General features: G+C 40.0%; 56 protein-coding genes (2 of these 56 cut by a window edge). 29 read left to right on the forward strand and 27 right to left on the reverse strand.

The window, feature by feature from the left end; translation table 11 throughout:
- The 3 genes from ileS to EHQ58_RS12115 all read right to left on the reverse strand — a co-directional run.
- Positions 1–2,553, reverse strand: the 5' portion of a protein-coding gene (ileS, locus tag EHQ58_RS12105; RefSeq protein WP_135624137.1) for an isoleucine--tRNA ligase. It extends 198 nt beyond the left edge of the window; only the first 2,553 of its 2,751 coding nucleotides appear in the window; its start codon is at positions 2,551–2,553; the stop codon falls past the left edge of the window.
- 62 nt (positions 2,554–2,615) lie between these two features.
- Complete coding sequence (locus EHQ58_RS12110; RefSeq protein ID WP_135624138.1) at positions 2,616–3,248, reverse strand: leucine-rich repeat domain-containing protein; 633 nt, start codon at positions 3,246–3,248, stop codon at positions 2,616–2,618.
- A gap of 45 nt (positions 3,249–3,293) precedes the next feature.
- Complete coding sequence (locus tag EHQ58_RS12115) at positions 3,294–3,629, reverse strand: STAS domain-containing protein (RefSeq protein WP_135624139.1); 336 nt, start codon at positions 3,627–3,629, stop codon at positions 3,294–3,296.
- 225 nt (positions 3,630–3,854) lie between these two features.
- Between EHQ58_RS12115 and EHQ58_RS12120 the strand changes: the two genes are divergently transcribed.
- From EHQ58_RS12120 to tgt, 3 genes are all read left to right on the forward strand, one after another.
- A complete protein-coding gene (locus EHQ58_RS12120; protein ID WP_135624140.1) occupies positions 3,855–4,388 on the forward strand; it encodes an outer membrane beta-barrel protein in 534 nt (177 codons plus the stop codon).
- 61 nt (positions 4,389–4,449) lie between these two features.
- A complete protein-coding gene (locus EHQ58_RS12125) occupies positions 4,450–5,946 on the forward strand; it encodes an ABC-F family ATP-binding cassette domain-containing protein (protein ID WP_135624141.1) in 1,497 nt (498 codons plus the stop codon).
- A gap of 34 nt (positions 5,947–5,980) precedes the next feature.
- Positions 5,981–8,008 (forward strand): tRNA guanosine(34) transglycosylase Tgt, encoded by a 2,028-nt coding sequence (gene tgt, locus EHQ58_RS12130; protein ID WP_135624142.1) that lies wholly within the window; start codon positions 5,981–5,983, stop codon positions 8,006–8,008.
- Here tgt and EHQ58_RS12135 read toward each other — a convergent pair.
- The 3 genes from EHQ58_RS12135 to EHQ58_RS12145 form a co-directional block, all read right to left on the reverse strand.
- Complete coding sequence (locus EHQ58_RS12135; protein WP_135624143.1) at positions 7,985–9,406, reverse strand: hypothetical protein; 1,422 nt, start codon at positions 9,404–9,406, stop codon at positions 7,985–7,987. The two genes, tgt and EHQ58_RS12135, sit on opposite strands and share 24 nt — an antisense overlap.
- A 19-nt stretch (positions 9,407–9,425) precedes the next feature.
- Complete coding sequence (locus tag EHQ58_RS12140) at positions 9,426–10,133, reverse strand: hypothetical protein (protein WP_135624144.1); 708 nt, start codon at positions 10,131–10,133, stop codon at positions 9,426–9,428.
- Positions 10,134–10,218: 85 nt separating this feature from the next.
- Positions 10,219–11,919, reverse strand: a complete 1,701-nt coding sequence (locus tag EHQ58_RS12145; protein ID WP_135624145.1) for an acyl-CoA dehydrogenase family protein — start codon at positions 11,917–11,919, stop codon at positions 10,219–10,221.
- A 112-nt stretch (positions 11,920–12,031) separates the two neighbouring features.
- Between EHQ58_RS12145 and EHQ58_RS12150 the strand changes: the two genes are divergently transcribed.
- Entirely contained in the window at positions 12,032–12,541 is a 510-nt protein-coding gene (locus EHQ58_RS12150) for a PaaI family thioesterase (protein WP_135624146.1), read from the forward strand.
- Here the strand turns inward: EHQ58_RS12150 and EHQ58_RS12155 are convergent.
- Entirely contained in the window at positions 12,511–13,722 is a 1,212-nt protein-coding gene (locus EHQ58_RS12155; protein ID WP_135624147.1) for a hypothetical protein, read from the reverse strand. The genes EHQ58_RS12150 and EHQ58_RS12155 overlap by 31 nt on opposite strands.
- A 26-nt stretch (positions 13,723–13,748) precedes the next feature.
- A complete protein-coding gene (locus tag EHQ58_RS12160) occupies positions 13,749–14,906 on the reverse strand; it encodes a diguanylate cyclase (RefSeq protein ID WP_246047345.1) in 1,158 nt (385 codons plus the stop codon).
- 351 nt (positions 14,907–15,257) lie between these two features.
- Here EHQ58_RS12160 and EHQ58_RS12165 point away from each other — a divergent pair, with 351 nt between their 5' ends.
- Complete coding sequence (locus EHQ58_RS12165) at positions 15,258–16,010, forward strand: hypothetical protein (protein ID WP_135624148.1); 753 nt, start codon at positions 15,258–15,260, stop codon at positions 16,008–16,010.
- A gap of 216 nt (positions 16,011–16,226) precedes the next feature.
- On the opposite strand, the gene EHQ58_RS12170 is transcribed toward EHQ58_RS12165, so the two are convergent.
- Positions 16,227–17,369, reverse strand: coding sequence for a DUF418 domain-containing protein (locus tag EHQ58_RS12170; RefSeq protein ID WP_135624149.1), 1,143 nt, complete (start codon positions 17,367–17,369; stop codon positions 16,227–16,229).
- A 104-nt stretch (positions 17,370–17,473) separates the two neighbouring features.
- On the opposite strand from EHQ58_RS12170, the gene EHQ58_RS12175 reads away from it, so the two are divergent.
- Both EHQ58_RS12175 and EHQ58_RS19030 read left to right on the forward strand, forming a co-directional pair.
- Positions 17,474–18,046, forward strand: a complete 573-nt coding sequence (locus EHQ58_RS12175) for a TetR/AcrR family transcriptional regulator (protein WP_167883619.1) — start codon at positions 17,474–17,476, stop codon at positions 18,044–18,046.
- 204 nt (positions 18,047–18,250) lie between these two features.
- Positions 18,251–18,379 carry a hypothetical protein gene (locus tag EHQ58_RS19030; RefSeq protein ID WP_281277115.1) on the forward strand — a complete coding sequence of 43 codons (129 nt, stop codon included), beginning with the start codon at positions 18,251–18,253 and terminating at the stop codon, positions 18,377–18,379.
- 236 nt (positions 18,380–18,615) lie between these two features.
- Here EHQ58_RS19030 and EHQ58_RS12180 read toward each other — a convergent pair whose 3' ends face one another.
- The 5 genes from EHQ58_RS12180 to EHQ58_RS12200 are packed head-to-tail and all read right to left on the reverse strand — an operon-like array spanning position 18,616 to position 23,618.
- Entirely contained in the window at positions 18,616–20,136 is a 1,521-nt protein-coding gene (locus tag EHQ58_RS12180; protein WP_135624151.1) for an SDR family oxidoreductase, read from the reverse strand.
- Between the two features lie 44 nt (positions 20,137–20,180).
- Positions 20,181–20,879, reverse strand: coding sequence for a lycopene cyclase domain-containing protein (locus tag EHQ58_RS12185; protein ID WP_135624152.1), 699 nt, complete (start codon positions 20,877–20,879; stop codon positions 20,181–20,183).
- Complete coding sequence (locus EHQ58_RS12190; protein ID WP_167883620.1) at positions 20,876–21,784, reverse strand: prenyltransferase; 909 nt, start codon at positions 21,782–21,784, stop codon at positions 20,876–20,878. The genes EHQ58_RS12185 and EHQ58_RS12190 overlap by 4 nt, the downstream gene beginning before the upstream one ends.
- Positions 21,785–21,789: 5 nt before the next feature.
- Complete coding sequence (locus EHQ58_RS12195) at positions 21,790–22,881, reverse strand: ABC transporter permease (protein WP_135624154.1); 1,092 nt, start codon at positions 22,879–22,881, stop codon at positions 21,790–21,792.
- Entirely contained in the window at positions 22,878–23,618 is a 741-nt protein-coding gene (locus EHQ58_RS12200; RefSeq protein WP_135624155.1) for an ABC transporter ATP-binding protein, read from the reverse strand. Before EHQ58_RS12200 ends, EHQ58_RS12195 begins: the two co-directional genes overlap by 4 nt.
- A 24-nt stretch (positions 23,619–23,642) precedes the next feature.
- On the opposite strand from EHQ58_RS12200, the gene EHQ58_RS12205 reads away from it, so the two are divergent.
- From EHQ58_RS12205 to EHQ58_RS12235, 7 genes are all read left to right on the forward strand, one after another.
- A complete protein-coding gene (locus tag EHQ58_RS12205; RefSeq protein WP_135624156.1) occupies positions 23,643–24,605 on the forward strand; it encodes a prenyltransferase in 963 nt (320 codons plus the stop codon).
- Between the two features lie 4 nt (positions 24,606–24,609).
- Positions 24,610–25,350 (forward strand): hypothetical protein, encoded by a 741-nt coding sequence (locus tag EHQ58_RS12210; protein ID WP_135624157.1) that lies wholly within the window; start codon positions 24,610–24,612, stop codon positions 25,348–25,350.
- Between the two features lie 12 nt (positions 25,351–25,362).
- Positions 25,363–27,756 carry a sigma-54-dependent transcriptional regulator gene (locus EHQ58_RS12215; protein ID WP_135624158.1) on the forward strand — a complete coding sequence of 798 codons (2,394 nt, stop codon included), beginning with the start codon at positions 25,363–25,365 and terminating at the stop codon, positions 27,754–27,756.
- A 180-nt stretch (positions 27,757–27,936) separates the two neighbouring features.
- Positions 27,937–28,815, forward strand: a complete 879-nt coding sequence (locus EHQ58_RS12220; protein WP_135624159.1) for a hypothetical protein — start codon at positions 27,937–27,939, stop codon at positions 28,813–28,815.
- Positions 28,816–28,885: 70 nt separating this feature from the next.
- On the forward strand, positions 28,886–30,100 hold the full coding sequence (locus tag EHQ58_RS12225) for a hypothetical protein (protein WP_135624160.1): 1,215 nt from the start codon (positions 28,886–28,888) through the stop codon (positions 30,098–30,100).
- Positions 30,101–30,154: 54 nt separating this feature from the next.
- Entirely contained in the window at positions 30,155–30,877 is a 723-nt protein-coding gene (locus EHQ58_RS12230; protein WP_135624307.1) for a pseudouridine synthase, read from the forward strand.
- Between the two features lie 70 nt (positions 30,878–30,947).
- Entirely contained in the window at positions 30,948–31,535 is a 588-nt protein-coding gene (locus EHQ58_RS12235) for a DUF6962 family protein (protein ID WP_135624161.1), read from the forward strand.
- Between the two features lie 19 nt (positions 31,536–31,554).
- Here the strand turns inward: EHQ58_RS12235 and EHQ58_RS12240 are convergent, their stop codons facing one another.
- Complete coding sequence (locus tag EHQ58_RS12240) at positions 31,555–32,391, reverse strand: thioesterase family protein (RefSeq protein ID WP_135624162.1); 837 nt, start codon at positions 32,389–32,391, stop codon at positions 31,555–31,557.
- A gap of 90 nt (positions 32,392–32,481) precedes the next feature.
- On the opposite strand from EHQ58_RS12240, the gene EHQ58_RS12245 reads away from it, so the two are divergent.
- Genes EHQ58_RS12245 through EHQ58_RS12255 form a run of 3 tightly spaced genes read left to right on the forward strand, consistent with a single transcriptional unit; the run spans position 32,482 to position 34,488 of the window.
- Entirely contained in the window at positions 32,482–33,537 is a 1,056-nt protein-coding gene (locus tag EHQ58_RS12245) for an LA_0442/LA_0875 N-terminal domain-containing protein (RefSeq protein ID WP_135624163.1), read from the forward strand.
- Between the two features lie 34 nt (positions 33,538–33,571).
- Positions 33,572–34,105: a hypothetical protein gene (locus EHQ58_RS12250; RefSeq protein WP_135624164.1), complete on the forward strand. Its 534-nt coding sequence runs from the start codon at positions 33,572–33,574 to the stop codon at positions 34,103–34,105.
- A complete protein-coding gene (locus EHQ58_RS12255; RefSeq protein WP_135624165.1) occupies positions 34,102–34,488 on the forward strand; it encodes a hypothetical protein in 387 nt (128 codons plus the stop codon). The genes EHQ58_RS12250 and EHQ58_RS12255 overlap by 4 nt, the downstream gene beginning before the upstream one ends.
- Positions 34,489–34,580: 92 nt before the next feature.
- Here the strand turns inward: EHQ58_RS12255 and EHQ58_RS12260 are convergent, their stop codons facing one another.
- From EHQ58_RS12260 to EHQ58_RS12270, 3 genes are read right to left on the reverse strand one after another with little or no spacing between them, the layout of a single operon-like run.
- Positions 34,581–36,881, reverse strand: a complete 2,301-nt coding sequence (locus tag EHQ58_RS12260; RefSeq protein WP_135624166.1) for a DNA polymerase domain-containing protein — start codon at positions 36,879–36,881, stop codon at positions 34,581–34,583.
- Between the two features lie 10 nt (positions 36,882–36,891).
- A complete protein-coding gene (locus EHQ58_RS12265; RefSeq protein ID WP_135624167.1) occupies positions 36,892–37,167 on the reverse strand; it encodes a DUF8156 family protein in 276 nt (91 codons plus the stop codon).
- A gap of 2 nt (positions 37,168–37,169) precedes the next feature.
- Positions 37,170–37,772, reverse strand: a complete 603-nt coding sequence (locus tag EHQ58_RS12270; RefSeq protein WP_135624308.1) for a hypothetical protein — start codon at positions 37,770–37,772, stop codon at positions 37,170–37,172.
- Between the two features lie 265 nt (positions 37,773–38,037).
- On the opposite strand from EHQ58_RS12270, the gene EHQ58_RS12275 reads away from it, so the two are divergent.
- The gene (locus tag EHQ58_RS12275; RefSeq protein WP_135624168.1) at positions 38,038–38,457 is read left to right on the forward strand and encodes a hypothetical protein; all 420 of its coding nucleotides are present in this window, start codon (positions 38,038–38,040) and stop codon (positions 38,455–38,457) included.
- A 26-nt stretch (positions 38,458–38,483) separates the two neighbouring features.
- Positions 38,484–39,137, forward strand: coding sequence for an SH3 domain-containing protein (locus EHQ58_RS12280; protein WP_167883621.1), 654 nt, complete (start codon positions 38,484–38,486; stop codon positions 39,135–39,137).
- 95 nt (positions 39,138–39,232) lie between these two features.
- On the opposite strand, the gene EHQ58_RS12285 is transcribed toward EHQ58_RS12280, so the two are convergent.
- The gene (locus EHQ58_RS12285) at positions 39,233–39,595 is read right to left on the reverse strand and encodes an eRF1 domain 2 (protein ID WP_135624170.1); all 363 of its coding nucleotides are present in this window, start codon (positions 39,593–39,595) and stop codon (positions 39,233–39,235) included.
- A 72-nt stretch (positions 39,596–39,667) separates the two neighbouring features.
- Between EHQ58_RS12285 and EHQ58_RS12290 the strand changes: the two genes are divergently transcribed.
- The 4 genes from EHQ58_RS12290 (at position 39,668) to EHQ58_RS12305 (ending at position 42,630) form a co-directional block, all read left to right on the forward strand.
- Positions 39,668–40,021, forward strand: coding sequence for a hypothetical protein (locus tag EHQ58_RS12290; protein WP_135624171.1), 354 nt, complete (start codon positions 39,668–39,670; stop codon positions 40,019–40,021).
- A gap of 79 nt (positions 40,022–40,100) precedes the next feature.
- Positions 40,101–40,802: a FecR family protein gene (locus EHQ58_RS12295; protein WP_167883622.1), complete on the forward strand. Its 702-nt coding sequence runs from the start codon at positions 40,101–40,103 to the stop codon at positions 40,800–40,802.
- A gap of 110 nt (positions 40,803–40,912) precedes the next feature.
- Entirely contained in the window at positions 40,913–41,695 is a 783-nt protein-coding gene (locus EHQ58_RS12300; protein ID WP_135624173.1) for a hypothetical protein, read from the forward strand.
- Positions 41,692–42,630 (forward strand): hypothetical protein, encoded by a 939-nt coding sequence (locus tag EHQ58_RS12305; protein WP_135624174.1) that lies wholly within the window; start codon positions 41,692–41,694, stop codon positions 42,628–42,630. Before EHQ58_RS12300 ends, EHQ58_RS12305 begins: the two co-directional genes overlap by 4 nt.
- 37 nt (positions 42,631–42,667) lie before the next feature.
- Here the strand turns inward: EHQ58_RS12305 and EHQ58_RS12310 are convergent, their stop codons facing one another.
- The 6 genes from EHQ58_RS12310 to EHQ58_RS12335 all read right to left on the reverse strand — a co-directional run bounded on the left by EHQ58_RS12310 (position 42,668) and on the right by EHQ58_RS12335 (position 51,951).
- On the reverse strand, positions 42,668–44,152 hold the full coding sequence (locus EHQ58_RS12310) for a coproporphyrinogen-III oxidase family protein (protein ID WP_135624175.1): 1,485 nt from the start codon (positions 44,150–44,152) through the stop codon (positions 42,668–42,670).
- Positions 44,149–45,807: an FAD-dependent oxidoreductase gene (locus EHQ58_RS12315; RefSeq protein ID WP_135624176.1), complete on the reverse strand. Its 1,659-nt coding sequence runs from the start codon at positions 45,805–45,807 to the stop codon at positions 44,149–44,151. The genes EHQ58_RS12310 and EHQ58_RS12315 overlap by 4 nt, the downstream gene beginning before the upstream one ends.
- A 226-nt stretch (positions 45,808–46,033) precedes the next feature.
- Positions 46,034–47,095 (reverse strand): NAD-dependent epimerase/dehydratase family protein, encoded by a 1,062-nt coding sequence (locus EHQ58_RS12320; RefSeq protein ID WP_135624177.1) that lies wholly within the window; start codon positions 47,093–47,095, stop codon positions 46,034–46,036.
- 10 nt (positions 47,096–47,105) lie between these two features.
- The gene (locus tag EHQ58_RS12325) at positions 47,106–49,214 is read right to left on the reverse strand and encodes a 7TM diverse intracellular signaling domain-containing protein (RefSeq protein WP_135624178.1); all 2,109 of its coding nucleotides are present in this window, start codon (positions 49,212–49,214) and stop codon (positions 47,106–47,108) included.
- Positions 49,211–51,460 (reverse strand): phosphoribosylformylglycinamidine synthase subunit PurL, encoded by a 2,250-nt coding sequence (gene purL / locus EHQ58_RS12330; RefSeq protein WP_135624179.1) that lies wholly within the window; start codon positions 51,458–51,460, stop codon positions 49,211–49,213. The genes EHQ58_RS12325 and purL overlap by 4 nt, the downstream gene beginning before the upstream one ends.
- 11 nt (positions 51,461–51,471) lie before the next feature.
- A complete protein-coding gene (locus EHQ58_RS12335; protein WP_135624180.1) occupies positions 51,472–51,951 on the reverse strand; it encodes a flavin reductase family protein in 480 nt (159 codons plus the stop codon).
- A 113-nt stretch (positions 51,952–52,064) separates the two neighbouring features.
- Here EHQ58_RS12335 and EHQ58_RS12340 point away from each other — a divergent pair, with 113 nt between their 5' ends.
- The 4 genes from EHQ58_RS12340 to EHQ58_RS12355 are packed head-to-tail and all read left to right on the forward strand — an operon-like array spanning position 52,065 to position 55,448.
- Positions 52,065–52,433 (forward strand): Fur family transcriptional regulator, encoded by a 369-nt coding sequence (locus tag EHQ58_RS12340; RefSeq protein ID WP_135624181.1) that lies wholly within the window; start codon positions 52,065–52,067, stop codon positions 52,431–52,433.
- 43 nt (positions 52,434–52,476) lie between these two features.
- Positions 52,477–54,231: a DNA mismatch repair endonuclease MutL gene (mutL, locus tag EHQ58_RS12345; protein WP_135624182.1), complete on the forward strand. Its 1,755-nt coding sequence runs from the start codon at positions 52,477–52,479 to the stop codon at positions 54,229–54,231.
- A gap of 57 nt (positions 54,232–54,288) precedes the next feature.
- On the forward strand, positions 54,289–54,894 hold the full coding sequence (locus EHQ58_RS12350) for an RNA polymerase sigma factor (RefSeq protein ID WP_246047346.1): 606 nt from the start codon (positions 54,289–54,291) through the stop codon (positions 54,892–54,894).
- 5 nt (positions 54,895–54,899) lie between these two features.
- The gene (locus EHQ58_RS12355; protein WP_135624183.1) at positions 54,900–55,448 is read left to right on the forward strand and encodes an LIMLP_12425 family protein; all 549 of its coding nucleotides are present in this window, start codon (positions 54,900–54,902) and stop codon (positions 55,446–55,448) included.
- On the opposite strand, the gene EHQ58_RS12360 is transcribed toward EHQ58_RS12355, so the two are convergent.
- Together EHQ58_RS12360 and hpf are read right to left on the reverse strand one after the other, a co-directional pair.
- Positions 55,445–56,332 carry a hypothetical protein gene (locus tag EHQ58_RS12360; protein WP_135624184.1) on the reverse strand — a complete coding sequence of 296 codons (888 nt, stop codon included), beginning with the start codon at positions 56,330–56,332 and terminating at the stop codon, positions 55,445–55,447. The two genes, EHQ58_RS12355 and EHQ58_RS12360, sit on opposite strands and share 4 nt — an antisense overlap.
- Before the next feature lie 2 nt (positions 56,333–56,334).
- Positions 56,335–56,622, reverse strand: a complete 288-nt coding sequence (gene hpf / locus EHQ58_RS12365) for a ribosome hibernation-promoting factor, HPF/YfiA family (protein ID WP_135624185.1) — start codon at positions 56,620–56,622, stop codon at positions 56,335–56,337.
- A 138-nt stretch (positions 56,623–56,760) separates the two neighbouring features.
- On the opposite strand from hpf, the gene EHQ58_RS12370 reads away from it, so the two are divergent.
- Both EHQ58_RS12370 and EHQ58_RS12375 read left to right on the forward strand, forming a co-directional pair.
- A complete protein-coding gene (locus tag EHQ58_RS12370; protein ID WP_135624186.1) occupies positions 56,761–57,432 on the forward strand; it encodes a hypothetical protein in 672 nt (223 codons plus the stop codon).
- 3 nt (positions 57,433–57,435) lie between these two features.
- Positions 57,436–57,671, forward strand: partial view of a glycoside hydrolase family 57 protein gene (locus EHQ58_RS12375; protein WP_135624187.1) — the 5' end (the start) only. Its footprint extends 1,354 nt past the window's final position; only the first 236 of its 1,590 coding nucleotides appear in the window; it begins with the start codon at positions 57,436–57,438; the stop codon falls past the right edge of the window.

Here is a 57,671-nt window from a genome sequence, read left to right on the forward strand (position 1 = left end):
GAGCTCAGAGCTTGCAAGCTCGGAGAGTGGAGAAGCCTTTTCCTGAATTGGAGTTAAATGGATTTTGGCTTCCAAAGATTTTCCAATATTTCCTTTCTGACGTGCCTCTTCCAATGCCTTTTGAACGAATTCCTTGGTCTCAAATACTGGTTTTAGTTTTTCTTCCAACGCTACATTTTTAAACTTCTCGAGATTCGGAAAATCGTGAAGGAATATGGAGTCGGTAAATCCAAATTCCTTCCATATTTCCTCGGAAGTGAAAGAAAGGATGGGAGCAATGAGAATTGTCAGAACCTCTAGAACCTTAGCGAGGGCATACTCCGAGGAACGACGAATTGGTGAACTCTTACTTTCACAATACATACGATCCCGGATGATCTCAAAATAATCCTGAGACAAGTTCACCGTACAAAAAAGGAGTAACTTTTGATAGACTTGGTGAAATTGAAAGGTTGCATAATGCCTTTGGATTTCTTCATTCAGAGTTGCTAGCTTGGAAAGATAATACGCATCAACATGATCCAATTGATTTAGATCTGTCATGTAAGAGAGGGCCTCCTTGCTTGTATTGCCGAGGAGATATCTAAAAGTATTTCGTAGCTTTCTGTAAGTTTCTGAGACAATCTTAATCGAATCTTTTCCCACTTTGACATCATCTCGGAAATCTTGGGTAGAAACCCATAGTCGTAAAATATCAGCACCATACTGATTGATGATATCAGTCGTAGGATTGATGACGTTTCCAAGAGACTTGGACATGGCATGACCTTTTTCATCTAACACATAGCCATGCGTAAGGACGGACTTATAAGGCGGAACGCCCCGGATGGCCATCGAGGGCCAAAGCGAAGATTGAAACCAGCCTCGATGCTGGTCAGATCCCTCTAAATATAAATCAGCTGGCTCCTTTCCAATTGAGTCACCAAACACTGAAAAACTGGATACACCAGAATCAAACCATACATCTAAAATATCTTTGTCTTGTTTGAGTTCGGAGGATCCACATTTTTCACATTTCGTATCGGGGGGGAGTAAGTATGCGGCAGATCTTTCATACCAGACCTCAATGCCTTCCCTTTTAACGATATTTATAAAATGGTTAATCGTCTCCTTTGTTAGGTGGGTGTGATTGCATTCCTTACAAGTAAAGGAAGGGATTGGGACTCCCCAATTTCTTTGCCGAGAAAGGCACCAATCTGGTCTAGATTCCACCATGGACCGAATTCTAGAAATGCCCCAATCGGGTATCCATTCCACTTTATCGATAGCTTTTAAGGATTGTTCTCTCAAAGAATCATGGTCAATGGAAAAGAACCACTGCGGAGTCGCTCTAAAGATCAGTGGTTTTTTACTTCGCCAAGAATGCGGATAGGAATGTTGGAATTCCGAATAATGGAAGAGCATATTTTTTTCTTTTAATAGTTCCACTATTTTAGGATTGGCATCCCAAATTTTTACTCCTTTCATCATCGGAAATTCGTCCGTATAACGTCCGTAATCATCGACAGGTGAAAACGCTGGCAGTCCTGCAGCGCTACCAACTCTGTAGTCGTCCGTGCCATGTCCCGGTGCGGTATGCACACATCCTGTTCCCGCATCCAAAGTTACATGGGGACCAAACAGAGGAATGGAAACTTGGTCTAGAAAGGGATGTAGGAAAGTCATTTTCCTTAGATCCTCAGTAGAAAGGCTTTTGACTTTTGTCAGAGCGATTCCCGTTTTTTGGGAAACGGTTTCCGCTAGTCCAACGGCAAGGATGAGATTGCCATGTTCTTCGCTTTTATAAAGCGCATAATCTAAAGATTCATTAAAACAAATGGCAAGATTCGCAGGAAGTGTCCAGGGAGTCGTAGTCCAAATCAGACAAAAATGATTCGGCTCACCTTTGATTGGAAATTTTACATAGATCGAAGGAGAGGTATGGTTTTGGTATTCGATTTCTGCTTCGGCATGTGCGGTGGCAAGGTCGATGCACCAATAGACTGGTTTCTTGCCTTTGTAGATATATCCCTTGTCAAATAATTGCCCGAATACTTCTACGATTTTCGCTTCAAATTCTGGAGCCATGGTCAGATATTTTCTATCTTCTTCCCAGAAGCATAAAAAACGACTCAGATCTTCACCTTGTTTGGTGACAAATTCATTCGCGTAATCTCTACATTTTTTTCGAAGTTCCGTTGGTGAAGTATTTCGAGCTTCCTTTCCTAAATTCTTTAGGACCTGTACTTCTATGGGCAAACCATGACAATCCCAGCCAGGAATCATATCGGTAGAGAAGCCTGCCATTGATTTTGATTTGATGATTAGATCTTTTAGGATTTTATTTAAAGCGTGACCGACATGAAAGTTTCCATTTGCATAGGGAGGGCCATCGTGCAATACGAAACTCGGCTGGTGTTTGCGAATTTCTTTCATTTTCGCAAACGTTTTGTTCGTCTTCCACTCTTGGATTTGTTTGGGTTCCCGAGAAGCAAGGTCTGCTTTCATTGGAAAGTTAGTTTGCGGTAATGCTACCGTCTTAGAGTACGGGTTTTCCGATTCCGATTTAGCCATGATACAACCAATGTCCTAAATTGGTGCGATACGGAAAACGGAAAAAATTTCTTACTGGGCTGTTAAAGCTTGATCCGAACTCCTGGAAGTTCATCGCGTAGTCTCGCAACATCCGATTTTTCAAAGAGAATTTTCTGAACATAAAGCTCTTTTAGATGCGAAAGTTTGGCTATATTTGAAGGAAGTTTTTTGAATTTCCGGAGCAATGTGATATCTAAAATTTCAAGATTTGGAATTTGAGAAATAAGCTCTACATCAGCTTCTGAAAATTCTAATGCCGTTTCATCTAGAGCCAAAGTCTTTAATTTTTTTAACTTGGTCACAAACCCGGGAACCGTTTTGAGTTTAGAACGCCCGAGTAATAAGATCTCTAAATTTTCAAGATTTCCAAGAGAATCTGGCAAAGACTCTATGGGATTTCCAAACAAATTTAAAATTCTTAGAGATTTTAAATTACCGAGCTCAGCGGGGATGGAAGTGAGGGAGTCGTATTGAAGGGTCAATTCTTCCACGGACTGTAAGAGTTCAATGTTAGCTGGTAAAGTTCCAAGTTCCTTTTTGGAAAGGTTTAGGATCTTTTCTCCCTGATTTGCTCGGATCCATTCATCAACGGATACCGGCTCTTTCGCACAATTTAAAAATGAAATTTGAAGGAGAATTAATGTTAAGAAAAGAGTTTTTGATGCTAGATTCATGGTCTAGGACAATAGAAACCATCGGCACCAACATTGGCAATTGTTTTAGACCATGGGAATCGCGGAGGCATACATTAGATTGGTTCGTGTATGCAGGAGTAAGGAAGTTAGGTTTAGAATCTTCAAAATTCTTTGTATCCCTGGAGTGACATTGAGTAAATAAATTTCAATACCCTTCTTTCTAAGTTTCATTTTCTTGTGGAGGATAATGCCAAGAATCGCAGAGGAAACTTCTTCCACGTTTCCAAAATCTAAAAAAATTTGAGAATTTTCAGCGACCAAAAACTTCTCTAATGCTTTTTCAAAACCACCCATGCAAAGAATGTCTAGTGACTTTGCTTCTACCAAAAGAACGTTTGCTTTTTGTGTTTGCCTGATCATCTTCGTTTTATTGTTCCTTTCAAGATAACCAAACGGATTTCTATAAAAATAATTAATAGGTCTGGTCCTTAGTTTTCAGAAAAAATGAAAAAAAAGAAACGTTTCCGTTCGAAATATTTTTATTATATGAATTCGTTTTTGGAAAAAATACTTAAGTCCAAATTGCTAGGTCGTACAGGAAAAATAAGCTTTTCATAGGAAGCTTCCATTCCAGTCTGTTAAATTATGAGAAAATATTTAATCTTATTTTTAATTTTACCTACAGTAATCTTCGCAGTACCAAACAATACTCGTACTCCGCATTCTGTTGAACTCCGTGGTGGCATTTCAAATTCCGACGGAAAATCAAATCCGATGGTATCCTTTCTATATCAATATTTTATGAATGATAATTGGGCGATTGGTTTTGCTGTTCAACCTATCCTAGTATCTAGAGAAGTGAGAGGAGGAAGCATTACTGAGAATGCGGCCCATCGAACCATCACGCTCATCCCGATTGATTTTACTGCCGGTTATTTTTTCAATATGGATTCTGCTTTGCAGCCGTTTATTCGTGGTTATATTGGTCCTGCCATAGTGCAAGGTGCAGGTTCTGCTGAACAGATCTTTCATCTCGGATTAGGAGCTGGTTTAAGATATTTTGTAACGGATGAAATTTTCCTTTCTGCGGAACTCAGTGGCAATGCCTTTGCACTCCAAGAAAAAACGCGCCCTCAAAATGGTCCATTTTTCCAAGTCGGAGCAGGAATCTCTTTCTAAATTTGTAGAATTCCATCGGCTTACAAAAACCCTGGATTAGAAGCAAGATAAGGGTGAGCCGATGATCAAAATTTCTGGATTAAACAAATCTTATGGCAGTCAAGTTCTCTTCGAGGATTTGACCTTCAGCATCAATCGCGGTGAGAAAGTGGGCATCGTCGGTCGAAATGGACACGGGAAATCCACTCTTTTCCAAATCATGCTTGGAACTTCCGATTATGATTCAGGAACGGTCACCGTTCCCAAAAATTACAAAGTCGGACATCTGGAACAACATCTAAAGTTTTCAAAGCCAACCGTTCTCGAAGAATGTTCGCTAGGTCTTCCTGAAGATGAAGAATACGAAACCTGGCAGGTAGAAAAGGTGCTCTTTGGTCTTGGCTTTACAGAAAAGGATATGGAACGTAACCCGAATGAATTTTCTGGTGGATACCAAATCCGCATGAACCTGGCAAAACTCCTTGTATCGAAACCTGACATGCTCATGTTAGATGAACCAAATAATTATTTAGATATCGTTACCATTCGGTGGCTCGAGGACTTTCTCAGAACCTGGGAAGGAGAAGTTGTACTCATCACTCATGATCGAAGTTTCATGGATAGCGTTGTCACTCATGTAGTTGCCATTCATAGAAAAAAGGCAGTCAAAGTGGAAGGTGATACAGAAAAATTATACACCCAAATCAACCAAGAAGAAGAAATCTATGAAAAGACACGGTTGAATGAGGCAAAAAAACGTAAGCAAGAAGAGATCTTTATCGCTAAATTCAAGGCTAAGGCTAGTTTTGCGAGTCGTACACAATCTCGTGTCAAGAAGTTAGAAAAACAAGGCGAGATGAAGGCTCTAGAAAATATTGACGACTTAGAATTGTACTTCAATGCTGCGCCCTTTGGGGCCAATCAAATGTTGGCCGCTGAGGAAATCAGTTTTTCTTATACTGGCAAAGAGCCATTTATGATTGAAAAATTTTCGATGCCGATTGGTAAGCGGGATCGTATTTGTATCATCGGTAAAAACGGAAAGGGTAAATCTACTCTTTTAAAAATACTGGCAGGTGAACTAACGCCTGTTTCTGGAAATGTCACTAAACATCCGATTTTGAAAGAAGGCTATTTTGGACAAACAAACAAGATGAGTCTAAAAGATGGAGCTACGATCGTTGAAGAGATCATGAGCGCGGATTCCTCATGCTCCGAAGGCAAGGCAAGAAACATCGCAGGTGGATTGATGTTTTCTGGGGATGCAGCCTTAAAGAAAATCAAGTTCCTTTCGGGTGGAGAAAAAAGTCGTGTCATGCTTGGTAGAATTTTAGTCGCACCATCTAATTTGCTGTTTTTAGATGAGCCAACAAACCACTTAGATATGCAATCCTGTGATTCACTCATCGAAGCGATAGATGCTTTTGATGGATCAGTCGTGATGGTTACACATAATGAAATGCATCTCAGAGCTGTCGCTACTAAACTTGTAATCTTTGATAAGGATCGCATTTCAATCTACGATGGATCTTATGATGATTTCCTTTCAGACATTGGCTGGTCCGACGAAGATGTTTAAACATTCAATGAATGTAAGAACATAACCTGTCCCTATGTCTCGCCTGAATTTTAAATTAGAAAAGGTTGCTTCCCATTCGCATGCCAGGGCTAGCACCTTTACTACATTACATGGCGATGTACAAACTCCTATTTTTATGCCTGTGGGCACACAAGCGACGGTAAGAACTCTCAATGTCGATACACTGGAAACAGTGGGTTCAAATGTTCTCCTTGCCAATACGTATCATCTTCTTTTACGTCCAGGAGCAGAAGTTTTTCGAAAGCTCGGAGGGATACATAAGTTCATGAATTGGGATCGACCTGTTCTGACAGATTCTGGCGGATTTCAAATATTTAGCTTACCGAATGCAAGAAAGATGACAGAAGATGGCGCCATTTTTCGTAGTTATGTGGATGGGGAAAACATTCTCCTTTCTCCAGAAATCAGCATCGAGATGCAAAAAGCAATCGGGTCGGACATCATGATGGTTTTAGATGAATGCGTTCCATCAACAGTAGATTTTTCAAGAGCAAAGTCTGCCATGGAAATCACACATAGGTGGGCAAAACGAAGTTTAAAAGCTCGTGGAGAATCCTCTCAGTCTATGTTTGGCATCGTGCAAGGAGCTTGTTTTCCGGAACTCAGAAAAGAAAGTGCCAAAGCACTTACCGACATGCCCTTCGATGGTTATGCGATAGGTGGTCTGGCAGTAGGCGAAACAAAAGCCGAACGAAATGATTTCTGCGAATTATCCGCATCGCTTTTGCCTCAAAATCTACCACGGTATTTGATGGGAGTAGGGACACCTTTAGATTTACTCGAAGCCGTGCATCGGGGCGTTGACATGTTTGATTGCACGATTCCTGTAGAGTTGGCACAGAGAGGAGTGGCCTTTACGAGTGAGGGAAAATTTCAAATCCATAGATCTATTTATAAATTTCTTGACGAGGCCTTAGACCAAAAATGTGATTGTCGATGCTGCAAGCATTATTCGAAGGCATACTTGCACCACTTGATTAAGGCAGGTGAAATTCTAGGCTGGCAGCTCATCGCAGAACATAATTTAACTTACTATCATAAATTAATGAATGATATGCGGCTAAGTATCTTGGATGATACTTTTTTTCGATTTTATTCCGAAAAGAAAACAGAGCTTCTGAAAAGTGATAATGTAAATCCTCCGTTTACATTAAAATCGGCTAAAAAAGATCGCCGAAGGTCGCTCGGTGATTATGAGGTCGTGGAAAGCAAAACAGGCAATTATTACAGCATACGTCAAAAAAGTTCCGGAGAGGTGATGCATTCTGTTAATTCTCCCATAGAAGAGGCTGATACACTTTATATCAAACAATCGCACTTAGGCATGTTATTAGAAAAATCGGATACGATTCCACTTGTAGTTTGGGATGTGGGTTTGGGAGCCGCGACAAATGCCATGGCAGCAATTTCCGCTCATGAAAGGAGTTCTTCCTCGAGGAAATTAACGCTGATTAGTTTTGAGAACGATTTGACTCCATTAAAGCTCGCCTTGAGGAATCATGGTAGGTTTCCTCATCTCTTCCACAAAGCCCCCATGGCTTTATTGAAAAATGGCCATTGGATTTCGGATGAAAAAGGCATCGAATGGAAGTTGATGGAAGGAGATTTCCAAAAGGTATACAAAAATGCTGAAGCTCCCGATTTAATTTATTTTGATCCTTTTTCGTATGAAACCGATTCCGAATTATGGTCTTACGATTTCTTCTGTGACTTCTATTCCCATTTGAAAGAATTTCAAAATCAAATATCCTTATATACTTACTCAGCGTCCACGCGAGTGAGGAGTGCGATGTTAGGAGCCGGTTTTTTAGTCGCCAGGGGTGCAGGTTCAGGACCCAAGAGCGAAACGACAATCGCCTTTACAAAAGAAAATTTCTCAGAGGAAATACAGAAACAATTACTAGATCGGAGATGGCTAGAAAGATGGATGCGTAGTGATGCAAAGTATCCAGAAAATCTTTTAATGGATAGGGAGAAATGGACTTCTCTCATCTTATCGCATCCGCAGTTTCAGCCTTCAATCCTCCTCGACAATCTCTGAAAAAATCTCACCATCAAAATTAATTTCAATTTCACCTTCATAAACTGAATGCGTACTAAATTTAGTTTCACGAAGTGGAACTTCCGCCTGTTTTATGTTATTTGAGTCTAAAATTCTCCCTTTTAACTTTCTATCCTTTTGTTCTGAAACAAATCGAAACGGAAATTTCCGATTCGAATCCCAAACAGCAGGGACAGATGCTATTTCTGCTGGCAGGATGATTGAAAAGATATGTGATTCTACCTGACCGTTCACGGTTTCCTGAATTTGTAATTTTGTATCGCCCACACCACTCACAGTTACTGGGATCATTCGATATAGGTAGGATTGAGGTTTCATTTCATATTCCATTTTCCCCTCTTTCCAATTTGAGAAGTAAGATCCATTTTCTACGGATAATTGGTAGGATCTTTTTTGTATGCTATCTGTTGTATTTTCTCGCGCAAGATAGAGAAAACCATTTCCTTTTTTGTTTTCTGGAACAAAGAAGATTCCATCAGATCTTTCCTTACTTTCGAATAAGATCGAACCTTCCCTCAGTCCATTCGGATGGATGAGTAATGGGTCCCACCAGCTCAAAACAGCAGAATCTCCGCTCACTGGATTTTCTTTATCCACTTCATATTCCCAGTCTGAAATGAAAGCGAGTCCCCAGTTTACGAGTGCTACACGGTTGGGAGGATTGATTTCTTCTCCAATCAGGCTGGTTCGAAGGAAACCAGTGCGGGGTTCATTGGGATCAAAAGTCTCCCAGGCTGGACTCGAAGTCGGGCTAAATTTTACTTCGTTTGTGTAGACAGAATCAATTCCTTGTGAAAGTCCAGGTAGGATAAAGGGGACTCCGTCGCTTCTTCCAGCCCAGGTATCAAGTAGCAGTCGAAACGCAATGTATAAAGGGATATTACCCTCATTTTTTGCTGTTAAATGAAAGTAGAAACCATTGGAACTTTTTGGGATTAGTTTCATCAAAACGATTACCGGATAACCAGGAACCTTCGCTGTTAACTCCAAGCTATCCCCAACTTTATTAATTTTTTTATTTTCTAATTTATCAAATTTGAAAATCGAACCTTCAACAGAGATCGAAGTATAAGAGGACCAGATTCCATCGGAAAAGGCACCATTGGGATGACCATAGATAAGATCGAGTTTTTCCTCACCTCGTTCTGTACCCATACTAAATCTGCCGTTGGAAAGCAAACTCATAGAATGCACTCCATTACGAATGTGCATGGGTTCCTCTGCTAATAGGTAGGGGTTTTTGATTTCTTTATATTTAAGTTCTGTTGAAGGTTCCTCTGCGGCGGTTTCATTTGTCCGGATCGATTTATCCATGGGTGCACAGCTAGCCATTAGGTATGAGATCAGTGAGAGTGTATAACATATTGATTTTTTCATTTAGATGAATCTCCGTATTTCAGATAACATAACAACTAATTGTTTCAACTGTGGTAACATTGCCCGCCAAATCTTCCGCATATGCTTGTATAGAGAAAATTTGGTTTTCTTTTTTTGAAATAAGGATCGGTTGATCATATCTTTTCCAGATTTCTTCTGCACTCGGTTTCCAGAAAATAGATCGTATTCCTGAGAGGGAGTCACTCGCCAAAATCGTGAGGAAGGATCCTTGAGCGCATGATTCGGCATCCTCATTTATAAATCTAGGTGGATTGAAACGAAATTCGATTTTTGGTGGCGAATCATCTATGACCAGTATGCGTGTTTTGCCAGAGTCACGATTTCCAAAAAAATCTACCGAATAATACGTCAATTGGTAAGAGCCAGGTTTTGGTAAATGGATCGCACCCATTGTCGAAAGGAAGGGACCGCCGTTAAGAGAATAAAAGGAATTTTGTGAAAATTTTAAATCAAAGGAATTGAGGAGCACAGTGTCACTTGAGCGCGCAATGATGGTATGGCTCGTATGGCTTTCATTTACGTCTAACGCAATGATTCTGGATGCAGCTATGGGGATTTTACGAGGAGGTGCCTCTTCCTTTTTCACTTCCTTTCTCACAACTACCGAAGGCGCAATGAAGCTCTTTTCGCGGGAGAGAACCCTTTCTCCACTCATTTGGCTCTGAAAAGAAACAAAAACAAGGGCCAATAAAAAAACTCGGTACATACGCATCCGAGTTTAATTTATTAACTTTTAAATGGAATCAAAAAAATCTAGAAAATCCAAAATGATCACATAACAGATCCCATGTCTATTCTTTCATTCGGTAAGAATCTTTTAGGGATAACACCGATTTTTGATAAAAAGAATCTATCTGGCTTTGGTCGTAATGGGCTTTTTTTATTAACTTCAAACAGAATTTTGATTTTGTTTCGGAAATCTTTTCCTTACCTGCAAGATCGGTTGCAAAGCGCGAAAAATCACGTATAAAAACATGAAAGATCATATCCAAGGTGTCATTGTCTGTTTTGTCAAATTCAGCATATTCTAAAATTAATTGACCATAAATGATTAGAGTAAGAAGCTCACCAATCGATAACATAAGATCTATATCCGTGGTGTCTTCTTTTGATAGCTCAAGCTCTTTAATGAGATCCACAAACAATTTAATTTGTGATTTGAAAATATCAAGGTTCGGAGTATTGAACTTACTGTAAACTTCTTCGTAGTCACCGAGTGCTACATTCCTTGTCGCCTTAGTCGTAGCTCCTTGAGCAAATAGAAAATCATCACTTTTAGGTTCCGTGATGTGTGGAACCTTTGAAGCGGGTTTCTTTTCAAAAAGATAGGCATTTAGAAACTGGTTTACGAGCATCATATTGATATGCACGGTTCCTTCAAGTTTCGGTAACATGCGTATGTCGCGGGTTGCCATTTCAAAGTACATATCCTTTTCAAAACCACGCGCCGCGATCACATCCCATAGATGATTGATTACTTCTTCCGCCTGCATCGTTACTTTCATTTTAACCATGGGATTAAAAAGTAGATAACGGCGATCTTCGGTAGACCCTGCCCGCATATAATCACAGGCTCGGAAAGCAAAAGATTTCATAGCGATCAGTCTGACGTAGGCATCAATAAACAATCGCTTGATATGTGGAAAGTTTGCAACGGATTCATTGAATAATTTTCTATTGGCAGCATGGTTTAGAGCTTCGTGGAAGGCATGCGTGGCAATTCCAATGGACGCCCATCCCAAATTGTATTTAGCATAAGCAACCGTGGCAAGTGCCGCATCCCATGCGTCTCGGTCCTTACTTAGAATCTCATCCTCTGTAATGGGATAGTCCTCTAACTGAAACTCTGCGACATACTTTTGTGATTGGACAACATTCTGTATGAGTTTGTACTTTGGATGGTCTGTTCTAACTGCAAAAAAAACAAACTTACCAGTTTTAGCATTTTTTCCAAATACTGAAATTCGTTTACCCACATTTCCATTTCCAATATAGTATTTGGAACCGCGTGCGAGATAAGATCCGTCCTCCTGAGGAATCAACTTCATATCAGAGGAAATTAAATCTGCTCCATGTTCTTTTTCAGACAAACCGAAACCAAAAACGCCTCCTGCAAGTAGGTCGTTTTTGGTTTCTTCTTTTACTTTTGTATTTTTCGAATTCCAAATAGGACCAAGGCCGAGTATACTCACCTGCCATACGTACCAATAGGAGAGTCCATAGAAGCCTAAAATCTCATTAAAATAACAATTACGAAAGTTATCAAAGCGACTCCCCTCATGACCGTAAGCTGGAGGAGCTAGCAGTGAAGAAAATACTTTTTCATTTTTTAAGTGGGTAACAAAATCTTCATACCATACATAGGCATGGTCGTCTGCCTTAAGTTTCTTTTTGCCCTTGGATTCAAAAAATGCGATTGTGGATGTTAGAATATTTTTTGTTTTTTCATCCAAGTGGGAATAGTCGGGATGGTTTGGATTTAAAAGGTGCATGTAGGGAATGATTTGCAATAGTCCTAAGATTTGCGATCATTTTTACAAAATTGAATTTCAAATTAATGTTGTTAGATTCAAATGACTAGAGACAAAGTTAGGTATAAAATTTATGATCCAATTTGAAACACTTCAGCAGTATAAAAAAGTTCCAAACCAAGAAAATGGAACCTGTTTCGCCTGTGGCCAAGATCACGCGACAGGATTGCGCATGAATTTTTTTACAGATGATTCGTCCGTATTTTCTGAAATTTTAGTGCCGAGTCGTTTTGCCGGATGGAGTCAAATCGTTCATGGTGGCATTACTGCGACGATTTTGGATGAGACTCTTGCATGGACTGTCATCTATCTAAGGCAGTCTTTTATACTCACCAAATCTCTTACGATTGAATATCTGAGGCCTATATTCGTAGATAAACCGTTATACGCAATTGGATCGATTTCAGAAGTCGTATCAGAACGAGAACTGTTAGTTGATGCGGCTATTTATGATAGCGAAAAAGAACTTTGTGCGAAAGCAAGAGGAAGTGTGGTAATGTTTTCGGCCGAGCAAATGAAGAAAAAAAAATTGTTTCCAGAAGTTTTTCTGAATCAATTCGAATCTTCGGTGTTCGGCAAATGACCCTCTGTTGAAGGCATTCCCTTATATTTTTTATATAATTCTTTGATTTGCGTTTCGCTGTATAAATTTTTGTTTTGTAAATGGATGCCAAATATTTGTTCCCATCCATTTTTTTGTTTCGATAATTCTAGGCTAATCGCAAGTTCCCTGATTCGATTTGCAAACAGATGTTCGGCCCAATCAGTTTCTCCAGTGGAACTAGTCGGTAGACCAGTGATTTCTTCAACTCGTTTTCCATCGCTACCATGAGAAGTGGCATGAAACTTTTTATCACCATTTCGATTCATGTGAAACTCAACAGTATGCATATATTCATGAAAAATTTGGGGAAAGTTTATCATTGTTAACCATTCGGACGGCATCTTAATATATGTTCGAAAAGGTGAGTTTGCAAATTTTGGTACGATCGGGAAGGATCCATAATTTGCATTGGCATTTCCACCAAATCTGGGAAAAGCAATAAAAACTAGATCGCTTTCGGTAGCAATTTGATTCATCTGTAAGGAGAGATTTTCGTCCCATGGCGCGAGTCCGCTAAGCATAATATAATTTCTCTCGTTTAGACGAGTTGCCGTTTGAGTTACGTTTATCATTTTAATCTCAATTGTTAGTTGATTCTCGCTAAATAATTCGATATATCTTTTCAAAACTTTTAATGAGAGCAGACCGTGCAAAGCTAAACAAGGATCCATCCTCTTTTGGAGTTTTTCTGTCTCGGTATTCGCTACAATTACATATGTAAGAGTCTGAATGTATTTTGGTTCTTTACTATCCAGAGTTTTTGATTTTTGGACGTATCGCAACATGTCTTCTGGATTGCCCCAGCCTGTATGATTTCCTTTGTTGTGGATCCAGTCGACTACCTTGCCGTTCGCGCTCTTAAATTCTAATCCCTCTAAAAAATATGTTTCGGCTGTTTCATCTTCTCTGTTCGCAAATTCTCTGGCACCTAACCAGAACCTAGCGGATGCCTTACAGTTTTTTTTATCTTTTGGTTGGGTATCACAGAAATCCCGAGCCTTTTCGAATTCCATTTTATGAATAAGACGAGAGTACTTGTCCTTCGGAAGCGGCTGGTCATCTTCGAATTGGCATTTATTTTTTAATTCTTCTTCAATGGAAATGGCAGAAAGGCCTGTAGATACGAGGACGCAAAAAAATAAGATGGTATATCGAAACATAATTTAGAGAAAGAAAATTAGGATTCTTATCTCGTTGATAATGTTCTAAGGATTTCTTTGCCATGATGGCCAAGTTCAATGAACTCAGCCCCAATGTGGAAGGTATTATTTGTAGTAATTTCTTTTCTGACGATTTTTATTTTGGCTTCAATCAGGTGGCCGGTCAAATGATCTTCTAATCTTACGTCCATAAAATCATTTAAGTTAATATGTTCAGTCGTTTCAAATGCCAATCCCGTAACGGATATATTTTTCGAGATGGTTTTGAAAGATTTGTCAGTCAGCTTGCAAGCCAATTCGAAATTGGCCTCGAAACGTAAACTACCTCTTTTATCAGGTGAGTAAGCAATGACTCTATTTTTGCCGGAGTATTTCGCAAAGTAGAGGGCTCTGTCTGCGAAATCAAAAAGTTGTTCTACGGAATTTGCCTTATCCGGATAAGATACGATGCCACCGCTCACAGTTACCTTTTCATTTTCAAATTCAATTTGTCGAATGTTTTCAAGAAGCTTTTGAGCAGCAATCATCGCACTCGGTTCGTTAGTTTGTGGTAGTATGACAGCAAATTCTTCGCCGCCAATTCGACAAGCTGTATCTTCTAATCTCATATTCGTAGCAATTGTTGTGGCCACACTCACAAGAATTTGGTCGCCCTTTGGGTGTCCGTAGGTATCGTTTATTTTTTTAAAATTGTCAATATCAATGATAAGCAAAGACAAAGGTAAATTATATCTCTTTGCTTGTTTGAATTCACGCTGTAAGGAATTCTGAAAATGACGGCGGTTATAAAGTCTAGTGAGTTCATCTACAAGAACTAGCTTTTCTGTTTCTGCGAAGAGACGTATCTCAATCAGCTTTGGATTCGAAAGTTTCTTGTTAACGTTAATGAAGTAGTCTAACATAGCTACCCGAAAGCCAACGTCTCTCTTGAGTTGGTCGGAAAGCGAGTTTTTATATTCAATAATTTCTTTCCAGATGGTTTCTGCCTCATCCTCGGGAAAATCCATAGAAGTAAAAACACGGAGGAGTGCAGAATATACATGGTATCCTGAATCAAGCACAGTTGCGGAGTCGCGCAGCTTTTCGAATAGGTATTCTTCATTTGCTGAGTCCTCATCAAGTATGTCCATTATCCTCTGGTCTAAGGTTTGGTTACTTAAAGTTGTAGGTGTTTTCGTCAGCATTTTGGTCCTCGAATTTCGCTTGTACCAATTGGTATCAATGACCATTTGTGGGGATGTTCTTTTCTTTGTAAAGATCGGTTTGCTTGTAAATAAATGATGTGTCCATAGAATGAATGTCCGTAATATAATTTGCTACAAAGAAGATGGGAAGGCACGATGATTGGAAGTCGTAAAAAGCATGAGAGAATTATAAAGTACGAATGCATGTACCTAGCTTGCCGAGATATCCTGGGAATCAGAAGTATGGACAGCTGGCTAAATAGGTATAGGTTTGGGTTCTTTCGTTAAAGAATCATAATGGATTTCTTGAAATTCCCTTTACCAGAACTGTGATCAGGTCAAATTGTCAGGATGAACGATGAGACAGAAAAAAAAGATTTTGAACTGCATTCCCTTCGCAATTTGCTCGGCATTTCTGGAGAAGAATTTTCTTTTTTAAATAAACTGACAGGTGAGGAAATCGGTAGTTTAAAAAACCAAATTCTACTGAGCATGCAAAACGGACAACGCGAGATTTTTGTGACGATTGCCAAAGTCAGCCGGTTTATGCCAAATTTTTTAAATGCCAAAGTCTCTCAGGACATCCTTGGACCGCAAATCACTGCCAATCTTTCCTATTTTTTAACAGCGAAAGAGGCAATCGCGATCGCAGGCTACTTCCCGACTAAATTTTTTGCAGATGTCATCGAGTTTCTCGTGCCGGAAAAAGTGAGTGAGATGATTAGCCTCACACCTTTTGAGCAAATGAAAAAAGCAGTGGATGAGCTCATCTCCAGAAAGAATTTTTTTATCATTGGTTCTCTAATGGACTTCACTCCCATAGAATCTGTAGATAAGATGGCCCGCGGTCTTTCGAATCCGGAACATCTCATTCAAATTACATACAACTGTCAGAATAAGAAACGAGTATTGGAACTGTTCCAGGCCTATGGAGAGCGACGCATCTTTGAAGTGATTAGCACCGGCTTAACAGATGGTTTATTTCCTGTGATGAAGGTGATTTATGAACATGCCGATCCTTCGCTCATCGCGTTCACCAAAAAAACAATTTCGGAAAATGAGCCAACGCTTTTAGGCAGGTTTGAAGAAATGCTCGTGAGATAACAGGCTGAGAATTCGAAACTAGAACAAATTTTCTTTATGTTTTATTACGACCGCATTGCTGTGGCTCATTAAATTTGAAAGCTTCACTCAATTCCAGGAGAGGCTCTGGCAAGATAAAAAACAACTTTTCAGTTTAGCCTGGTTTTAAAATTAAAAAGGGCTAACAGCGTTTTGTGTCCTCGTTTTTTTATACTTCCTTTTTTAAACCAAACGGAATCAACGATACGTAAACTTTCGCAAAACAAACTCGAAGGGTCCCATGGAAAAATATTTTTTCCACAGGGAACTAAAAATCAAATTGAATCCGTAAATTGGAAAGACGAGAAACATATATTTTTCGGGCGGTAACTTTGCGTAGTAACCAAGTCCCCAACCATTAAAAATGAAAGCTAACAAAATGGAATGTAACAGATAGTTAGTAAGAGACATGCTACCGACTGAGGCCATTGCTGATTTTAGTCCACGTAACAAATAGTGCTGGGACTCAGAAAATTTCAATAGTCCATAACAATACAGCAAGGCAAAAGAGACTCCGCCAATCGCAAGAGATGCTCCCGTAAAAAAGTCACTCAGGTAGCTAATTGATTCTAAATTCACCCAAACAAATAGAGAATTGCTAATCACTCCCAATACAAAAATGTAAATCCAATACCCAGAAAATCTTTGAAAAAAAGTATTTGGATCATTGAGGGTATTTTGTCTTCCCATCCACAGACCTACCAAAAATAAACAAAAAGCAGAGGGCCAGTTGAACAGAATGATAAATGGAAAGGTAAGCTTGATCTCTTTCAATCGTTGTAAGGTGGCTGTTGTAAAATTGCCCAGATAGCCTTGAATGGATTGATCGGTCAGAGTTTTTGTCAAAGCGGGATCCTCTTTGGAACCATAATGAATCAAAAGCCCTATGATCCCGTAAAATAGAGCGGAAACGATCCAAGAGTATAGACTCATCTTCAAAATATCCGATAAGGATGCATCCTTACTTTTATAAAGAAAAACTCCAAGTAGGGAATAGGTAATAAGGATATCTCCATTAAAGAAAAAACATGCATGTAAGATTCCTAAGAGCAGTAGCCCAAGAAGTCTTCGAAAGAAAATGCGCTTCGTATCGAAACCTTTTGTTTCCGAGCTATTTAGTAGAATGGTAAATCCGTAACCAAAAACGAATGAAAATATCAGAAAAAATTTTCCTGTGACAAAAAAATATCCGAGTGAGGTAAAAAGCTTAGAAAGATCGGTATGATTTATCTTCATACCAAAAGGTGGTTCTGCAATTACGGGCAAATTTGAAATCAATATTCCGAAAATGGCAAATCCTCTCAATAAATCCAAATACAAGACACGGTTTTCTGAGTTCATCGTTTTATCCTCAAAACATACATACCATCAGTATGTATGTTTTGTCAGCAACTAAAAAAAACAAAATAATTTGACTTTAACGGAAAATAATTCACGCTATGGATATGAGTTTAAAAATTGAGCAAGGAGAAGAGACCAAAAGGCAGATTTTAAAAGTAGCGCGAAAACTCTTTGGTAAAAATGGATACAACAACACATCGATTGAGGATATATATTCAAGTTTAAACCTAACACGTGGAGCCTTGTACCATCATTTTTCGGGCAAAAAAGAAATTTTTTATGAAATGTGCCGTGTTTACAATCACGAGCTTGTTCAGGAATTAGAGAATTGGGATTGGAGGGAATTCCGAAAGAGATGGTCGGAAACCTTGGATTTAACGGAGGATAAAAACTTTGTTCAAATATGGATTAAGGATTTAGCAAGCGTTCTTAACGCAAAAGAAATGAGTCAATTAGATGAAGAGTCGATAGAAAAATCTATCACGGTTCTCTTGGAAGGTGCCATTCGTAATGGATCGATTCGAAAAATTCCCACGAAAGAAGCCTCCCAAATGATCCTTGGTATGCTAAACCAGGCGTTGCTGGTGCTCTCCGAATTGGAAGGAGATTCCCTTTTGCGATCAAAAAAGAATTTTATAAAGGTAATGAATTTGTTTTTAGATTCTTTGGAATCTTAAATGAAATTCCAGAAAATATGCCGTTTGTCTCCCACGAATCTTCAATTGGTGGCGGAAGTAGCGGATCGACAAGTGCGGGCAATGCTAGAATCGTAGGAATGTAATTTTATCATCCCGATCATTTAGGTAGAATTCGTATGATTGCGCAAAAAAGGTATCCGTTTTTATGTAATCAGGCTAATATCTACGACTGGAGAGTTTCATTTGGCTGACAGCATCTGGTTTGCACTGACTCCACCCATAATCAATGCATTTCGCCTCGGAACTGTTATGTACACACGTAACATTGAATTAACATATGAGGAATCAAGATTCGAAGAATCGAAAAAGTAAAAATTGAAGATGTGCAGGATTGGTCGTCAGCGTTACCAATATGATTGTCGCTTGCGTATTTGGAAATTCATTAGCTGGTTAAAGGAAATCAATATTGGAATAAAGTATTAAATAAACCTTGGAATCAATGGAATGTAAATGATTTTAGCACGGCTGGCAAAACATAAGGAAACCACTTTTGGGAAGTAGGGAGGTTGAGTCGAAAGGATTTGTGGGAGAAAGGGAGAGGGACTTTCCTACCAATCAATTGGAAAATAGTCTTTTAAGAATTTCCCACACCAATGTTTTCCCGTATTGATGCCGTCAAACAGTGGATCAAGTACTCTTGCCGCACCATCTACGATATCTAGTGGCGGTTGGAAATCATGCTGTTCTTGTTTTTTTTGGAGAAGTTCAATAGGATCTTCATCTGTCACCCAACCTGTGTCGACCGCATTCATGTAAATCCCATCTTTTGCAAAATCACTAGCCGAAGTATGAGTGAGCATATTGAGAGCAGCCTTTGCCATATTTGTATGTGGATGCCTATCTTCTTTTTTGAATCGATGAAATTTCCCTTCCATGGCGGAAACATTGATGATATGTTTTTTGCCAGTAAAATCCCTTCGCATAATGGAAACCAATCGGTTGCAAAGCACAAAGGGTGCAATGGCATTGACAAGCTGAACCTCAAGCATTTCCGATGTATTGATCTCTCCCAGTTTAAGTCGCCAACTATTTGTTTTACGAAGGTCTACCTGTTGTAGATCTGCATCTAGTTTGCCTTCGGGAAATACTGCCTCGAGTTCATGAGAATTATCATGTGAGTAGGGAATCATGGCAAGGGCCGCAGAAGAACGGATACCGATACCTGGCAATTTCCCTGTCCAGCTAACAGGAAGTGCATTCTCTTGTGCCAAGTTGTTTTCTCTAGGTACTAAGTTTAACTGTTTGTTACAGTCCTCAAAAATTTTTAAAAGTGATCTCACATGAGTCGGAAGTTCCTTGATTTTTAAAGACTCGTTTTCCATCATATGGCTGTAAAAACCTGGAGGTCTACGAACCGTCTGAGCCGCGTTATTTACTAAAATATCAAGACGATCTAAATTCTGCTCCAAATAGGTGCAGAAAATTTCAACGCTGGGTGTGTGTCTAAGATCCAGACCAAATATTTGGAGTTGGTCTTTCCAACGTGGATAGTCTTCTTCTTTGGAAAATCGTAAGGCAGAGTCGATCGGAAATCTTGTTGTGGCAATGACTTTGGCCCCGGCTCGCAGGAGCATGAGGGTTGCTTGGTAACCTATCTTTAAGCGAGAGCCTGTGATGACAGCCACTTGACCGTGCAGTGGGGCCGATTGGAATCGCTTTTCATAATTGAGCTCGGCACATTCCTTACACATAGTGTCATAGAAGAAATGTAACTTCGTGAATTCTTTTTTACAAATATAACAGTTTCTTGGGGATTTTAACTCACCTGCTTGATCCCAATTCCAGCCAGAGGATTGATCTGTAATTTGTAAAGGTGCTTTGAAAACGGTCTCCGTTCTTGCTAGGCGAATCCCTGTTAGTGCACGTGCTTTTTTTTCGTCGACTGCGATTTGGGACTTTCTGTCCTTTTTGATCGTTCGGTTTCGTCTTCTGATTTCATTTCTGTCTGGTCTTGAGACGCGACCTGCCGCTATCATGAGCGCCAGTCTGTCTGCCTCTGGTAGCTGGGTGAGTCTGAGGGGGTCATCTGCCAGCTCTTCTAGAAATTTGATACAATCATTTAAGTCCATATCTTCCTAGTTGCTGGTCTAAGGCAATGCACTTCTTTGGCAAATCAAAAAGGAGCATACCGGGATGAGAAAACGAATGGATAGAATACTGTTGCGATACATCCGGAAGTAGCAGCGTATAATAATTCTTCTACTGGTAAGTGAAAGATCATGATATTAACAAATTTTTCCGTGTGCCATGTTAGTTCAAATATGTTTGGATAAATCAAAATCATCGCATAACATAAAATTGCGTAAGTAATGGAAGTGATTCCAGCACCTAATAGTCCCGGAAGAATGAGGTCCTTTCTTTTAAAAAAGATAAATAAGCTGACTCCTGACATTAGTATCGGCGACCCAAAGATTAAATGGATTTGGAAAGTCACAAAGAGACAAATCGAAAGTAGACAAAATATAAAAAACAAAACGAGTAGTTCAACAGAAGAAAATTTTCCCTTTGGATAAGGTTCAAATTTTTTTCGGAAAGCGAAGGCATAACCGGTCGAGGTAAAGGCAGACAATCCGACAACAAAGATGATGTCCTCCACACCGAATCCAAGGATATCAATAAGATTCCATAGAAATTTAGGCTCCCAATACGTGGGATAAAATAGGAATTCGGTGAAGGCGAATGGTATGGAGCACAATGCGAGAATACGAATGACAGATCGTAAATCCTTACGAATGAGAAAGATAATGGACCCAGGAATCAAAAAGAGTAGAGATAGGATTAAGAAATTATAATCAAGAATTGAAAATTTCATGCAGGGTATTGATAAAAAAAATAATTCACGATTAGTATCACTTGTATGCTCAAATTAAACGCAATCGAGAAAAATACGAATACGGATAAAAGAAATTCTCCTGGCAAGGCTTTGATTCCGAGAAGGGAAAAACAAATCATAAGAAAAGGCAAAATCCAAAGGAGGGCATCGATACGGAAATGTAGGTCCGTCTGAAGGAATGCAAAACCAAAGAGAACAGCTAACTCAAGTAAAATGATTGCGCACTTAGCAAAGCCCAGTCCCCAAGTCACAGCCATCGTTTTTTTTCCAATGAGGGCATCGGAAGGTTTGTCGGGAAGAGATGTTGCCATAGCGCAGGCAAGGTTGATACCGAGAAGAGGAAGCAGGAGTGCAAATTTAAAATCGCCATAAGTTCCAGATTGGCCTAGAAAACCATAAATAGGCAGCACTATTCCGACACCTAACATTTGTAAAAATTCCCCTCCACCATTATAGGATAATCTCAGAGGTGGATAGGAATACATCTGCAAGAGGAGAACGGCAAAAATTGAGAGTAAAATGATAAAAGGATTTCCAGATCGGATACTGAGTGCTATCGAAATTAAGAAACAAAAAATGGCCATCAGTATTGCCGCGTTACGAATCTGTTCTGGTTTTAATTTTCCATCGGCGAGTACACGTGAACCACCGGAAAAAATCGTATAGGTTTGATTGAGACGGTCTCCTTCAAGATCAGCAAAATCATTGGCAAACACGATATATAACTGATTAAAAATTCCAAAGGTTTGTATGATAAAAAAAGAAATCCAGTCGAGCGTGTTATGGATGCTAAAGTATATCGCTTGGCCAAGCAAAAGTGGAATAAAAATATAGGATTGAGAAGGCAGTCTAGCTGCCTGGAGCCAAGCTTTTAAAGTCTTCATAAACCTCATGTTTCCCCACCTTTTTGAAATACCCTTCTGAAAAATAAAATGCCCAGAGTAAAATAAAACAGAGAGCTAACAAGGAGCATGAATAATCCTTCTTTAATTTCTATTATCGATTCTTTTTGCAGTAGTATTCCATCGATTACCTGTTTTAAAATCGATGTCGGCAAAAGATCAAACAAATTAAAAAATAAGGATTCGCCGAGCCTAATGGTTAGATTCGGTTTTGGAAATAAGATTCCAGAAAAAAGTAGAAGTAAAAACATAACAAAGCTCGATCCGAGAAATGCCTGACTGGAATTTTTATGAAAGCTCGCAAGCAGTAAGCCTAGACCGATCATGCTGAGTGCACCTAGAAGACAAGTCAGGAAAACGAGTAGAAAGTTTCCGTAAAAAGCAAATCCCAAAAAATGAGTAAGTGTAATCGATATTAGGATCGAGACAGCGGCATTTAGAAATTGGATGCTACCAGACCCAATCAGATATTCATGAACTGAAGTATTGGATATTTTGTATCTAAAAATCAAATTAGATTCTATTTCAAAGGCAAGCATCATAGTTGTCGAAAATACGATCATGATGATAGAAAAAACAAGAAATCCTGGGACAAAGTTTTTAAATTCAGAATTTTTTTTCGGGTCTTGTTGCATTTTACTTTTGACAATGATCTGGGTATCGTTAGCATCCAGAATCTCGTTTTTAATGGAATCTGAAAGTAAATATACCACACGGTCATTTCTTTCACTCCCTTTATGATTTTGGATTTCAATCTGTACTTTTTTAGGGTTCGATGAAGGTCCTCTTTCGTTTTCGAGGATAGAGATATCTACTTCTTTTTTCTCTATAGAAACGATCAGATCATCCCTTGTTTGATAATGCTTTAGATCAATGCCATCGAAATTTTTTGCCGTTAATTCTATAGCTTCCGAATGTATCTTAGGTAAAAATACGCCTACATGAATGATAGGAGTTTGTCCCCATAAAAGCCAGAAGAAAAAAATAAAGAAGGGCGTTGTGAATAACGTTAGTCCTAACGTTAATGGGTCACGTAATTCCTGTAACATGCCGCGAGAGAAGATAGAAAAAATTCTCAAACTTCAACCTTCATTGACATAATTTTTTCATACTGAGATTTGATTTGCAGATATTTCTCATCATTACTTGCTGAAATCGGATTGCGAAGAAGAATTCTTCCTTCGTTCATAAAGATTACTTCTTTTGAGATAGAAGCAATTTCATCTAGATCATGTGAAGAACAAATGATGGTTAGATTTTCTTTTTCGTTTAATTTCAAGAGGAGATTTCTAACAAAATGTTTACTTTCTAAATCTAAATTTGCTGTCGGCTCATCTAAGAGGAGTAGCTCGGGGCGGTGAATGAGGGAGATCGCAAGGTTGACCCGTTTCTGCATTCCACCTGAGAGCTGTTCGGTGAGTTTACTCGCATGGTCCGATAAACCCAACTCTTCCAATAGAAAGTCGACTCTTTTGTTTGCATCCAAGCGAGGAACTTCAAACAAATCTGCATTAAATAATAGCTGTTCCTTTACGGTTAAGTTCCGCCAAAAGATCGGTGTCTGAGAGCAGAATCCGATCCGAGTACGAGCCAAAAAAACGAAACCAGAATCCGGTCGAAGTAGACCAGCAATCACCTTGAGGAGTGTCGTCTTTCCTGCTCCATTCGGACCCAAAAGGCCAATAATGGCCATGGAAGAAATTTCTAGGTTGATCTCATTTAAGGCTATCCGATTCTGAAAGCTCTTGAAAACGTGCTCTATCCTTAAGAAACTGGTTGTATCCTGTTCGACCACTAATGAAATAATATTTAACATGACAATGAGTGAAAGTAGTTTCCGTTGAGTAGTGAAGAAAAAGTAGCAAAAATGAATGCTTTCGAGAAATGGATCTATGCTCTCAAAGTAAAGAGCTGGCCCAAATTGCTAGTCCCCTTCTTTTTTGGGCAATGTTTTGGATATTATCACTCGCCCCTTCCATCTTTTACGATCGCACTGCTCGGACTCTCATTTACCGTTTTTCTCTTGGGTTATATAGTTCTCTTAAATGATTATGCGGATATAAATGTTGATACCATTAAACGAAAGTTATTTCCTAACGATTGTTCGCCTAAAACAATCCCTGATCAAATCTTAAGCAAACAATCCATTCTCGTTGCAGGTATTATGTCGGGATTTTTATCAATCCTTACTGCCTTCATTTTAGAAGATTATACCGAACGAAGCTTTATATTGTTTTTTTCGTTTGTCTGCATTATTGTTTTTGCTGCTTACTCTCTGCCTCCGTTCCGACTCAATTACCGTGGAGGGGGTGAACTTCTTGAAATGATTGGTGTCGGATTTATGCTCCCTCTCTTTCACTTTTATTTACATTTGGGATTTCATTTTGATTCGGTCTTTATGTTTCTTCTTTTGGTTTCAACTCTATTTGCGTTTTCGAGTGCACTCGCTAGCGGACTAAGTGATGAAGAGAGTGATCGCTTAGGCGGAAAATCGACCTTTGTCATTCTATTTGGTAATGCCAATGTTCGAACAATCATCAACGCAACTGTCATCATTAACTATTTGCTAATGCTTGTTTTTAGTTTTCTTTTTTGCGCTATCATTCCTTTTGCCTTAGTCATTTTTATCGTTTTCTATTTCCTTTATCATATCTATTTTATTTTGAAATTTAGCCCTTCTGCGGTTACAAATGCGTTTAGCGCCCAGAAAGAATATAAGGACCATCTTCATAAATTAATATGGGGTAGCATCCTCCTACTTTCCTTTATGATGAATCTGACTTATTTGAATCGAGCGATTTGAATCCATGACTTCCTTTTCTGAAATTGATTTCTACTTGGATCGATTGTATCCGAATCGTTTAAGTTTGAATCCAGAAAAAAATGTAACAAACTCATTCCTCCAAATAGAATCATTTCTGAAACCTTTTGGATTAACAGATGAGCATTTGAAATTAGTAGCTGAAAATACACTGCTCATAGTTGAAAGTGCGGTTTTCCATTTTCCGGAAAATATTTTTTGGGATTTTGATTTTTTAATTTTTCGTTTAACGGAAAACTCACTTTTTTCCTCAGACTTCAAAGAAACTTTCTTGACGCTTTCAAATCAAATACTCAAAATATTTGCATTGTTTGGTGCTCATTCTTCCATACAATTTCGTTACATTCATGATTTGATTTACGGATATGATTGGTTGAAGTGGATGTTAGAGAAAAGGTTGTTGGATGAGAATGCAGATCCCTTTGGAATGCCGTTTTTGAACTACATCCACGCACGCGGTGAGGAACTCGTGTGTCTCATTCAGAAAAATGATAAGGACTATCCTCAAATAAAGGGTGTATATCGAAACCCCTTCTTGTTTTCGAGGACGAGCGAAGAAGAGATCAAATTACACAAAGATTTGAGCTCATCGGGAAATATACCGATTGAAGCTTGGAGTATCATCGCCACACCACGATCAGACAAAAATTACTCAATGATACGATTGGAAAGATCAAAAGAGTTGGGAATTGGAAAAAATTTTCTTCCAGGATCGCACAAGATCTAATTATAATTAATTATGGATATAGGAATTACCATCTTCGGGGTGGGTAGATTTACGCCAACTTTACTCTCTCTTGTGATATTTGTTTACCTATTGCAAAGGAAACAGAAAGAGATTGGTACGATATGGTTTACTTATTATTTTTTCTTTTTAACGATTTTTAATTTTGGATATCTATTCGGCTATAGTATGAACGAGCCGTCAGGCCGGTTTGGCTGGTATCTTGCCTGCTCTATCGTTTTTGCAGCAGCGTCGAGGTTGCAAATTTCTTTTACATTTCCTTATGAGGTGTATAGCAGATTCAGGAAAATCATGCTCATCACTTCGTTTTGCATTGGATCGCTTTCCATTCTTGATTATCTTGTAAGAGCCGCGGGATCATATAACTTTGCATTTTCCACACATTCTTTTGGCAGCAAATATAGTTCTCTTTTTATCCCTTTTTCTAGTTTTCTTTTCTATTCGCTAAGCATTATGATTAGTCTGTTTCGAGTGCTGAGAATCATCCGACATGCAAAAGGCAATGGATTACAAAAAAAAATAAAGCATGCCTGGTTTCAAAGCTCTGAACTTCCAATTTCTCTTTCACTTATAGGTATCACGATTGCCGAAGTATCTTTAACTGTTTTTTATTTCTTAACGGTTAATCAGATATTCAAAACGAACGTACTTGCAGAAATTTTAAACCTGGGAGGACTACTCATTTTCGTTGGATATTCCTTTGTCTATTCATCCTCGGCTTCAGGAAGGATTGGAATTATCACTCGCCTAATAGGGATTACTCTAGTTTCATTTCTCGTTGTACTACATTCTGTTACTAGATTTTATCAGGAGCAACTGATTCAAGGTTTCGAAAACCATTTAATCGACCAAACCAGAACAAATTTTTTTATGAAAGATGGAGGTTTAAAAAGGAATCCCATTTATACCATCGCATTGGAACAAAAGGACGAAAAGTCAGAAACAGTAAATGCTATCATCCGGCAAGAATTCGCGAATGCGATATCTGATGACCGATTTCATTATTTTAATCTCGGAACCTATCGTTTAGCAGCGGTGAAATTCTCAATTGGGGATCAAACTGTTTTAGGTATCATACCTTACGATGAATATAGAATCCAGATACATAAAATTCTTTATCCTTCTTTGCTCTTTTTTTCTCTTGTGGCACTATTGATTTTATTTGCCTTTCCGCTTCTGTTTCGAGCAAACTTTAGCATACCACTCAATAATCTCATGAAGGATCTTTCGGAAATCAGTCCAGGTTCATTCAAAAAAGGGGTGGTGCCTGTCGCGGATGAAATTGTTCGTTTGCGGAAATCATTCTTACAAATGGCTGAGTTAATAAAAAAAGCAAAAGGCAACATGCCAGAAGTATCCTCTCAAATTGAAATTCTTGATAAAATATTGAACTTGGAGTCTCAAAAAATTCAAGTAGGTAACCAAACGTTGGTTTACCGAAGTCAAGCAGTTCGTAAAACTCTTGATGAAGTTTCACAAGCAAGTCGTTATCGTTATCCCATTTTAATCACAGGAGAAACTGGAACGGGAAAGGAGCTAATTTCCAAGCTGATACATGAATCAAGTGAAGAAGCAAAAGGCCCCTTTGTCGCGATCAATTGTGCAACTCTGCCAGAAAGTTTATGGGAGTCGGAAATATTTGGACATAGGAAAGGCTCCTTCACGGACGCGAGAAGTGATAGAAAAGGTAGGATTTTAGAAGCGAGCGGTGGTTCTGTATTTTTTGATGAAATAGGAGAGATGCCCTTATCGATTCAGGCAAAGATGTTACGATTGCTTCAAGAGAACACCTTTAGTCCGATAGGTTCTGATCTTACGCTGAAGGCAGAGTGTAGATTTATTTTTGCAACTAATCGTAATTTAGATGAGATGGTAAAACAAAAATCATTTCGCGAGGATTTGCTCTACCGCATTCGAGTGATACCGATTTCTCTTCCGGCTTTGCGGGACCGAGTGGAGGACATTCCTGATCTGATCAGATTCTTTGTAGACCGTTTTGCAATCCAGTATCAAATCAAATCCCCAGAAATCGACACCCAGTTAATGCAAAGGTTAGTCGCCTATTCTTGGCCAGGAAATATCCGCGAAATGGAAAATACTGTCATCCGCGCCATGGCCAGTCATAAGGAAGGGGCGCTGAGTTTGGATCATTTTCAAAATCTATCCATTGGCCGTATTCTTATGGAGAACGAGAAACCTTTGGGAGACGATCTTTTGATGTCTTCCTCCTATGAGGAGCAGGTCCAAAGGTTTGCAAAGAATTTGATCGCATCTGTCTACAAACAATGTAAAGGAAATGTGACAAAAACAGCCAAAGTTCTCTCCATGAAGAGGACCACTCTACGCTACCAATTGATTGAACTCGGTATTTTGGACCCGAAAAAATGATAAATTATTGACGATAGTCAAATTTTTGACGTCAAGAAATTGACAATATATCTTTGTTTGCCCGACAAATTCCGTAAAATGCCTCTTTTTTGTTGAGAAAGACATGTTTGTGTCAATTGGCACGATCCTTGCTATCCTATGTTCCGAACCCGAGATCATTTCGGAAGGAAGGGAAAATATATGAAACGTATCAGTCGCTTGGTAGCCATTTTTTTGGTATTAGGATTAGAGCAGATAGCTGCCGAAAAAGTAATTTATACCCATGGTATGAATTTAGTCGAATCGAATGAAGCCTGTCAGGATACACGTATTGGCGAAAGTGCTAAGTGCGGAGTTTGGAAAGGAATCACTCCGGTTGGTGATTACATTCTCGTAGGCTATGATGGGAGAAAAGACCCTCTCTTATCCGAACCAACTTCGGGTACCGTTCGCTTACTGCAAATGTTGAATAAATACTGTAGAAGAGACCAAGGCCAATCTTGTCGACTTGTGAATGAGTCACTCGGCGGATTTACGGCTGCAGCAACGATTTCAAAATACAACCAAAATGGAATCTATAATATCCTATATGCGACACAATTAGTTTCCGCGGAAGGAGGATCAGAAATAGCAAGCCTTGGTGACACAGCGATCAATATCCTCAGAGCTGTATTTAATATCAATAGTGGTCCACTTGATGATCTTGCTGATTCAAGATCTGCAATCCAAGCACTCGTAGTAACAAAGGCTAGATCCTCTTTTGATCATAACCGAAACAATGGTTCGATGTTTTACCACTTGGCGGCAACCAAATCAATTTTTATAGCAGAGCCTTTTTTGCCTGGCCAAGACGACTCCCTTGTTGCTATGCATAGTTCCTGTGGCTACAGATCATCTGGCGCATTTTCAAAGTGTATGGGCGAGAAGGTAAAGTCCTGTGATTTATGCTTCTGGGAAAGAGCAGTCAATGTAACTCCATTTGAAGGTCATAAGATGCACCCTCTCTTGCCCAACACAGGAATCGATATCGGTCACATGCAAGGACATGATGACACAAAATTCCAGGGCACAATCCAATAAAATTCACCGACTCACCTAGTGAGAGAATTCTCACTAGGTACTTTTTACTTCAAAGTTATAGGAAGAAAAAATGAATAGAAATGAAAAAACAATCTTGCTCTTTTCCGGAATAGCCATCCTCTTTGGTGCTATCTTTTTCTTCCATAGCAATCAACGGTTTACGCTAGGCAAATCATCTCCGACTACGAGCACAGATCCATACGGGCTTCAGGATCCTTCTCTTAAAATTCCGGAGAACGTGCCAGTAGAAGAGGGTAGGCAAGTGCTCAATTCAGATTTTGAAGTCGATATTGAAGAAGTCATAGAAGATTACTCGGAATGGTCAAAATATCCACCAAATAGTCGACCGTTGCGGTTAACACATGTCGATGTTTTAAATCCTCGCATCATACCTGTCAGTATCCAAGAGATGCCAATGATTCAGAAAGGTGAAATTAAAAATTCAGGCTACTCCTGCCATTTGCAACCCGAATATCATACGGTCACAGAATCGATGTTTTTAAATATTTTTTTAAGCTGTTATCAATCCAATACGGATCGTAAACAAAAACTGAAAATTGACACTACCAAAATCGAAGGCAGGGCAGGAAAAAATCGATTCTATCCTCCAGCCGTTTCGGGCAATGATGCAGGATTTGAAGGAGATAGAATCGCAAAGGATCTGATATATACTTTTCAATTTAGACCTCAACTGAGTGATTGGGGCGATATGAGTCTGACGGTTCAGTTCTTTATCGAGGGAGATCCGAATAAAAATAAATACTCTCTCACACATCACTTTTTTTCATCACCGGTTGCCCCAGCCAAATTTACCGGGAAGTTTTTTGATCGAATCGATGAAGGTTCCTTGCTTGTTGATGTAGAAGTACAAGTTAATGAACCCGGTATCTATACGATTGAGGCCAATCTTATGTCGGAAAATGAAGAGCCGATCGGATATTCAAGAAGCGATAAAAAATTAACCGGAGGAAAGCAAATAATCACATTACAATTTTTTGGGAAAATCATAGCCTCATCGAGAGAATCTGGTCCATATAAATTAACGAACGTTCGAGGCACTTTGAACACAGATGTGATTCAAGATGATCTATTGACAAAATCGCCCGCAGAAGTTGATAGAATTTTGAGTAAGATATCGGATGATAGACCAAAACATAAAACCATTCCGTATTTTGAAGGCACCTATACCACGGAGGCCTATACTCTGAGTGAATTTAGTGATAAGGATTATGACTCTCCCGAAAAAAGGCAGAGGCTTGCGGATTTAAAAATGTTACGAAAATAGATCACTCCATTTTTGAAGTTGTCAGGTGGAGGAAACTTCTGGCAATTGGAGAAGGTGGCGGCTAAGTTAGAACGATTAGATAAAGTGCTCTCAAATCTTGGTTTCGGCTCAAGAACTGATGTTAAACGAGATTTAAGTAAGGGTCTTGTTCAGGTAAATGGTAGTATCATAAAAGATGGCTCTAGGAAAGTGAGCCTTCTGGATAAAATTATTTTTGGCGAAGAAGAATTGGTCAGAAATGAATATTATTATTTTATGATGAATAAGGCGCCCGATTGTATAACGGCAACGGAGGACCCTAAAGAAAAAACTGTTATGGAATATCTGAACGGTAGACACAGGCAAATGAATCTATTCCCTGTCGGCAGACTCGACAAGGAAACTGAAGGTCTGCTCATCTTTACGACGGATGGAAATTTTGCTCACCACTATACATCTCCGAAACATCTCATCGATAAAGAATATTATGCAGAAGTTGAGGGAAGCTTGACTGATGCAGATGTAGAAGCATTTGCAGCGGGGATAGAACTTGACGATGGATACGTGACTCTCCCCGGAAAATTGGAAATCCTCGCGTCTGATGTAAATTCGAAGGCAAAGGTCATTATCCGGGAAGGAAAATACCGACAAATTCGCCGAATGTTTGTTACACTTGGTAAAACAGTTACTTACCTGAGAAGGGAAAAAATGGGGGCCATTCAATTGGATCCAAATTTGCGGGTCGGTGATTATAGGGAGCTTACAAAAGACGAGATTTCACTTTTAGATAGAATTTAAATTATCTTTCCTTACTTGAATTCTACGAATAAAGATTGCCAATTCGCATTCAAAGTGTGAAATCATCCCCATGGTACTGAGCACGTTTCTTTCCGATTTTCTCTTATCCTTTGTTTCGTTTTATATGGCGTACAGATTTAAAGGTTTATCTTCGATTTCGGCACGCGCCGCTTTGTATGCTTTCGCGATCATTGGAATTTCTGCGGGACTTGGTAGCATCCATTTTCTCGGCATCCATACACTCGATCCTATTTATCGTTTTTTTGTTGGTCTTTCTGGTTGTGTTGGGGTTCCCTTACTTGGAGTTAGCTTTTTCCATTTCGGATTCAAAGCCCTAACGGAAAAATTGTTTTTTTTCAAAATCGCTGCACTCTTTGTTATCTTCCTCCTCATTACTTATTTTTATGCCGTTCCCATCTATCCGACACTCGTGGGAGCGATTTCGATGCTGATCATCATCATTGTTAGCATCCAGAAATTTTCGCGAGAAAAGTCTGGGGCTTTTTATGGTTTCGCTGGAGCCATTTTATTCATTCTCGCAGGTCTTGTGATTGGCACGAGTGGATCTCGCGGTGGAATTTTAAATGTCGATATTTTTCACGTCATGCTTGCGATTGCTAACTTTTGTTTGGGCAATGCGATCCTCAGGTTGAAGTAGAACTTTTCAAGTTTCTATTTCATTTTTCGATAAATCTCTCCACCCGAGATAAAAATTCGGGTGGCGCTTTTCTAGGTCTTGAAGTAGAAAGTGCCACAAAGAGTTGTTCATCACGCATCGATGCCAAAGTTTCACCAGATTCGCTGATGATATCCTGGCGGAAATAAAAACGTATTTTCTCAAACCGATCAATCCAACTCAGAAGTGTGATTTTAGTTCCAGGCTCTGGGAGTTTATAAATTTGAATTTCTCCACCCATAAAGAAGGTAGTCGAATCGGTTTCTTTTATGAGTTTCAAATCTACGATTTCTTTGAAGAATAGAAATCGACCTTCCTCAAACACCTTCCAAATGGACTCGGAAGGTAAATTCCAAAAACAACTCATATCACTAAATGGAATGGGGATGAGGTGTGTGGCAGTAGTTTGTTCTTTCTTTCTCGGATGAATCTGTGATGCTTGCCAGTTTTCTTTGAGCAAGGGGACAGACTCCAAAATGAGTTTTTTCCCTTCGCTATTTTTTAGATAGGCTGTAGCAAAAAGTTCGCATACTTTTTTGGCAGATTGGTCTTGGATGAGATGGTGAAAGTGTAAGTTTCCTTCTTCGGTACGACTGAGACTCGTGATGATGTCGAGGAGTGCCCCGGCAAATTGTTGACTTAAGAACCGAACAAAAGTAGAACCTGATACAAATTCGATTCCCTGCTCGAGGCAGGCATGTACACCATAGCCGAGATCCTCCAAAATGGAAAAACGACCATCATAACTGAATCGTTCATAGGTTCGACTCGTGACATGCCGGTTCCAATCTAAATCGTAGATATGGGTATGGAGGGAGATCGTTTTTTGCAAGGACATGAACTCAAGAGAACACTGTTACTTTTTCTGTAAAGTATAAGTTTTTAGAAAGAAAATGACATTTTCTGGTACAATGATTCCATTGCTCTCATGGTATCTAAAATAAAACCCATCTTCCAATTCTCTTTTCTTTTTTTATTTATCACTATTTCCTTATTTTCTGAAACAGTAGTGATGCGGTCAGGGAAATCCTTAGAAGGAAAGATCGTTGAACAAACGAGTGATATTATCATTATCCTAGACAAGAAAGGTGTTAAGCGATCGATTTCTAAGCGTGTTGTTTATAAAGTCTTATACAATGCATCCGAAAAGGAAAAATTGAAAGTTGAAGAGAATGCGAGAGCATTACTCGAAAAAGAAAAAGCCGCCAAAGATGCCATCGCTGCTGAAGAATTGCGAAAATTAGAGGAAGAGAGATTGCTCGAGTTAGAGACAGTTCTTGAGAAAAATCGAATCCCCGTCGGTGAATCAGAAGAAACCATGATGGAGTATAAAAGGCGAATCGGTGAACTCGAAGCGAAAGTGAAAGACATGGAAGATTTCCTGGGTCGCAGAACCGACTGGCGTGCCTATTATGCGACTCCGCGCAGCGAATGGGATTTGGTAAAACGTTCAGCAGTTTTACCAGGATGGGGACATCATTATGCGAAGGAAGATTCCATCGGATCGGCATACACCAGTTTGTTTTTCACCTCGTTTGCGTTATATCTTGGATCTAAAGCAGCAGTTAGGAACACAAAAAACGAATTGGCTGCAGATGCCGTCGAAATTACAGTCATCCAACCTATTTTCAATTCTGCTCTCGTCTCGCTTTCTCCGGCAGATACCCAAGCAGCCGTTGGTAACTTTCTAAGTGTGCAAACTTATGAAAAGATGAACAAATTTCAGAAAGATTCCTCTGAGTATGGTCAGTTAAAATCAGCATCTGGAAATTTAGAAAAAATTACGATCGCTTTGTACCTGGGCCAACTGGTTCATTCTTATTTCACGGGAAGGACCTGGGCAGAACTCAATCGACAAAAAACAGAAACGGAGTTCCAAACGACTACATTTCATCTTCGTACCATCCAAGAACCTTCTAACCCTGTTTTGTATGCGAACCAAAGGCCCAATCGCATTGAGATGGATTTCTCCTACCATTATTGATTGCCATTAATGAGGGTGAGGAAGGAAATTTAATTTGGAAAGTATAATTATATTTTTTGGAATCCTCGTTGCTTTTGTGGTCATCGCAAAAATCGTAAATGCGATCAAGGGAGTTAAGGCAAGTTATATAGATTCTTTCCGTCTGGATTCCGAGGAGCAAACTCTTTTTGAAGAAAAAGAGGGAGATTTCTATTCTGTCTCTAAACTTGGACAAGCCAAAATCATGTCGTTTGCTCGCTTGAAGAGAACCCATGCTATCTTTACTTCAAAGCGTATCATCATTGGACAAAAAGCTTTCCTAAGTAAAAAGTATATGATCACTCATATCTTATATTATGATACGACTGGGCATCTGGGAAAAGAACTAACGGAGATAACGGGTGGGCTCTATTCGCTTGGGTATCAAGTTTTTTCCATCCTTAAAGATCAGATTACACCTGAAAAGGATGGAAATAAGTCCTATCTAAAACTAATCCCGGTTCCAACAACAAGTGCTACAAATGTAGAACATATGCGAATTTATTCTGATGGAAATTTAACAAAATTGGTGGAAGGTTTACAAGTATGAAGGTTATCGTTAAACATTTTAAATGGATCATGATTTTTTCTGGCGTGATCACGTGCAGTATGTTTTTATCACTTTTTTCTCCTCAGGCAGGTCTCCTGACTACGTTTGGAGCGACCCTTGAAGGTGATCTTTCGAACATTGTTGTACGAAATTGGGGAGCACTAATCGGAATGGTGGGATGCCTCCTGGTTTATGGGGCATACCATCTGGAGAGCCGACCTTTGGTTCTTGCCATTGCCATCTTCAGTAAATCCATTTTCATCTTTCTTGTGTTAATTTTTGGACAGGCATATTTAGAAAAAGCCGCACTCGCAGTGGTCTTTGATTCGATTGTTATCCTTCTGTTTTCAATCTATCTATATAGCCAAAGAAAGGTTCAGTAACGCCAAATTAACTCATTACTTTGTTATACCTAAGTTTCTTTTGATCGTTTATCTTAAGCAACTTAGGTCTTTCGAAGGAAACCTTGCTGCCATCAAAACGGAAGGTTGAGCTGTTCTGTGATGAGTTGGTCAAAATCTTCGAAACTGGCAAAGGCCGCCCAAACTTCTTTGAAAGAACTGAGTAACATCTTTCGATAGTATTCCTTATCGAATCGTATCTTTGCGTTAGGTGGTCTGGATTGCAATACCTCCTCAGCCGTGTATCTATTTTCCTTACTCCCTGCGCGTCTATTTGTCACAATGTAACGTATCTTTTCTCCCGCCTGCACATGCATTCCCATTTCTTTAAGTTGCAATAGAGATAGTGAAGTGGCTCCGTCCACTTCATACTCTTCAGGTTCCTGAGAAGTGGATCGTTGGATGAGAAGTTCTTTCCAAGATACGGTTTCTTTTTGGAGCATCTCATCATACTTGTGATAGATGGCAAGGATGGTATCTTCTTCTTTTTTGATTTCCTCGACACTGACAAACTGACACATCCAATTGACGATTTCCAATTGGGCCTTACGAATGAAGATCGGTAGGTCTTTTCTCCTGGAACCGATCCCCCTTGATTTTAAGACTCCAGTTTCAAACCTTCCCATATAACGATTTGCCACTGGCATCTTAGAGTCGCTTGTGGAAGGTGGAAAGAGTAGCCAAGTATAGACACCATCAGCATCAATTTTGACTTTCGTCCTTTTTTCAATTTCGATACAGAGAGCTTGTATCTCTTCCTTCGTGAATGGTGAGTGGTCTTCTTTTTGGATGAAGATGCTATCGGTGATGGCATGTATGAGTAAATATCCGTTTTCTTCAGCGACATCTTTTGCAGTTAATAATTTCTCTCGCCCAAAGGCTGTTACAGATTCGTGGCTTTCTAGGCGACCAAATTTGGCATTACGGTAGCCCAAGTATCCGAAGGAAGTGACAAGCATCCATTTTAAGCTCGACTGTTTGGCGTTATATGTTTCAGAGAGCTCTCCTGTGGTTTCTTTTTTTCTCTGTTTGTAGTAGGCTCTTCGTTCCAAAACATGAGCAAGGGCTTCCGATACGATCCCTCTACGCCTGTTGCAAATGGTATATCCGAGCTTCGGAACCTGCGGAACTAAAGGGTCGTTCGTGCAACAAAGGCAATTTACACATTCCGGCGAGATGTTGTGGATTACCATAATGCTTGGATACATTTGTGCAAAGTCGAGTTGGGCGACATTTTCCCTAACGTTCCCAAGCGTGATGTCCGGCTGAAAAACAAGACCGCCACGGTCCGCGTTAAGTAGTTGTAAGGCGGACTTCGGAGCTTCGACAGCGCTCTTTTGCCATGGTACTAAATACTGCATACGCAATGCCACATCTGTTTCGATATAGGTAAGAGCCTTGCCTGTGGAAGCTCGGGCCATTTTTTGGATCGGCAATCTTGAAAGCCTAGAGAGTTCAATGATTCCGAGTAAATCTGCTTCCTTAAATACAAAACTATTGCGCGAATCGATATGCCAACGACCAAACAAAGGATAGGAGGGGGCTCGAAAGATCATGGCTCCATAGGTGTTAAAACTAGAACCCTTGGTTTGGATTTGTCTGCGGATCGGAGCGGTACGATCACGGTCAAAATTGGTAGGGAATTTCAATCTTTGGGCATGGGTAAACAGATAAGGGAAAATCACCTGATCTCCGTAAGCGGTAAGAACTATGTCAGGGTCTTCCTTCTCAAAAATAGCATTGATCTTTTGTAGAATTTCGAGTGGATGTTTGCTCCGAATCACATAACGAGCATTTGATAATTCAATCAGGAGAGAATTTTGTTCGATGGAGATCCTTTGGCTTTTTTCCAAAGACAAGGACATGATCTTCAAGGGTGGGATATTGTATTCTAAATCTTTGATACTTGTCAGAGAGGAGATGGAGATGATTTTATTTTCGCTACCCACAGCTTCTGATACGATCTGCAAATGGGCAAGGGGAAAGATGTCATGATCCACCATGTAGCTGATCGGAACTTCAATGTCTGAATGGTAGATATCAAATTTATCATACAAGGCATAGAGTTTTGCCGTGATTTTAGGGAGGAGAGAGGGTCTTAAAATAACAAGTTTTAGAACCTGGACTTTTTTGTTTTCGTAAAATAAAATTTTCTCTTCAAAGGTTGGGATCTCCGCCAAAGCATTGAGCTCATAGAATCTTTTGACTAACTTTCGCAGAATTTCAGGTGCACCCCGTGCATAAATGGTAGGGTGGTAATGATCGAAAAAAAGTTTTGTTTTCCCTTCACGATCCTTGGTCCAGATGTATATTTTATCTTCGGTGTGGTAGATGTCGAAGAGATAACCTGTAGTTTGTGATGTATTGGTTCTCACGTTCTTTTCTCTATACAGCGGACTTCCCTTGTGTTTCTTTTAGTTGTTTGATTTCCTTTTGTAAGACTCCCATTTCTTTTTTGAGTTGGATGACCATGGTGAGGAGCATCGAGTCGATCGGATAGGGAGAAGCGGCCATGACACCAGCTTGTACTTGGAGTTTGGCTGTACGGAGGAGCTCATCAAAAATCTCTTGGTCCGATTTTCGAAGGGCACGTCTGAATTCTCCCAGACTGTCTTCGATCTGCAAAACTTGGCGAGAGTAGGGGGCAATGGTTCTTCCCATACTTAAGCGACCAGATGGGTTTTGCGGACTTTGATCCGAGAGAGGCCTTCTTCGGTTTGGAGCTCCCAAAGGTCACGGGAGGCACCGAGAAGTTTCGGGAAAAAAGTTTGGAAATTTTTATGTTTGTAACGGACCGATTCCACAACAAGCAGAGGTATCTGGCGTGCATGAAACTCTTCGAGACAGGTTAGCATCTTATGAAGTAAAAACAAACCTTCGTCGTCCTTCACATCCCCATCTAAGAACTGTTTGCAGGGGGCAAGTAAAAAATAGACCGTATTTTCTGATTCTTTTTTGAGAATGCTTTTTAATGTATCCAGAATTTGGTAGGGAGTGAAAGCCCTTTGGACAAATATCTTTTCTAGGAGTGGTTCTGGGGCGATGTTTTGTTTTCTGGTTTCGTTTGTGATCACAAACGGATTGAAACGAATGGCACAGTCCAAGTTGAAAACATTGAACCCAGAAATGGCAAAGGCATATTCCCAATGCAGCGCGAGCCTATAGATTCCCTTTTCACCCGTAAGTAACCCCATGCCTTTCCTATCCCATTTGAGAATGGGGGCATACATATCGGACTCACGGAAAGAAAGAGGAGCGCTCGCCATGAATACTATATAAATGTTTGGTATAAATTTGTAAAGTGAAATTGGATGGGAGGGGAAACATAAAGAGGGAAGTCCTGGGAATTTTATTCCCTTCATGTTTCTTTAGTTTTTTTGTAATCGAAATTAAACAGAACGAAGATTGGTGACATAATCAAAAATTAATTTCAAATGCACTGACATTCGTTAGGTGTTTTGTGGTATCTCGATTCGCAGGAATCCGTTTTATCCTTGCCTCTCACTCATCCGCTCCCTCATCTATTAAATCATGAATCCAATCTTATGGTTAAATGCATCCTTTACTTTTATGCTCATGGGACTAATCTGGACCATCCAACTGGTGCATTACCCTCTCTTTGCAAAGGTCGGAAAAGCGGAATTTTCACTCTATCATTCCGCTCATTCCACGCAAATAACCAGACTCGTCTTGCCGCTCATGCTTGTAGAATTGTTCACCTCGATCTATATCGTTTTCTATATACATGAGACAAAATATTATGAGCAGAGTATCGGCCTTGTTTGTCTTGGCATTGTTTGGGTATCCACCTTTGTTTTGCAAGTGCCTCTACATAACCGACTGAGCGGAGGCTTTGATCCTTCTTTGGTTCGGTCATTGGTAAATACAAATTGGATCCGAACCATTGCTTGGACGGTTAAAGGTTTATTCTTTTTGCTTTCCCTTTGGTGATCAGATAGAAAAAAAGGAATATGACTTTGACTCGAATAAAACATAGATTTTTTTTAATGATTGTAATCCAACTATCTTTCCTTGGCCCCATGCAGGCTCTATCTAATTACGAAATCGGGGACAAGTTATCCGTGTTAAGCGAAAAAGGATTGAACCTACGAGAGTCGTCGTCTCCGGATGGGAAAAAATTGACTCTCGTTCCTTATGGAGCGAGTATTACTGTCGTTGGCTTGCATCCGGACGCTACCTTTACCACAGAGGGAATCTCGGGTAGATGGGTTGAGATCCTGTATAAATCCTACAAAGGGTTCGTGTTTGATGGATACCTCAGTGCGTTTGCTGCTCCGCAAAAGGGATGTCGCAGTTTTAAAGAGTATCTATCTAAAGCCGTGGGACCTGGGAAAAAAGAAACAGTAGCGGCTGGGGATTACGAAGGACAATCGGCCATTCGATACGGTAAAAACATTTTGTACATGGGAGAGGGTGGAGATACCTTTGCTCTTTATTTCCCTGGCATCTCTATCGAAGAATTGTTTTTAATCGGAAAACTTTGCAGAGAAGTAAGAGCAAAAAAATTAGCTCTAGAGGGAAGTGGTGAGTTTTCAGAAGGATTCGGAAATTTAGAAAACCGAATGTATTTGGATGAAAATGGCGTGGTCATCTTCCGTCGCACGCTATAGCTATTAAAGGGAGCAGCAGTGAGAGTATGTGGCATAGATTGGAAAAATTTCTTTTTATGCCCCATACCAAAGGAAACAGAATTCACATTTAGCGATTAGATCAAAATGTGATGTGCTTTAAAAACTTTTTTAGCAAGAGCCACGAGTTCATTGTCTGTGGGATGGTCTACGGTTTCCACACCAATGATATGTTTTGCTACTTCTTTGTTATGTTCTTCTAAATACTTTTTGAAATGTTCTTTGCCGAGCCCCGGACCCACGAGGAGAATTTCTTTAAAATGTGATAAATCACTTGTTAGTTTGTGAAAGTATTTTTTCTCATCTTCCTTTCCCGCACCGTCTGTGTGGTGGTGGGTATGGTGTTCTTTGCGGTCCACTTTGTGACCTTCTTTAGTGTGTTCGGTAAATTCGAAAATTTTAGCGTGTTTGTTATCAAGCCATACAATCGCATGCGACATGGATCACTCTCCTGACACAGAAATAGGTGTCTGTGTCAGAGTAGGACCAAATCCGAGGAACGCACGAGGAAAATGGCGGCAGGTAGCTACCAAAGGATTGATATTCGTCAACTTGTTTTGTCTGCGAACGAGGGCGCATCGGAATCGAAAGTAGAGGAGGCATCCCTTTTTACATTCCGACCAGGCTATCCGCTCCAATCTTTGCTTTCGCAAAGGATTTCCGCTGCTATCCTTTGCGCAGGGTCTGATTTTTATTTTTCCATTCACCATACCGCACTGTTTAATACCTATGATTGTATCACTGTTGGTTGGTTGAACCCAGTTCTCCACAAATGGAAGTTCTCAGTTTGCATTCGATTTCTTGCCGAAAAGACAATTGGCAAATGGGCTGTCCTCACAAAAGGATCGAGAGGCAAATGGATCTAAGGAATTAGAATCAAACAAATTCTTTACTCGACACTGATTATCTGGTATGAAATCTAAAGAGACATTAGAGGAAATATCCATGAAAAAAATGACGTTCTCCATATTTGTTATCCTTCTTGCGGCACTAGTGCATTGTTCTGAGAAAAAAATCCCAGATACTGGCATCGTTACCTTTCTGAAAGGAGAAGCATTCGTCACCAAACAAGGAAAAAAATCGGCCTTAAAATTTGGTGAGGAAATCATCTCGGGGGATCTCATCGAAACAGGTAACGCATCCGTTGTCATCGTTACCTTCGCGGCAGGTGAATCAGCAGCCGAAATCCAATCCAATTCTAAATTTTACATCTCTCTTTATAACGATAAAAAAGCCGATCTCGAACTTCAAAGTGGAAATGTATGGTTTGCCGTGAACCAAAAAGGGAAAAAAGATTTCAGTCTCACCAGTCCCACAGCCGTCGCGGGTGTACGAGGAACGAAGTTTTTTACCTTCCAGGTAGATGCGGAAACGTTTGGAACTTGCCATTGTGAAGGTAAGGTGCATTACACAGTTAAGGAAAACAATGAGGCAACAGACAACGTCTCAGACCATATGGTAGTTGTGCGAAAGGGGAAATCGATCACGATTGAACCCGAAGAATACCATGAATTGTTTCCGGGAAATTCTACGAACCATGCACATTCGGAAATTGAAACAAGCACTCTTGGTAAAGCCCGTAATGTTTCCCCAGAATACAGAAAAAAACTTTTCGAAAGAATAGAATCGAAGTTTGCTGCCCTTTAGAATTCTCGAATCACTAATTTATGATGCGGAGGATTCGCGAGATACGTAAGATAGCGATCATTTTTCTTGGGATCGCTTTCTTTTTTACCAATTGTCACCTCAGTTGGTACGTGAAACGTTCCGAATCAGCTGAGGTTTCCTTACCAAAACGTGATGTGACACTTTGCCTTGTATCCAACCTTCGCTACCAATCACCTCTCTCCACCAATCAAATGTTACCATTTGATCCTTGGGAGGAGATGCCATCAGATTTTACCTATAAAGTGCAGGCGCCATACTTCACGACGTTAGATCCTGAATTTTTGACATTTCTAAAAGAAAGACTAAAGAACCGAAGGAATTTAGTAATCAAAACCCAGATCTTTGGAATCCCCGAGGCTGAGATTCAATCGAAATATTTTGATCTGTTAAAATCACCCAAGTCATTGGCACGTTACGAAGTTCTTGCGAAACTTAAAAAAACCAAACCGATACTCAGCGATGTATTGAAACTGTATGCAGATATTGTGGATGAATCGACAGAGATGTTATACGGAAGGGAAGATCCTTTCAGTCATGAAATCACTGGCTGCGATTCCTATTTGTATGTTTCCAAGTACAGAACACGACAAGAATCTTATAATGATGTTTTGCATTTTATCACGTTTGGAATCTTACCTGAGTTCCGTTACCAAAATCACACCTATGATCTCATATTACGCCCCTCGAAACGATCAGGAATCGAAACGAACTCCTATGTGATTGGCTATCGAAGACTCAGCACTTTGCTTTTTTTTCCTACCTTTGGACTTTTTGATTCGGTTTCCACTTTTGATAAAGAATATCAATTTTCAGAGGAGTCAGAGGAAATATTTTTGGATGCCGTCTCTGAGACATTGGAAAGGTCGCTATGAAAGTATTTCTAGTTGCCATTCTATTGCTCGTTTCTCTTTCCCAATGTCGCAGTCTTACTGTTATCGAAAGCATGGATCCTGATTTTGGCGATATAGAAGGAAATATTTACGAATCAGCAAAAGGAAAATTTGTCTGCTACGTACCAGTTGATGCACGTTATGCGGAGATGGATGACGGAAACTATAAAGTGAGTTTCCATCAAAAGGGCTTGGGACTCTTCAAAATACAGGCGATAAAAACCTCTGCTGATTTTTTAAATTCCGTTCAGCAGAAAGGTAAAGAAGAATCGCTAAAGAACTTTATTGAAACCAATTTGATCCAAAAGATCAAACAATCGAGACCAAATGCAGCAGTACCCATATCGGAATTTTATGAGAATTTTCGTGGTGGCGCTTACTTCTTCCTGCTACAAGTAGCAAAGAATTCTGAAAATGTAGGCGAAGGGAAAAATTCGTATAACGAATATGCTATGATCACATTCCTCTCTGGTAATTTTATTTACATCATTACGAGGGATGCCCCCACTTTTCCGACAGAAGTTACCAAAAACCAATTGATTCCGATTGTGCTAGCCTCGCAGAAACGACTTCTTGATTTTCATTCTCGGATTCTGATTTTTGGTGATGAAGCTGCGGCTTCTTTGGATATAGATGCCTTTGATCCAGAAGCAGAGGGAAGTAACTTGGAAGAAGAGGAGGAAGAGGGAGGTGGGGCAGGTGTTGCATCGGGCTCCATAGATCTCGGTGGGATCCTTAAAGCGTTGGAAAAAAGGTTTTATACTCCCAAAGGAAAATTTGATCTGAAGCCCGGCCGTTTTAAATTCAATACGAAACGATTCAATTCAAATAAATTTAAGATGAGCGGGCGGACAAGTTTCAAACCTGGTCGATTCAAAATGAAGAGTTCCTTCAAGTCGCGTGGTTTCCGACGCTAAGTTCTCCCGACTGTCGCTGGATTCGCGATGGATATCTTTAACCTACTTTACTTGCTAACTTTCGGTGTTTTTCAAAGTCGATATTGGAAAGCGGATTTCTTTGGATTAAATAATCTTGAACAGATGACGCATAAAATAAGGAAATACAACCATTAAAATGGGCGGCACCTTTTTCTGTGAGAGACAGGCAGGAACGGTAGAGTGGTTCCTTGCAGCTTTGAAGATCCAAGCCATTCTCGGAAGTTCGATACTGCATATAACCTTCATCTATCAAAAATCGTACTTCTTGAGTATAAACCTCCTCTAAGGGAACGCCAAACTTACTCTGAAACGCATTCAAATTGATTTCGCCAAAATAGAAACTCACCGAAATCATTTTTGCCATCATATGCCTTTGTGGAAGTTTATAGAAGTCTTGGATCGGAAATTGGTTCCCCTTTAATTTTTGAAAGTAAGGTGCTAAATTTTTCCCAACAGAACCAGAGTTATACGAAATTGTTGTATCAGAAAAACTTTGTGCACCAAGGCCCATGCCTAGGTAAGATTTACCTTCGATGACACGTTTGGTCAAATATGTACTCGTACCCGTATCGAATGGTATTTTGCTATATGTGTTTTTTCCTGGATTTGCTAAATAACCAGTTTCAGTAAGAATGACTTTTGCTAGTTTTGCTTGCTCTTTGACATGGCTTAAGACCACGCGTTCTGCTTGGTCTGAGATGCGAGTTAGTTTATAACGCATGCGATAGAGCGTAATATAATCTGGCGCCAGGGAGATCGCATGCCTGAGAGTGTGTTCCCATGATTCCATAGATTGATCGGCAAAACCATACATCAAATCTAAATTGATCTTTTGAAAGCCTGCCCTTCGCATATTGTCGAGAGCTTTTTTGTGATGGATGATTCCATTTTCAGATCTTCCGAGTAATTTTAATAGATTGGGCTCAGTGACTTGGATGCCCATACTGATTCTCTTAATACCAGCGCGTTGGTAGGATTTCAATTTATCAAAGTCAGAACTTGCGATTTTTGGTGTCGTTTCAATACTGATTTCGCAGTCATCCGATAAAGTAAAGCACTGGTTGGTGTGTTCAATGTGCTCGGAAATCAGAGAAGCATCTACAAAGGAGGGTGTCCCCCCACCAATATCAAACCCCACGATTTTTTTGGGTCCTAATCTCTCCCGATACATTTTGACTTCCAAGTTCAAGTGCGTCATGTACTCTTTCGTTTGGTCCAGCTCGCTCTGTCCCACCACGGTATACTCACAAAAATAACAGCGAGTTTCACAAAAAGGTATATGGGTATAAAGATTTAAAGAATCGATACCACCAAATGCACTTAACACTTCCGCATAGACCGCCTCGTTTTTTACGCGGTAAGGGCCCCATGTCAATTCATGAGCGATGGGATAGGCGGTGTTTGCAATATGATGGTTTCGCTCTCCCGCTTGAAAAATGGCCCGCGGATCAAACGTCGTCTTATCCGCAGGATCCGGCTTTGCCCAAATGGGAAGATTCATTTTAAATAGAGTGCCAATAATCGATTGCCGCCTGATACATTGATGGCAGGTATGTGATGGTCTTTTAGAATTAGAAACGCCAGATGCCCCCTTCTTCCTGTCTCACTCAGCACTGCGATCTGTTTGGCGCCAGATTGATTTAATTTTTGCAAGAGTTCAGGCATCATGGTTCGAATCGATTCCAAGGGAATCCAAAAATCTACATTCTGGTTTTCCTTTTGTTCCGCACCCACATCTAAAAGGAAGAAGTGAGACCTGTTGTTTTTAATTTCTATTGGTTCCACCCAATCGGTAAGTTTTAATTCCTTTTGAAGTGCTACCGTTGCTACAATGTTGAGTGCATCTCGTGAAGTTCCAAAAGCAGGGGAGTAAGAAAAATCTAAATTTGCAAGTGTCTCTAATTTGATCCCTTGTGTGAAGGCTACTGAAAAGGCATCTAGTCGAGATTTAATATTGGAACCCAGTATATCGAGTCCAAGCACCTTATGATTTTTTTTATGATACAGAAGTTCTAAAATCATGTTCTGGCTACCTGGGAAATAGGATTCTTTATCCACGGCATGGACAAAGGCCTTACCAACCTTCTGTTTTCCATACAGTGCCATCGCCGTTCCTACGCTCAGTCCAACCCTTCCGATCTCGAAGTTCGGAGTACGTAGGATCATACTGCCAGAAAACTCACTCAATTTGATTTTTAAACCTGCTGCATTGGAACCAGCCACTTGAGCAGTTTTGTCAGATACGGCGGCTTGCGCATTCCAGCCGGGTCCTTTTTTCGAAGGAACGGATACACAAATGCTACAAGCGTAAATATTTTTGATGTTTGTTTGGCAGTATTCATTGATCTTCACAGTCCCATCCTTATGAAGTTTTACGCCTGCTTCACGTAATAATTCTGTCCTGGGTCTGACACCAATGGCTGCAATGATAAAATCTGTGCGAATTTTTTTACCGTCAATGATGACATCTGTTATGTGATTTTTTTGTATGGAAAAATCGATGTTTTGGTAATTTGTGATGAGCGTTACTTGATTTTTTAAGATTGATTCTGCAAAGACGGCAACATTCTCAGAAAAGTTTGGAAGGATGTGGTTTGCTTTTTCAATGAGTGTTACTTCCGCACCTCCACGTACACAGCCGTCTAATGCCTCTAAGCCCATAGAACCACCGCCGAGAATCGTAATCTTCTTTTTTCCGAGTTGGATTTGTTTCTGAATTTCAACCAAATCATCTAACGTCCGAAAGAATTTATAATTTTCTGTATTTTTCGGAAGGCCTGTAGGTTGGATGGAAAAGGCACCCGTTGCAAAAATAAGTCTATCATATTTTAATTCACCGAGATCGTCAGGAGAGGAAAGGTGAAGTATGCTATTTTTCGAATCGATTTTTAAAACTTCTGTCCGAGTGTAGACTTCGATGTTATAAACTTTCTGAAAATAGTCTTCTCTTTCCTTGTTTAAGTCTTCAAGATTTTTCACTTCTCCACTCAGGTGAAAAGACAAACCAGCCATCGCATAACTTACTCTTGTATTTCTTTCCAGCAATATAATTCGAGCCTTTCCATCGATTTCCCTTGCCCGAGAGGCAGCAACTGGGCCCGCGAGAGCACCACCAATAATGACGATGGTTTTAGGAAGTTCGTAGGTTTCTGGCATGGCAACAGTAAAAGTCAGTGGGAATTAAAAGCAACTATTTCTAATACTAACGTTTGAAATCGTAAAATCTAGGACGGAATTGATTGTTTTTCCGGTCGTTTTTATGGGGAACATAAGATCCTCACTTAAAATATACTCCGTAGAGATTGAAAACTACGACCCCAAAAATGACGCCGACCAAGAAAGGAAGTTTCACAGTCTCTCGAAACTTACCGGCAAAAGAAAGCTAAATGAGTTTTGCTTCTGCCAATTGGTTTATATGCTCGATAAGGGTTTCAGAAATGGGACGGTAAGATATACCTAAATCTTGTTTGCTATAAGTATTGTTAAGCGAAAAAGATATGCCGATGTTTTTATTTATATATTCCCAGCTCAGGCCAAAAAATGGTCCTACCAAGTAGGCTAAAAATTTAGGAAGTAAGGATTTCGGAATCCAGTATTTGTTACCGAAGTGTGTTTTTAATATTTTTGCTATACCCAGCATGGAAATCACTTCAGCGGAAACGATATGTCGTCCTGTAACTTTTTCGTTTAAGGCGGCTGCAATGTGTGCTTTCGCTACATCTCGTACATCAACGATTCCCATATAAAGTTCAGGAACTCCTGTAACAAATTTTCCATTCACCATTGAACGCATAAAGTTGACGCTCGTTCCATCTCCTCTGTCGGATAAAGAAGGACCTAATACAAAGGATGGATTAATCGTTGTTAAACTCCATCTGTTTTGTTTCTTTTGTATCTCCCAAGCATCTCTTTCGGCTACTGTTTTTGAATATGGATAAGGTTGGTGGTGGAGTGAGCTTGTTTCGTTCCAGTAGGATTCATCAATGAGTTTTTCAGGAGCTTTCTCGGCATCAGAAGAATCTCCCATAATGGAGGCAACACTCGATGTTAGTACAACACGACGAACACATGGAAATCGATTCACAGAACTCAATACATTTCTAGTACCGAGTAAGGCAGGTTCCACAAGTTCTTTTTGCGGGTCTTTGATGCCTTCGATAAAAAATGGAGATGCCATATGTATGACGATTTCACATCCACCTTTATCACCGATGGCCGTATCATAAGAACCTTCCTTCAGTAAGTCTGCTTCATAAAACTCGAGTTTCCCTTGATAGGTTTCCGAAAGAGAAAGAAGATGTTTTATTTTATTTTTATCCTTTAGCGAGCGAACCGTGGTTCTCACAAAAAAGCCATCTTCTAGTAAAAACTTGATTACCCAGGAAGCAATATAGCCGCCTCCACCCGTAACTAAAATTGGTTTTTGAGTTTTTAATGATTCCATGAAGTATTCCTTAAAATTTTAATAATCCTGTCCAGTTAGGAGGAGGGGGCTCCTCAGAAAATGTATATGCCCTATCCTTATATAATTTTGAAACGGAATCTGTCGGGCAAATCTCTAAACAATATTCAAAACATTCTAGAGCCCCAGAAAAATTTCTCGATTTGTATTCGTGTAACCCAGTAAAAAAATGAGGTAAGGATTGCTTTTTTTGTTCCTGCTCGGCAGGGCTAGCTGCATTTAACACTTCATAAATGACGATAGGAATGGTTTTACCCTTTACTATCACCGCGTCAATTTCTCTGAATTCAAGTCCAGTATTTTCTGGAATGTTTCTGCAAACTGAATCGCTAACGATAATAGGAATCCCATAGTTTTTTGTAAGCCCTTCTAGTCTTGATGCTAGGTTTACATTATCGCCTATCACAGTCGTGTCGAGACGATTGGCTTCGCCGACAGTTCCGAGCATCACACTACCAAAGTGAATTCCAAATCCTGCATCTAAATGAAAGTCTCGGAAGGTTGTATCTCGCATTCCTCTTACTTCCGTGCACATCGCAAGCGCTGCAAACACAGCATCCTTTGGTTCTCTTGGAAAAAGTGCCATAATGGCATCACCAATGTATTTATCTATAAAGCCATGACTCGTGCCAATGGCAGGGCCGAGTCGTTCCATATATTCATTCAACAGAAGGAACACATCCTTGGCAGGTCTTGATTCGGATAGATTCGTAAAATTTCTGATATCAGAAAATAATATTGTCAGGTTCTGCTCAACAGAATCCCCGCGATAGACTTCGAGAATCGTTTTCCTATGGAGTATCTCAAGAAACTGATTGGGCACAAAGCGAGAGATGGATTCGTTGATTCTTTTTTCTTCTTCCAAGGCTTTCTTTTGCGACTCTAAAAGTGCCTGACGGGCTTCTTCTCTTTCTCGTTTCAGACTATTGATTCGATCTCCGATACCGAGACTTAGGAAAACGCCCTCGAAAAAACTTCCATACATGGGGCTATAGGAAATAAAATTTGAATAATCTATAAAGCCCAAATTCATTATGATATAGAGAAGGACGCTGACAATTAAAAACGACCAGGCAATGAGAAAGTATCTTGCACCCAAATAACCTTGATTATATCTTATAACAGCCGCTATAGTTATAACCGAAATCCCAAAAATGGGAATGATATTGGCAACTAGGACTTGGTCCTTTAAGTTTAGAAATGAGAGAGATAAAAGACTTAGAATATCGACAAGAATTGTTAGTTTTAGTGCTTTTTTAATCCAATTTCTGTCATCGTTAGGAAATAGATACATCCAGGCAAAACAGGTGGCTGCAATCGTCGAAAAAAGCGAGGAGATCGGTCCAAGCATAATCACAAAAATTGAATTTGAATAATCGATAAACGGTATCCATTGGTTGTTCGAATTGAAAATAAATAATACGAAGCTAAATATATAAAGGCAATAAAATATAAACAGTTTATCTCTGATGGAGATAAAAAGCACTAGATTATAAAGTAACAAAAGTAACATGGCTCCATAATAGGAACCTGAGACAAAATCAGTAAGTCTGCTAAACGTATCAAACTTCTTTTGTGAGAAAAAACGAAGGGGCAATAAGGCAGGGCCTAGAGTTTCTGCTCTTATAAAAATTCGTATTGGTTTGTCCTTTTCAATCTGAAACGGAAACACGGGACTTTTATTTGGGACCATCATTTGGTCCATAGGTACACGCCTTCCAGCTATCATTTTCGTGTAATTTTTCTGATTAGGATTATCGACGTAAAATTCTACTTTTGGCAAAAAGTAAGACTCTATATATAAAACCCAATCTTCCCATTCAGACTGAGATTTTAAATCTAAGCGGACCCAGATTACCGAATCTAAAATTCCAAAAGTGGTATTATGTTTTGAATAGATCCAACTAGCATCTGGTAGATTTCTTACGTTTTCGATTGTGAGATTCGCATTTTTGTCAAAAAAATAAACTGACGACGAGTTTCCATATAACCAACGCTCGTCGTCAATGAGTGTAAAGTATCCTGTTCCATCATTTCCGGCATGCACTTTACAAGTTGTTATGGAAAGTGTCGCAAAAAATAAGAGAACAATGAGTTTCATTGAAAGGTGCTTTCTAAACCGCTTTCAAAGGATTTCCGCAAATCCTCAATTTTCCAGGATAAATTGCCGTCATTTAAGGCAAGATCAAGCGCACCAGTGCTCTCATATTTGCCAATTAGCTCCGCCGAAAGCTGAGCGTCCGAAAAATGTTTTTTGATTTGGTCCAAATCTTTCGTTTTTACCGAAAGAATAAAACTAGCGCCTGTTTCACCAAAGAGTAAGGAGTCGAGCCGATTCACTCTTTTCTGCAAAGCCTTTAAATCTAACTGAATGCCGACATTCCCAAGGATCGCAATTTTGGAAAGGGCAATGAGGAGACCTCCAATAGATAAATCTTTTGCGGCTTGAACGAGACCTAGTCCATGCAGTTTTAGTAAAGTTTCTATCGTTGCTTTTTCTTTTGCAAAGGAGACTTCGGGGAGCTTGCCTGTATCTTTTTTATGAAAAACATAAAGATATTCAGACGCAGAGATGGTAGGTTTGAACTCTCCGACGAGAACGAGAGATATGCTAGAATCCAATTGTTTGGGAAAAGTTTTGATTCCTCGTGCGACATCATCAATCACACCAACCATTCCAATCGTGGGAGTAGGGAACACAGGCCCTTCTGGTGATTCATTATAAAAGGAAACATTTCCACCGGTAATCGGAAGTTCAAGAAAACGACAAGCATCTCCAAGTCCGCGAACGCATTCGCTAAATACATAATAGTTTTCAGGGATGTAAGGATTGCCAAAGTTCAAATTGTTTGTCACGCCATAAGGAGTTGCACCCGTTGCTGCGACATTCCTTGCAGATTCAAAGACAGCTATCGCTGCCCCTTGGTAAGGGTCTAGATATGTATAGCGCGAGTTACAATCAGTGGCAACGGCGATTCCCTTTTTGGTTCCAGGGATTCTAACGAGGCCACCATCTTCTCCTGGTGGCACTACCTTTACGAGTCCTACTTCTGTATCATATTGTTCATAGACTGGTCTTCTTGAACTCACATTCCATGAAGCTAAAAACTTTATGAGAGTCTCTTTGATTTCCGTAAGGGCAGGCGGTTTAATGTATGATTCATCAAATTTTAATGCATCATCTAAATAAGTAGGTCTTTTCACTTCCCGTAAATATCTGGGTGCCCCACCACCTAAAACTAAACAGTCGGCAGGAATCTCGGATTTTAATACTCCATCTTTACGAATTCGTATCATACCGTCAGCAGTCACAGAGCCAATTTCAGATGAATGTAGACCCCATTTTTGAAATATAGCGATTAATTCTTCTTCTTTTCCTAGTTCTGGAATGACAAGCATCCGTTCTTGAGATTCGGAGAGCATGATTTCGTAGGCATTCATACCAGCTTCACGTAACGGAACTTTGTCGAGGTCTACATCCATACCCGTTTTGCCTTTGGCACTCATTTCTGAGGTAGCACATGAGATTCCTGCTGCACCCATATCTTGGATGCCAACAAGCACTTTTTTTTGTATAGCTTCTAGAGATGCTTCCATCAGAAGCTTCTCCATAAAGGGATCTCCAACCTGAACAGCTGATCTTTTTTCTTCTGATTCTTTGGATAGATCCTTTGAAGCAAAACTTGCCCCATGGATGCCATCACGACCAGTGGTAGCTCCAACAATATAAACTTTGTTTCCCACCATACCTTTTGTCGAAGCCGATGCCATTTCATCGTGTTTGGCGATACCGATTGTCATTGCATTGACAAGAGGGTTTTTAGTAAACGTAGGATGGATGAATAATTCTCCGCCTCCAACAGCTATCCCCAATGAATTTCCATAATCCCCGATACCTTTGACGGCTCTCGTAAGTAAATATTTGTTTCGAGATTCTGTTGGTTCACCAAATCTGAGTGAGTTGAGAGAAGTGATTGGCCTTGCACCCATGGTAAAAATATCACGCATGATGCCACCAACTCCCGTTGCAGCACCTTGGTATGGTTCTACGGCAGTAGGATGATTATGACTTTCGATTTTAAAAACAAGCGCTAAATTGTCACCGATATCCATGGCGCCAGCATTTTCCTCACCTGCTGCAGCAAGAAGCTTATCTGATTTTGTAGGTAACGTTTTTAATTGAAGGATGGAATTTTTGTAAGAACAATGCTCTGACCACATAGCGGAAAAAATTCCAAGTTCCGTTGAATTTGGAACGCGTCCTAATATTTTATTAATTTCATTAAACTCATCTTCTGTTAATCCGTGTTCTTTGGCGTCATTGAGTGTTACCTGGGTTTTTTCCATAAATACAATCCTTATATAATGTCTTTATAATTTCTATTGAAATAGAGGAGAGGTTTTCCTTCCTGGACCTGTGCCTCTCTGACCTCTCCAAGAACGAGGTAATGGTCGCCAGCATCGATCATTTGATGCAGTTTACAATCCAGATTGACCAGGGCACCCGTAAGGAAGGGTAATCCCGATTTGCTAACTGTTGGCTTTAGTAAATTTAAAACTTCCTCTTTGTCCAGGGAACTAGAAGCAAAATCAGCGGAAATTTGTTTTTGTTCCGAGGAGAGAATATTCACAGAAAAGGATGCCGAGGTTTCGATCTCATGTTTTGCCTGACTTCCTTTCGCCAAACAGAAAAGTACGAGGGGAGGATCCAGAGATACCGAAGAAAAACTCGATACTGTGATGCCGCCAGATTTATTTGAAGAACGGTAACAAATGACGGTGACACCGCTTGCCCAAAGAGAAAGTGCTGATTTAAATGTCGTGGAATCGAAGCTCATGGAATCCTCATAGGTTGATAAATATCAATATTTAGAATCAGAATAATAATGAAAATCAATTTGACCATCCCGATTCGAAGGTGTTAGAATAAATGAAAGGGTAAATGATTTTGATGAAAACACTTACAAAACACAGAGAATTGATTTTCCAAGACTTGACAGCAAGAAAAGACCACCCAACAGCCAAGATGGTTTTTGAATCGGTGAAAGGAAAAGCAGACCGAATTAGTTTTGCTACTGTCTATAATTCTCTCGAATATTTGGTCGAGCATGGGCTGATCAATAAGCTCAATATGGAATCCGAGTCCATCCGATATGATGCTTTCCTCGAGAACCACTCGCACTTGATCTGTCGAAATTGTGGAAAAGTATATGATGTTCCCAGCCTGAGTCTAAATACCAATGACGTCAATTTCGACGAATTAGGCTTTAAAGTAGACCGGATCGATATTTCTATTCTGGGGCGCTGCCTAAACTGCTAATTTTTTCTAGGTAAAAAAGCTCCCGCCTTGGATGGTTGCCGTAATGGGCATCATCCAAACACTTTCTCCCGAATTGATCAACCAGATCGCGGCAGGAGAAGTGATCGAGTCGGCCCATTCCATCCTCAAAGAGCTCATCGAAAACTCTCTTGATGCTAAGGCCACAAAAATCGAAGTTCTAACAGAAAATGCGGGACTGAGCCGCATTCTCATCTCCGATAATGGAGTCGGAATGGCACGAGAGGATCTGCCCCTTTGTGTGAAGCGCTATGCCACTTCCAAGATACATAAATTTCAGGACTTAGAACATATTTTTACCTTTGGATTTCGCGGGGAGGCACTCGCTTCCATAGCATCCGTTTCCAAACTTTCCATTGCCAGTGGCATGGAAGGGGAACGTGTGGCATATGAAATCAAAACGGAAGACGGAAAAGTCACCTCAGAAAAAGAGATCCCTCATTTTGTCGGAACGAGGATTGAAATCACAGATCTCTTTTACAATACGCCCGTTCGGCGAAAGTTTTTAAAAACAGAAATTGGTGAAGAGAAAAAAAATAGAACTAGATTGCAAATCATGTCTCTTGCGGTTCCAAACGTAGGATTTCGATACGTTCAAAATGGGAAGGTCGTATTAAATTTAAATCCCGAGCCAGCATTCGAGAGAGTGCTTTCTATTTATGGAGAAAATTTACGTGACCATCTGCTTGCTGTATCCGTAGAACGAAATGGCATTCGTCTCCATGGTTGGATATCACACCCTGATTTTTATAAGTCCTCCCGGATGAGTCAGTTTTTTTTTGTTAACCAGAGGTCCATCGAACTTAAGTTCAGTGCCCAAATCCTAAAACGATGTTATGGAGAGCTGCTTCCATCGGGCGCGTTTCCCTATGCATTTCTCTTTTTTGAACTACCAGCTAACTTCATTGATGTGAATGTACATCCTCAGAAAAAAGAAATTCGGTTTTTATCAGAGGATACCATTTCTGGATTATTATTCCAGGGTATCCAAGAAGTGTTGCGTACGTCGACTCCAGTAGAGTTTTTGGAGATGCGGCGAAGGCTGTCGATGCCCATTCCTTATGTGCACGGAGAGAGTAATCTGGGCGAGGAAATGGGACTTGGACTTGCCGCAACTTTACCCTACAGAGAACATTTTTCACTGACGGGAATCTCTCCGGGAATCAATTTGAATTTGCTCAGTGAAACACCGACCAAACACCATGCCTTTGTACCGAAGAAACACTATGGTATCATTTTTGAAACATTCATTCTCGCAGAAGCAGAAGACGGACTTTACATCATCGACCAACATACAGCTCATGAACGGATCCGGTATGAAGAAGTCCTAAGAGATTTAAAGGAAAAGGCATATAAAACCCAAGTTCTTTTAACCCCGATTCGCATTGAAATGACCATAGAAGAAGCCGAAGAAGCACTTTCATCCAAGGAGGCGCTCGCGGAAATCGGAATTTCGATCGAACCATTTTCAGGCGGGACAATTTTAATCCGCGAAGTTCCAAGTTACATTGATCCCGGCAAAGAACAAGAAACCATACTTGATTTTTTAGAAAGAAGAAAGACACGTCATTTAGAAGAGAAACAGATGTTTGATGAAATGGCAAAATGTGTCGCGTGTCGTTCGGCCATCAAGAAGGGTGATATGGTTTCTGATCATCTCATCGCTGAACTTTTGCAACGCTTATCTTTTTGTGAAAATCCATCACTTTGCCCTCATGGGCGTCCGACTCTGATCAAGCTATCGAGGCAGGATCTTGAAAAAATGTTTCATCGAATCTAGCCCATATTTGCATCTAAAAACATTGAACTTTTTTATGGTTCTAACATCCTTGTCCTGATGCCACGCCCCCTTGAAGGCAAAAATATGACCTTGCGGGAGAAAGAGAAAATCCTTCTCCAAAAAATTAAGGCCGGTGACCCGACTGCATACATGACACTTGTCTCCCCATTTCGGGAGAGGTTGTTTCGGAAAGCAGTTTCGATGGTCAAAGACTCGGATGATGCGGAAGACATCGTCCAAGATGCCTTAATCTCCGGTTACAAATCCATTCAAAACTTTAGAGCTGAAGCCGGTGTATATACCTGGCTCTACCGCATCGTCGTGAACAAATCTAAGGACCTACTCGCGAAGAAGAAACGAGGCAGGGAAAAGCCCATGGACGACTCGGGTGACAACCAATTTGTCGATGAGCGCGAGGGATATGAAAAAAAACTCGAACTTTCCGAGGAGTCTCGCTATCTAATGGATAAGATTGGGCTTCTCGAAGATTCCTACAAACAAGTCCTTGAGCTTCGGTATTTTGAAAATCTCTCTTATAATGAGATTGCAGAGATCATGGAGTGTAATGTAGGAACCGTCAAAAGCAGACTTTTTAAGGCGAAGGAGTTTTTGAAACATCTCATCCTAAAAGACGAAAAGGGTGAAGGATTTTTCGAAAAATAGAAATTATGAATATAGCAACATGGCTACGAGCTAGATACCCACAACTTTTTACTGAATCACACGAGTCTGTCGTCGTTGAGAATTGCCTCTGTAGCATGTTCTCAGAAAAACGTAAAAAAGAAGAAACCATCCTACCGCGCATGTCTGATGATTTTGATACCCGTCTTATGAATCTTTTACAAAATGAAAAGATCGAACAAGCACCTGAAACGTTTTCAACCCTTCGCAATCTCGTCGAAAACCGAAACTTGCAGTATTCCTTTTCGGCCGTTCTTGTCATCACTCTTGCTTTTGTTTCTGTCTCTAGGCTAAATAAAAACGAATCCTCACTCCAAGAATCAGCGGGTGTTGTCTTAGAAAATACATCCTACTTGAATGAGCCTGCAAGCATTGATCTCAGTGATAACTACCAAAGAAAGGCTCTCATCGATCATATCAAAAAAGAGCCTGGTTCGATTGGTGGCTTACGCGAGTTAGAACTGTATTACGAAAAGACAGGCCGCGGAACTGCTGCGAAAGAAATTCACTATTTGATCGGCGAAGCAGAAAATTAAAATTCTGCTAAAACACTTTTAGCCTGAAGGATGGCATCACGGAAGAGATTTTGTGGTGCCATTTCTATAATCGCATAGGCATATTGTTGGATTCTACACTTCACCTTAAATTCTTTGTTCGTTCCTTTCTTTAAAGCCTCATACAGCCTGTTCAGTTCTTTCTGCCAAACTTTGATTTCCTCGGGTGTTGCCTGCTTATCGGCTAAAAAGAGTTTTGTTTTCCAGGCGAGGACAGGAACATATTCGCAAATTTCCTCTTCTCCCACGACTTTTTTTGCCTCCTCGATCAGGGATCGAAGGGGAGGGTAAGAAACGAGTTCGGAATGAAACAAACCAGGATCTTCCAAAAATGCCGCTAGATAGATTTCTTTACCTTCTCTTTCCCGACCGACCATGCAATAAGCCTCGGCGAGATAAAATTTTAGATGGGGCGAAATGCGAGTGCTCGTGTCTGAATACGGGAGTATCTCAAGAGCCGTCCTGTAATCGCCGATTTTGATCAGGCAGATCGCCAGTTCCGTAAGGGAATCGGCATCAAGGGCGTTGGCACCTTCCCAGCGATAGGCGAGTTTTAGATGGGTGGAGGCCTCTTCGAGTATGCATCTCAGGCAAGTCGAGTAGGCGACCGTCTCCTGGATGTTTCTTTTTTTTGATTCTAATTCAAAAACGGAAAAATAATCGAGGAGAAGTTTTCCTCTTTCCTTCCCCTCTCTGGTCCGCAAAACAAGATCAAGTCGATTGTCCCAGAAACTGGCAACAAAATAACCGCTGATATAATCTAGGTCTTCCGGCTCTTTATCGAGTAAAACCGAATACAACGATTTTGCTTTTTCAAACTCTCCAACAGAAAGTGAGTGTATCGCTTCATCCGATTTATGGAACATTTCTAATGGTGGCTTTTTTTATCGTGCAATTTGCTCACTTGGGAGAGAATTTTGTCTTCCAGGCCATCAATACAGACATATATATCCTTATTTTGGTTATGTGCATTAAAATGATTCCCATCCGCATTTAGATTTAGGTTCGCATGGATTTCTCCATGAATGCTTTCAAATGTAACATCGCAGGAAATTACCTTTTGCACAAATTTCGTGACACGCTCCAATTTCTCATTGCTGTATGTTTCTGCGGCCTCTGATCGATCTAAATGTTTCCAAGTGTACTTTATTTTCATAGCATTCCTTACTTTTGTGTTAATTCTTAGTATGTTTAAGAAAAAAATTGGAGTCAAATAAAAAAGAATTGATGATAACGTTCTTCGCTTTGAAATTCTTGATGTAAGGTTTGAATGGAAAGTAAGGATTTTTGACTTATGGCAGATAAAGATATAGAAAAACCCGCTCCGAAAAAAAAAGCTGCCGCGAAGAAAAAAACTGTCAGTATAAAAGAAACTAAACCCGTTTCTACAAAAATTAAAATATACGAAAACGAAGACTACCTCAGGCCCGCTCATTCCACGGACCGAGATCTCGTCAAAATATTGGCACGAAACCCGTTTCAGGCTTATGTTTTCTGGAAAATCCACCCCGCGCATTTTGATCATGTCATGCAGGAATTTTCTGCCCAAAATCCTTCTGAAATCCAATTCAAGCTCAAAGTTGAATACGTAAATCAAAACGGAAAATCGGAAGTCGCCTGGTATGATTTGGCTCCCATGACGAAATCCTATTTCTGTAATTTTCCAAGCCCCGTGAAACAGCTCAGGGCTTATGTTTATGCCAACTTCCAGGGAAAACTAAAATTATTCTTAGAAACAGGCGACGGCGATCTTCCACCTGGCGTCGAATCGTTTTCGTTAGATGGATCATGGATCCATCCAAAGTGGATTGAACAGGGATGGGTAAAACAGTCAAAGTCAGGAGATTGGAAATTTACAGAATCCTTTGATCCGGAAAAGGACGGAATCTACAACTCGGAGTTTTTTTTCGGAGGCTTCGATGGCTCCTCTCGACCTAGTTCTGGCAATAAGCGTAAGGACATATAAGACATGAACGAACCGCGCGGTTACTTGGTTATGATGTTACATGCTCACCTGCCCTATGTTAGACATCCTGGGTATGCGAAACCTTTTATAGAAGAAAATTGGCTAAATGAAGCCATCTTGGAAACTTACATTCCACTCATTCGTGTTTTTAAGAATTTAAAAAAAGAGAATGTACCTTTTAAGATCACAATGTCTTTCACACCTTCTCTCTCTTCTATGCTTGTGGATGAATATTTACA

Source organism: Leptospira ognonensis (assembly GCF_004770745.1).
In the GTDB taxonomy this organism is placed as follows: domain Bacteria; phylum Spirochaetota; class Leptospiria; order Leptospirales; family Leptospiraceae; genus Leptospira_A; species Leptospira_A ognonensis.

Excerpts from the sequence above, each read along its gene's own strand:
- EHQ58_RS12110 (WP_135624138.1), bottom strand. The coding sequence starts at position 3,248 with ATGAATCTAGCATCAAAAACTCTTTTCTTAACATTAATTCTCCTTCAA.
- EHQ58_RS12115 (WP_135624139.1), bottom strand. The coding sequence starts at position 3,629 with ATGATCAGGCAAACACAAAAAGCAAACGTTCTTTTGGTAGAAGCAAAG.
- EHQ58_RS12120 (WP_135624140.1), top strand. The coding sequence starts at position 3,855 with ATGAGAAAATATTTAATCTTATTTTTAATTTTACCTACAGTAATCTTC.
- EHQ58_RS12125 (WP_135624141.1), top strand. The coding sequence starts at position 4,450 with ATGATCAAAATTTCTGGATTAAACAAATCTTATGGCAGTCAAGTTCTC.
- tgt (WP_135624142.1), top strand. The coding sequence starts at position 5,981 with ATGTCTCGCCTGAATTTTAAATTAGAAAAGGTTGCTTCCCATTCGCAT.
- EHQ58_RS12135 (WP_135624143.1), bottom strand. The coding sequence starts at position 9,406 with ATGAAAAAATCAATATGTTATACACTCTCACTGATCTCATACCTAATG.
- EHQ58_RS12140 (WP_135624144.1), bottom strand. The coding sequence starts at position 10,133 with ATGTACCGAGTTTTTTTATTGGCCCTTGTTTTTGTTTCTTTTCAGAGC.
- EHQ58_RS12145 (WP_135624145.1), bottom strand. The coding sequence starts at position 11,919 with ATGCACCTTTTAAATCCAAACCATCCCGACTATTCCCACTTGGATGAA.
- EHQ58_RS12150 (WP_135624146.1), top strand. The coding sequence starts at position 12,032 with ATGATCCAATTTGAAACACTTCAGCAGTATAAAAAAGTTCCAAACCAA.
- EHQ58_RS12155 (WP_135624147.1), bottom strand. The coding sequence starts at position 13,722 with ATGTTTCGATATACCATCTTATTTTTTTGCGTCCTCGTATCTACAGGC.
- EHQ58_RS12160 (WP_246047345.1), bottom strand. The coding sequence starts at position 14,906 with ATGCTGACGAAAACACCTACAACTTTAAGTAACCAAACCTTAGACCAG.
- EHQ58_RS12165 (WP_135624148.1), top strand. The coding sequence starts at position 15,258 with ATGAACGATGAGACAGAAAAAAAAGATTTTGAACTGCATTCCCTTCGC.
- EHQ58_RS12170 (WP_135624149.1), bottom strand. The coding sequence starts at position 17,369 with ATGAACTCAGAAAACCGTGTCTTGTATTTGGATTTATTGAGAGGATTT.
- EHQ58_RS12175 (WP_167883619.1), top strand. The coding sequence starts at position 17,474 with ATGAGTTTAAAAATTGAGCAAGGAGAAGAGACCAAAAGGCAGATTTTA.
- EHQ58_RS12180 (WP_135624151.1), bottom strand. The coding sequence starts at position 20,136 with ATGGACTTAAATGATTGTATCAAATTTCTAGAAGAGCTGGCAGATGAC.
- EHQ58_RS12185 (WP_135624152.1), bottom strand. The coding sequence starts at position 20,879 with ATGAAATTTTCAATTCTTGATTATAATTTCTTAATCCTATCTCTACTC.
- EHQ58_RS12190 (WP_167883620.1), bottom strand. The coding sequence starts at position 21,784 with ATGAAGACTTTAAAAGCTTGGCTCCAGGCAGCTAGACTGCCTTCTCAA.
- EHQ58_RS12200 (WP_135624155.1), bottom strand. The coding sequence starts at position 23,618 with ATGTTAAATATTATTTCATTAGTGGTCGAACAGGATACAACCAGTTTC.
- EHQ58_RS12210 (WP_135624157.1), top strand. The coding sequence starts at position 24,610 with ATGACTTCCTTTTCTGAAATTGATTTCTACTTGGATCGATTGTATCCG.
- EHQ58_RS12215 (WP_135624158.1), top strand. The coding sequence starts at position 25,363 with ATGGATATAGGAATTACCATCTTCGGGGTGGGTAGATTTACGCCAACT.
- EHQ58_RS12220 (WP_135624159.1), top strand. The coding sequence starts at position 27,937 with ATGAAACGTATCAGTCGCTTGGTAGCCATTTTTTTGGTATTAGGATTA.
- EHQ58_RS12225 (WP_135624160.1), top strand. The coding sequence starts at position 28,886 with ATGAATAGAAATGAAAAAACAATCTTGCTCTTTTCCGGAATAGCCATC.
- EHQ58_RS12235 (WP_135624161.1), top strand. The coding sequence starts at position 30,948 with ATGGTACTGAGCACGTTTCTTTCCGATTTTCTCTTATCCTTTGTTTCG.
- EHQ58_RS12240 (WP_135624162.1), bottom strand. The coding sequence starts at position 32,391 with ATGTCCTTGCAAAAAACGATCTCCCTCCATACCCATATCTACGATTTA.
- EHQ58_RS12245 (WP_135624163.1), top strand. The coding sequence starts at position 32,482 with ATGGTATCTAAAATAAAACCCATCTTCCAATTCTCTTTTCTTTTTTTA.
- EHQ58_RS12255 (WP_135624165.1), top strand. The coding sequence starts at position 34,102 with ATGAAGGTTATCGTTAAACATTTTAAATGGATCATGATTTTTTCTGGC.
- EHQ58_RS12265 (WP_135624167.1), bottom strand. The coding sequence starts at position 37,167 with ATGGGAAGAACCATTGCCCCCTACTCTCGCCAAGTTTTGCAGATCGAA.
- EHQ58_RS12270 (WP_135624308.1), bottom strand. The coding sequence starts at position 37,772 with ATGGCGAGCGCTCCTCTTTCTTTCCGTGAGTCCGATATGTATGCCCCC.
- EHQ58_RS12275 (WP_135624168.1), top strand. The coding sequence starts at position 38,038 with ATGAATCCAATCTTATGGTTAAATGCATCCTTTACTTTTATGCTCATG.
- EHQ58_RS12285 (WP_135624170.1), bottom strand. The coding sequence starts at position 39,595 with ATGTCGCATGCGATTGTATGGCTTGATAACAAACACGCTAAAATTTTC.
- EHQ58_RS12290 (WP_135624171.1), top strand. The coding sequence starts at position 39,668 with ATGGCGGCAGGTAGCTACCAAAGGATTGATATTCGTCAACTTGTTTTG.
- EHQ58_RS12295 (WP_167883622.1), top strand. The coding sequence starts at position 40,101 with ATGAAAAAAATGACGTTCTCCATATTTGTTATCCTTCTTGCGGCACTA.
- EHQ58_RS12305 (WP_135624174.1), top strand. The coding sequence starts at position 41,692 with ATGAAAGTATTTCTAGTTGCCATTCTATTGCTCGTTTCTCTTTCCCAA.
- EHQ58_RS12310 (WP_135624175.1), bottom strand. The coding sequence starts at position 44,152 with ATGAATCTTCCCATTTGGGCAAAGCCGGATCCTGCGGATAAGACGACG.
- EHQ58_RS12315 (WP_135624176.1), bottom strand. The coding sequence starts at position 45,807 with ATGCCAGAAACCTACGAACTTCCTAAAACCATCGTCATTATTGGTGGT.
- EHQ58_RS12320 (WP_135624177.1), bottom strand. The coding sequence starts at position 47,095 with ATGGAATCATTAAAAACTCAAAAACCAATTTTAGTTACGGGTGGAGGC.
- EHQ58_RS12325 (WP_135624178.1), bottom strand. The coding sequence starts at position 49,214 with ATGAAACTCATTGTTCTCTTATTTTTTGCGACACTTTCCATAACAACT.
- purL (WP_135624179.1), bottom strand. The coding sequence starts at position 51,460 with ATGGAAAAAACCCAGGTAACACTCAATGACGCCAAAGAACACGGATTA.
- EHQ58_RS12335 (WP_135624180.1), bottom strand. The coding sequence starts at position 51,951 with ATGAGCTTCGATTCCACGACATTTAAATCAGCACTTTCTCTTTGGGCA.
- EHQ58_RS12340 (WP_135624181.1), top strand. The coding sequence starts at position 52,065 with ATGAAAACACTTACAAAACACAGAGAATTGATTTTCCAAGACTTGACA.
- mutL (WP_135624182.1), top strand. The coding sequence starts at position 52,477 with ATGGGCATCATCCAAACACTTTCTCCCGAATTGATCAACCAGATCGCG.
- EHQ58_RS12350 (WP_246047346.1), top strand. The coding sequence starts at position 54,289 with ATGCCACGCCCCCTTGAAGGCAAAAATATGACCTTGCGGGAGAAAGAG.
- EHQ58_RS12355 (WP_135624183.1), top strand. The coding sequence starts at position 54,900 with ATGAATATAGCAACATGGCTACGAGCTAGATACCCACAACTTTTTACT.
- EHQ58_RS12360 (WP_135624184.1), bottom strand. The coding sequence starts at position 56,332 with ATGTTCCATAAATCGGATGAAGCGATACACTCACTTTCTGTTGGAGAG.
- hpf (WP_135624185.1), bottom strand. The coding sequence starts at position 56,622 with ATGAAAATAAAGTACACTTGGAAACATTTAGATCGATCAGAGGCCGCA.
- EHQ58_RS12370 (WP_135624186.1), top strand. The coding sequence starts at position 56,761 with ATGGCAGATAAAGATATAGAAAAACCCGCTCCGAAAAAAAAAGCTGCC.